The sequence below is a fragment of the Pseudomonas sp. PME37.24/025 genome (assembly GCF_055556615.1).
This window is the reverse complement of the sequence record NZ_JBVHNK010000015.1, coordinates 114775-162795: the sequence shown is the minus strand read 5'-3', so window position 1 is coordinate 162795 and position 48021 is coordinate 114775. Positions and strand designations below refer to the sequence as shown.

The following is a 48021-nucleotide window of genomic DNA, read 5'->3' as shown; positions in this document are numbered from 1 at the left end:
CAGCGGACGGGACTCGAACCCGCGACCCCCGGCGTGACAGGCCGGTATTCTAACCGACTGAACTACCGCTGCGCGTAACACTAAAGCGAATGGTGGGTGATGACGGGATCGAACCGCCGACATTCTGCTTGTAAGGCAGACGCTCTCCCAGCTGAGCTAATCACCCTTCACTTTCGGTGTGGCGCGCATTCTACGGAGCGACCCAACCTCTGGCAAGCACTTTTTTAATTAATTTTCTCAGGCCTTCCAAAGGCTTAGAGAAGGGTTGGCCTATGGCACACGGAGGACAATAATGCCCCCCTTTGTATAAAGGAGAGACTCACCCCATGTGGTTCAAAAACCTGCTTATCTATCGCCTGACCCAAGATCTGCCTTTTGATGCCGAGGCGTTGGAAACTGCACTGGCCACCAAACTGGCGCGTCCATGTGCAAGCCAGGAGTTGACCACCTACGGTTTCGTCGCGCCATTCGGCAAGGGCGAAGACGCGCCGCTGGTGCACATCAGCGGCGACTTCCTGCTGATCGCCGCCCGTAAGGAAGAGCGCATTCTGCCGGGCAGCGTCGTACGCGACGCGGTGAAGGAAAAGGTCGAAGAGATCGAAGCCGAACAAATGCGCAAGGTCTACAAAAAGGAACGCGATCAGATCAAGGATGAAATCATCCAGGCCTTCCTGCCCCGCGCCTTTATTCGTCGCTCGTCGACCTTCGCCGCCATCGCGCCGAAACAGGGCCTGATCCTGGTTAACTCGGCAAGCCCGAAACGTGCCGAAGACCTGCTGTCTACCCTGCGCGAAGTGATCGGCTCGCTGCCGGTGCGTCCGCTGACGGTGAAGATGTCGCCGACCGCCACCATGACCGAATGGGTCACCACCCAGAAAGCCGCGGATGATTTCTTCGTGCTGGACGAGTGCGAACTGCGCGACACCCACGAAGACGGCGGCATCGTGCGCTGCAAGCGTCAGGACCTGACCAGCGAAGAAATCCAGCTACACCTGAGCACCGGCAAAGTGGTCACTCAATTGTCGTTGGCCTGGCAGGACAAACTGTCGTTCGTACTTGACGACAAAATGGTGGTCAAGCGCCTGAAGTTCGAAGACCTGCTGCAAGATCAGGCAGAACAGGACGGTGGCGACGAAGCCCTGGGCCAACTGGATGCCAGCTTCACCCTGATGATGCTGACCTTCGGCGACTTCCTGCCGGCGATGGTTGAAGCGTTGGGTGGTGAAGAGACTCCGCAAGGCATTTAAAGGCAAATGATTGTCCCTGTGGGAGCGAGCCTGCTCGCGATAGCGGAGTTTCAGTCAACATCATTGTTGAATGTCAGTCCCTCATCGCGAGCAGGCTCGCTCCCACATTGGTTTTGTGGTGCTACTTAATAACAAGGATCAGGCCATGCGCGCACTGGCTGCATTGAGTCGTTTTGTCGGCAACACCTTCGCCTACTGGGTACTGATTTTCGCCGTTGTGGCGTTTCTGCAGCCAGTCTGGTTCATCGGCTTGAAAGGCGCCATCGTGCCGCTGCTGGGGTTGGTGATGTTCGGCATGGGCCTGACCCTCAAGCTCGAAGACTTCGCCGAAGTCGCTCGTCATCCATGGCGTGTGGCTTTGGGCGTGGTCGCCCATTTCGTGATCATGCCCGGTGTGGCGTGGTTGCTCTGCCAGGTTTTCCACCTGCCGCCAGAGATCGCCGTCGGTGTGATTCTGGTCGGCTGCTGCCCAAGCGGCACCTCGTCGAACGTGATGACCTGGCTGGCGCGCGGCGATCTGGCGTTGTCGGTGGCCATTGCCGCCGTCACTACCCTCCTCGCTCCGCTGTTGACACCGGCGCTGATCTGGTTGCTGGCCTCGGCCTGGTTGCCGGTGTCGTTCATGGAGCTGTTCTGGTCGATCCTGCAAGTCGTGCTGCTGCCGATCGTACTCGGCGTAGTTGCCCAGCGCGTGCTCGGTGATCGGGTGCGTCACGCCGTAGACGTGTTGCCACTGGTGTCGGTGGTGAGCATCGTGCTCATCGTCACTGCCGTGGTGGCTGCCAGCCAGGCGAAGATTGCCGAATCCGGCCTGCTGATCATGGCCGTGGTGATGTTGCACAACAGCTTCGGCTACTTGCTGGGTTATTTCACCGGGCGCCTGTTCAACCTGCCGCTGGCCCAGCGCAAATCCCTGGCACTGGAAGTCGGCATGCAGAACTCCGGCCTGGGCGCGGCGCTGGCCAGTGCGCACTTCTCGCCGCTGGCGGCGGTGCCAAGCGCGTTGTTCAGCGTCTGGCACAACATTTCCGGGGCGCTGCTCTCGACGTATTTCCGTCGTATGAGCGAGAAAGAAGATCGGCAAGTCGCTGCTCAGCAGGCGGCCGATTAAGCCGCAAACTTGATCCTCGGATTAATGATGGGCACTCTATTACGCAACGCGGGGACGACCTCGCGGCTCGATCGAGTGATTATTCCGGGGACGACCCCATCCATTGATGGAGGTCTTTGATGTCCTGGATCATTCTGTTTTTCGCTGGCCTGTTCGAAGTCGGCTGGGCCGTCGGCCTGAAATACACCGACGGTTTCAGCCGCCCTCTTCCTACCGCACTGACCATTGCCGCCATGGCGATCAGCCTTGGCCTGCTGGGCCTTGCCATGAAGGAATTGCCACTGGGCACAGCCTATGCGATCTGGACTGGCGTGGGTGCGGTGGGCACGGTGATCGCCGGGATCATTTTATTTGGTGAATCCATGGCGCTGTTTCGGCTGGCCAGTGTGGCGTTGATCATTGCCGGGTTGATTGGGCTCAAGGTTAGCGCTTAGGCCTCTGAAGCCATCGCGGGCAAGCCCGGCGCCCACAGGGATTGATGGTGTGTCCACAATATGTGGCACAACACAGAACCTGTGGGAGCCGGGCTTGCCCGCGATGAGGCCCGCCCGATCACCGACTATCTAACGGCCCCACGCAATTCCCCCACCAACCCTTGCAATGTCGCCGGCTCAGCCACTTCAACGGCCACCGCCGGCCCCGCCACCAGGGTCACCCGCGACCACAGCCTGCGAAACACGCCCTTGTCCGGATCACGGCTGAAGAAACTCCCCCACAAACCCTGCAACGCCAGCGGAATCACCGGCACCGGCGTTTCTTCGAGAATCCGCGTCAGCCCGCCCTTGAATTCATTGATCTCGCCATCGGCGGTCAACTTGCCTTCAGGGAAAATGCACACCAACTCACCATCCTTCAGGTATTGGGCGATGCGGGTGAAGGCTTTTTCGTAAATCTGAATGTCTTCCTGACGCCCGGCAATCGGAATCGTCCCCGCCGTACGGAAGATGAAGTTCAGCACCGGCAAGTTGTAGATTTTGTAATACATCACAAAGCGAATCGGCCGACGCACTGCGCCGCCAATCAGCAACGCGTCGACGAACGACACATGATTGCAAACCAGCAGTGCTGCGCCTTCATCGGGAATCAGTTCCAGGTTGCGATGCTCGACGCGGTACATGGAATGGCCGAGCAGCCAGATCATGAAGCGCATGCTGAACTCGGGGACGATTTTGAAGATGTATGCATTGACGCCGATGTTCAGCAACGACACCACCAAAAACAGCTGCGGGATCGACAGCTTGGCGAGGCTCAGCAAGACGATCGATACAATCGCCGAGACCACCATGAACAGGGCGTTAAGAATGTTGTTGGCGGCAATCACCCGCGCACGCTCGTTCTCGACAGTGCGCGACTGGATCAGCGCATACAGCGGCACGATGTAGAAACCGCCGAAGATCCCAAGCCCCAGAATATCGATCAACACCAGCCAGGCGTGACCGAACCCAAGGACTTCGATCCAGCCATGGCCAGCAACGCTGTCTGGGATTCCGCCGGAATGCCACCACAACAGCAAGCCAAACACCGTCAGACCGAATGAACCGAACGGCACCAGACCGATCTCGACTTTGCGCCCGGAGAGCTTCTCGCAGAGCATCGAACCCAGTGCGATACCGACCGAGAACACCGTAAGAATCAGCGTCACCACGGTCTCGTCGCCGTGCATCCATTCCTTGGCATACGCCGGGATTTGCGTCAGATAAATCGCCCCGACAAACCAGAACCATGAGTTGCCGACGATCGAACGCGATACCGCGGGCGTTTGCCCAAGGCCCAGCTTCAAGGTGGCCCAGGATTGGCTGAAAATGTTCCAGTTCAAACGCATTTCCGGCGATGCCGCTGCGGCCCGGGGAATGCTGCGGCTGGCCAGGTAACCGAGCACCGCAATACCGATGATCGCCGTGGACACCACCGGCGCATAGTTGCTGGTGGACATCATGATCCCGGCACCAATCGTCCCGGCGAGAATCGCCAGGAAGGTACCCATTTCCACCAGACCGTTGCCGCCCACCAGCTCCTCTTCGCGCAAGGCCTGCGGCAGTATCGAGTACTTCACCGGCCCGAACAGCGCCGAATGGGTGCCCATGGCAAACAGCGCGACCAGCATCAGCGACAGGTGATCGAACATGAAACCGACCGCTCCCACCGTCATGATGACGATTTCCCCGAGCTTGATCAGACGGATCAGCGCGTCCTTGGCGAACTTTTCCCCGAATTGCCCGGCCAGCGCCGAGAACAGGAAAAACGGCAAGATAAACAGCAACGCACACAAGTTGACCCAGATCGAACGGTCACCCTCGATGGTCAGCCTGTACAAAATGGCAAGGATCAGCGATTGCTTGAAGATGTTGTCATTGAAGGCCCCGAGGGACTGCGTGACAAAAAACGGCAGGAAGCGCCGAGTGCGAAGCAAGGTGAACTGCGAGGGGTGACTCATCTTCCATGTGTCCCTGATGTTAGGTAGAGAGTGGCGTGGGTACTGTTATTGGAATGTCGAACGTCGATCCAGGCCACAGACTACCTAATCTTGGCAGGTTATTTCTTTAATCCTGCAATGCACGGCGAGACAAATAGCTCACCTCGCCACGCACCCTGCACCGTCCGTTTGGCGACAAGCAGCCACATCACCGCCAGCATTGCCACCAACACGCAACCAAAGACACTGAAAAACGTCAGGTTCAAGGTGCTGGCCAGTTTCAGCGTAGCCAGGGAATAAACACCCAGCGGGAAAGTGAAGCCCCACCAGCCGAGGTTGAACGGAATACCGGCGCGCAAGTAACGCACGGTGATCAACAGCGCTATCAGCATCCACCAGAGCCCGAAGCCCCACAGCGTGATGCCGGCCACCAAGCCAAGCCCCGCAGCAATTTCACCGATACCCGGCAAACCGTTGGCGGTGAAAATCGCCGGCGCGTCGGCGCCCAACAGCAACATGCCCAATGCGCCGGTACCGATGGGACCGAGGGCCAGCCAGCTCGAGGCAGCCATGTTTTCATGGGGCAATTTATGCAACGCCATGCGCAGCAACAGGATGGTCAGAATGCTGAACGCGACCGGTAGGGAAAAGGCCCAGAGCACGTAGCTGGTCACCAACACCACCAGTTGTGAATGAGCATCGGCCAAGTGCGGCGCCAGCAAGCCACCGCTGGCAGCCGCCACTTCCGCCGCCACCACTGGCAACAACCAGACGGCAGTCATCTGGTCGATGCTGTGCTCCTGACGGGTGAACATCATGTAGGGAATCAATACGCCGCAGGCCAGCGACATCGCTACGTCCAGCCACCACAGCACTTCGGCGAGATGAATCACACCGTCGCCCCAGCGCGGCAAACCGAACAACAGAAAGCCATTGATGATGGTCGCAAGGCCCATGGGAATGGTGCCGAAAAACATCGAAACCGTGGAATGGCCGAAAATCCGTCGCGCCTCGTCGAAGAACATGACCCAACGGGCGGCGTACATGGCCGTGAACACCACAAACAAAGCAATGTTGAATAGCCACAGTCCTTCGGCAAACGCATGCAGACCGGGATTCGACACCGGCAATTGCGCAAGCGCCAGCGCCAATACACCCGTGCCCATGGTCGCCGCGAACCAGTTGGGAGTGAATTGGCGGATGGCCTCTCGTGGGTGCTGCAAATGACTGAGTGGTTTGATACCGGGTTTAACGCTATGGGTGCAGGTCATGGTGAACTCCTGTCCTCTCGTGAGGTGGAGCTCATGGTAGATCCGAATCGAATATCGATATAACGGGTAATATCTCTAACCGTTATCTGCTTTACCGATATTGCATCAAATGCTGCCTTCGGTCTCGATCACCAATATCCTAGCCACACCCAGTGGATGAGCCACATGCTCGGTGCCCACCGAGGCATAAAAGATATCGCCGATCTCGAGTAGCGTTTCTTTTTCCAGGCCTTCTTCGCGATAACGCATCTGCACCTGCCCATCGAGCACCACGAACACTTCCTGACCGTCGTTGATGTGCCATTTATAGGGCTGATCGGTCCAGTGCAAACGGGTGGTGATGCCGTTCATGCTGGCGATATCCAGCGCCGCCCAGGCGCGGTCACCGGTGAAGGATTTGCTGCGGATGATCTTCATGGGTCGGTCCGTCGAAATGAATGACGGTGCCAAGGCTAACGGTCATCGAACATCGACGCCACAGGCTTTGACAGTCTGCTCACGCATCAACCCGACCAGCGCACCAAGCGACAGAATGATCAGCACCGCGCCATAACCATCGGTGGTTGCCACCAGCCCAAAGGTCCGCGTCAGACTGCCAGCCAGCAACGACGGCAAGCAGAAAGCCAGGTAACTGAGCACATAAAACGCCGACATCAAACCCGCCCGCTCATGAGGCAAAGCCAACGGAACGATGCTACGCAAGGCACCCAGGAAGCCCGCGCCAAAACCGCCGCCCGCCACCAGGGTGCCAAGGAAAAACAACGGCAGGCTGGCGCTGTGTACCGCCAGCAGAATCAGCGCAACGCCTGCAGGCAGCAGGCCGGCGCCCAACAGCAAGACTTTGTCGGCCGGCCGATTGCGCAAGGTGTAGATCATCAAGGCGCCGGTCACCGTCAACACGGCCACCGTCGCCCCGCCAATCAGATTCGACGTGGACCCGGTGGCGGTCCGCACCAGAGACGGCGCCAGGGAAGCGAAAAAACCACCAAGCGCCCACACCGCCAGATCTATCGGCATCACCCGCCACAGCATACGTCGCGCCTGAATCGGCACATGCAGGCTCGGGCGCAACGAGGCCCATGCGCCCGGTTGTCGGGTGACGCTTTCCGGCAGGCGCCAGACGTACAGCGCTTGCATCACAAACAGCGCGAACAGCACCCAATAGATCAATTGCAGCGGCAGCGGCGCGAACTCGACCAATAAACCGCAGCCCATGGCACCCAGCGCCATGCCCAACAACGGCGCAACACTGTTGACCATCGGCCCTTGCTGACGGTCGGTGTCCAGCAGCGCCGCACTTAAAACGGCGGTGGCCATGCCCGTGGCAAAACCCTGCAGGACCCGCGCACTGATCAGCCAGGCGACGCTGTCGGCGTTGATGAACAGCAACATCGCCAGCATGTTCAGCAATACGGCGGTGAAAATCACCGGTTTGCGCCCCAGATAGTCCGAAAGCGAACCGACCGTGAGCAACGCCGCCAGCAAGCTGAGGGCGTAGACGCCGAAAATCAGGGTCAGGGTCGCCGCCGAGAACTGCAGGTGTTCCTGATACAAGTGATACAACGGCGTTGGCGCGGTGGAAGCGGCGAGAAAACTGAGTAAGGTGATCGCCAGAAACCACAGGCTGGAACGGTTTGACGTTAGACGGGACATAAGCACACTCCGCAAAAGCTAACTTTTTGCTTTTGCGGAGTGTGCTACTGACAAACGCTTAAAGCAAATTCTTTGTGTTAAGGTCCGCCGTATGGCTATTAAAGAAGGTTTACGTCCTGGTGGCCGCAGCGCCAGGGTGCAAGAGTCGATTCATTCGGCAGTCCGCGCGCTCCTCGAAGAACAGGATCGCGCGAGCGTGACCGTGCCGCAAATCGCTGCCCGGGCCGGGGTGACGCCGTCGACCATTTACCGGCGCTGGGGTGATCTGTCGGCGCTACTGGCCGACGTCGCCCTCGCCCGCATGCGCCCCGACAGCGAACCGGCGAACACCGGCAGCCTGCGCGGTGACGTGCGGGCCTGGGCCGAGCAGTATCTGGACGAGATGAGTTCCGAGCCCGGGCGCAACATGATGCGCGACGTGCAATCCAGCGCCACACCCGGCTATTGCGTAACGATCATTGGCGGGCAGTTGCAGACGATTCTGAATCGCTATCCCGACCAGCCGCAGCCGAGTGTCGACCGGCTGATCAATATGGTGGTGGCGCCGACGGTGTTTCGCATCCTGTTTGCCGCTCAGGCGCTGGAGGTTGGAGAGTTGCATCGGTTGATCGATATTGCGTTGAGTCAGTAACGCCGCCTTCGCGAGCAAGCCCGCTTGTGTCTTGGGCAGGAATTAGACTGAGGGTGAGAGCGGTGAGTGGGAGCGGGCTTGCCCGCGAAGAGGCCCGAAAGCACACCAAAAATCCAACTGACTCCCAACCTGCGACACCCCACCACGCCACGACCTTGGTCGACACTGACTAACTCAAGCGGTCATGCGAGACTGTCCTGACCGGGCGGAGTCCCGGATGTCTTTTGTCTGGAGTTCCCATGTCGCTGTCCATCGGGCTGATCGCCACCGTCGCCCTGGCCTATATGGCCATCCTGTTCGCTATCGCCTTTTACGGTGATCGGCGCAGCGCGCCGTTGCCGCCACGGGTGCGTGCGTGGGTGTACAGCCTGTCGCTGGCCGTTTATTGCACCAGTTGGACATTCTTTGGTGCCGTGGGCCAGGCGGCCGAACAACTCTGGTCATTCCTGCCGATCTACCTCGGGCCGATCCTGCTGCTGGTGTGCGCGCCGTGGGTCCTGCAAAAAATGGTGATGATCAGCAAACAGGAGAACATCACCTCCATCGCTGACTTCATCGCCGCCCGCTACGGCAAATCCCAGTCGCTGGCGGTGGTGGTGGCGCTGATCTGTCTGGTCGGGGTGCTGCCGTACATCGCCTTGCAGCTCAAGGGCATCGTGCTCGGCGTGAACCTGCTGATCGGCGCCGGTGCCGACGCCATGGGCACGCGCGCGCAGGACACGGCGCTGATCGTCTCCTTGGTACTGGCGCTGTTCACCATCGTTTTCGGTACCCGCAACCTCGACGCCACGGAGCACCACCGCGGCATGGTGCTGGCGATTGCCTTTGAGTCGCTGGTCAAGCTGTTCGCTTTTCTCGCCGTCGGCGCGTTCGTGACCTACGGCCTGTACGACGGTTTCGACGACCTGTTCGACCAGGCCATGCTCGCCCCGCGCCTCGAAGCGTACTGGAAAGAAACCATCAACTGGCCGTCCATGGTGGTGCAAACCGGTGTGGCGATGATGGCAATCATCTGTCTGCCCCGGCAGTTCCATGTGACCGTGGTGGAAAACATCGAGCCCCAGGACCTGCGTTTGGCCAAGTGGGTGTTCCCGGCCTATCTGGCGCTGGCGGCATTGTTTGTCGTGCCAATCGCACTGGCCGGTCAGATGATGCTGCCCAGTTCGGTGCTGCCGGACTCATTCGTCATCAGCCTGCCCCTGGCCCAATCTCACCCTGCCCTGGCGATGCTGGCGTTTATCGGCGGCGCTTCCGCGGCGACCGGTATGGTGATCGTGGCCAGCGTGGCGCTGTCGACGATGCTTTCCAACGACATGTTGCTGCCGTGGTTGCTGCGGCGTAACAACGCCGAGCGGCCGTTCGAAGTGTTCCGCCAGTGGATGCTGTCGGTGCGTCGGGTGAGCATTGTGGTCATTCTGCTGTTGGCCTATGTCAGTTATCGACTGCTGGGTTCGACCGCAAGCCTGGCAACCATCGGCCAGATCGCCTTCGCTGCCGTAACCCAACTGGCCCCGGCCATGCTTGGCGCGCTGTACTGGAAACAGGCTAACCGCCGCGGGGTGTTTGCGGGGCTGGCCGCCGGGACGTTCCTCTGGTTCTACACCCTGGTGCTGCCGATCGCCGCCAACAGTCTCGGCTTGCCCCTGAGCAGTTTTCCGGGCCTGGCCTGGTTGCAAGGCAACCCGTTGAACCTGCCGATCACACCGCTGACTCAAGGCGTGGTGCTGTCCCTGGCGGGCAACTTCACCTTGTTCGCCTGGGTCTCGCTACTGTCACGCACGCGGGTTTCGGAGCATTGGCAGGCCGGCCGCTTCATCGGCCAGGAAATCAGCGCCCGCCCGAGCGCCCGTTCGATGCTGGCGGTACAGATCAACGACTTGCTGCAACTGGCCGCCCGTTTTGTCGGCGAAGAGCGGGCTCGTCAGAGTTTCATCCGTTTCGCCTACCGTCAGGGCAAAGGCTTCAACCCGAACCAGAATGCGGACGGGGAATGGATCGCCCATACCGAACGCTTGCTGGCCGGTGTACTCGGTGCATCTTCAACCCGGGCAGTGGTAAAAGCCGCCATCGAAGGTCGGGAAATGCAGCTCGAGGATGTCGTGCGGATCGCCGACGAAACTTCAGAAGTGCTGCAGTTCAACCGCGCCCTGCTGCAAGGCGCCATCGAGAACATCACCCAGGGCATCAGCGTGGTCGACCAGTCGCTGAAACTGGTGGCCTGGAACCGGCGCTACCTTGAGTTATTCAACTACCCCGACGGCTTGATCAGCGTTGGCCGGCCGATAGCCGACATCATTCGCTACAACGCCGAGCGCGGTCTGTGCGGCCCCGGCGAAGCGGAAGTGCACGTCGCCCGTCGTTTGCACTGGATGCGTCAGGGCCGGGCCCATACCTCCGAACGGTTGTTCCCCAATGGTCGAGTGATCGAACTGATCGGTAACCCGATGCCCGGCGGCGGTTTCGTCATGAGTTTCACCGACATCACCGCGTTCCGCGAGGCCGAGCAAGCGCTGACAGAAGCCAATGAAGGTCTCGAACAACGGGTCATCGAACGGACTCACGAGCTGTCGCAACTCAACGTTGCCCTGACCGAAGCCAAGGGCACTGCAGAATCAGCCAACCAGTCGAAAACCCGTTTCCTGGCAGCCGTCAGCCATGACTTGATGCAACCGCTAAATGCGGCGCGATTGTTCTCTGCCGCCCTCTCCCATCAGGAAGACAGTTTATCCAGTGAGGCGCAGAAACTGGTTCATCACCTGGACAGTTCACTGCGCTCGGCCGAGGACCTGATCAGCGACCTGCTGGACATTTCCCGCCTGGAAAACGGCAAGATCAACCCTGATCGCAAACCCTTCGAGCTCAATGAGTTGTTCCATACGCTGGGCGCCGAGTTCAAGGCACTGGCCCAGGAACAGGGACTTAAATTCCGCGTCAGGGGCAGCGCGTTACGGGTCGACAGCGACATCAAACTGCTTCGGCGGATTTTGCAGAACTTCCTGACCAATGCCTTCCGCTACGCCAAAGGGCCGGTGCTGCTCGGCGTCCGGCGGCGCAACGGCGAATTGTGCCTGGAGGTCTGGGACCGTGGACCGGGCATTCCGGAAGACAAACTGCAGGTGATTTTCGAAGAGTTCAAACGCCTCGACAGCCACCAGACCCGGGCCGAGAAAGGTCTGGGCCTGGGCCTGGCGATTGCCGATGGGCTGTGTCGTGTGCTGGGTCATACCTTGCGCGTGCGCTCCTGGCCGGGTCGCGGCAGCGTGTTCAGTGTCAGCGTACCGCTGGCTCGGGCACAGACCGCGGCGCCGGCCAAGGCTGCCGAACTCAATGGCCATTTGCTCAGCGGCGCGCAGGTGCTGTGTATCGATAACGAAGACAGCATTTTGATTGGCATGAACAGTTTGCTGACACGCTGGGGTTGCCAGGTCTGGACCGCGCGCAACCGTGATGAATGCGCGGCGTTGCTCGGTGATGGAATGCGTCCGCAATTGGCACTGGTGGATTACCACCTGGACGATGGCGAGACAGGGACCGAATTGATGGCGTGGTTGCGCACGCAACTGGGCGAACCGGTGCCGGGGGTGGTGATCAGTGCCGATGGACGGCCGGAGACGGTTGCCCAAGTGCATGCCGCGGGCCTGGATTACCTGGCCAAACCGGTGAAACCGGCGGCGTTGCGGGCGTTGTTGAGTCGGCATTTGCCGTTGTAATAAATGCGTCTGGCTAGCCCAGAACCTGTGGCGAGGGAGCTTGCTCCCGCTCGACTGCGAAGCAGTCGCAAAACACGCAACGCGGATTGCCTTACGGGAAACGGGGGCTGCTGCGCAGCCCAACGGGAGCAAGCTCCCTCGCCACAAAGTTCCCTCGCCACAAATGTCATCGGAAACCAGAGGCTTACTCGGGAAGTTCGGCCAAACCATCGACATCCGTCATCGCCCGCTCCAGCAGCTCCGCCGGCAAGCTTTTGCTGGCCCGCGCCCCAAGTAACTTGAGCTGCTCGCTGCGACTTACCAGGTTGCCGCGGCCTTCTGTCAGCTTATTGCGTGCAGAGCTGTAGGCCTTGTCCAGTTGCTGCAGGCGATTGCCGACTTCATCCAGATCCTGAATAAACAACACGAACTTGTCGTACAGCCAACCGGCGCGCTCGGCGATTTCCCGGGCGTTCTGGCTCTGGCGCTCCTGCTTCCACAGGCTGTCGATGACCCGCAAAGTGGCCAGCAACGTGGTTGGGCTGACGATCACGATATTGCGGTCGAATGCCTCCTGAAAAAGCGTTGGCTCAGCCTGCAACGCCGCAGAAAACGCCGCTTCGATCGGGACGAAAAGCAAAACGAAATCCAGGCTGTGCAAACCGTCGAGCCGCTTGTAGTCCTTGCCGGCCAAGCCTTTGACGTGACTGCGCAGGGACAGCACATGCTGCTTGATGGCGATCTGGCCGATGGCATCGTCCTCGGCCGCCACATATTGCTGATAGGCCGTGAGGCTGACCTTGGAATCGACCACGACCTGCTTGTCGCCGGGCAGGTAAATAATCACATCCGGCTGGAAACGCTCACCGTCCGGCCCCTTGAGATTGACTTGGGTCTGGTACTCACGCCCCTTCTCCAGGCCCGCATGCTCGAGCACTCGCTCGAGAATCAGCTCGCCCCAGTTGCCCTGGGTTTTCTGCCCTTTCAAGGCCCGCGTCAGGTTAGTGGCTTCGTCGCTCAGGCGCAGGTTCAGTTGTTGCAGCCGCTCCAGCTCCTTGGCCAAGGAAAAACGCTCGCGAGCTTCAGCCTGATAGCTTTCTTCAACGCGTTTTTCGAACGACTGGATACGTTCCTTCAACGGATCGAGCAATTGCCCCAAACGTTGCTGACTGGTTTCGGCAAAGCGCTGCTCACGCTCGTCGAAGATCTTGCCCGCCAACTCGGCGAATTGCGCGCGCAGCTCATCTCGGGAGCCTTGCAGGTCGTTGAGGCGCTGCTGATGGCTTTCCTGCTGCTCACGCAGCTCGGCGTTAAGGGAAGCGGCCTGAGCGTCGAGACGACGCAACTCAGCCTCTTTGCCGGCGCGTTCGATGTTCCAGGCGTGGGCCGCGTCGCGGGCGTCGTCGCGTTCGATCTGCAGCAGTTCGACTTCACGGCGCACGGCGGCCAGATCGGCCTGCTTGGCGGAGTTGGCCTGGCTCAGGTCGGCGATTTCATCACGGCAGGTGTCAAGCTGAGCATTCAAGCCGTCCTGCGTCAGCTGGGCGATGGCAAGACGCTCTTCCAGCAACGCCAGCTCGGCCTGCCCCGCACTCGCCCGACGCTGAAGTTGCCAGGCCAGTACCAGTAACGGCAGTGCAGCGCCCGCCAGACCCAGCAATGCGCTGGTCAAGTCCATCGCCATAGCTACTCCTGCCGATTAGTTAAAGCGTGAAGGTTAACCAAGGCGTCAGGTCTTGGACAGCTCAGTCTTCGGTCAGACCGAGTTCCTGTTGCGCGCGTCGGTCGCCCGCACGCGCGGCCTGACGCAACAGTTCCTGGCCAATTCGGCGATCCCGGGCGTTACCGCATTCGCGGCACATCAGCTGGCCGAGACGGCTTTGCGCGGCCACCACGCCTTCACGGGCAGGCTGCTTGAGCAAGCGTCCGGCGAAGTGTTTGACGTTGGAGTTTTCGCCCAGGCGCGGGCTGTCCAGCAGCCACTCGGCCACGCGCATCGAAAAGCGCTTGGGTGGGGTAACACTGGCGGGTGTTGAGGCAGCAGAGATTGATACTGAGCGAAACTTCATAAAGCACTGTGGGGCAGATCGGAAGGCGCGCCACTCTACTCTTTTTTTCGTACAGGTAAAGCCGAAAAAAGCCTGCACGCCCGTCCTAGAGCAAGCGCTTGGGACAATCCACAGAAGCTGTGGATAACTCAGTGGACAACCGCCTTTGAACTCGCGCAAAGCCCTGTGGAATGGGGCTCGCAGTCAAACTGACGATTTTTTCACCAGTAAAAAAAAGCGATGTTTTTCATTGACTTAAATTTTCGTTGCAGGCACCCACTCTCGTTGAAGCATGGATGACAGTGAGATGACAGTCCGCGCAACTTATGTGCACAAGTACCTTAGAGGCGGTTATATCGATGCGCTTTTTCGGCGCGTTTTTCCGTAAAGTCTGGGAATAAACCTGGGCAACCCGCGCAACGATTGATCCTGGCTCGATCGTCTTCTCGGATCAACGGTCGGGTTCCGGGCTATTTCGGGGCGCTGGGTTTGCAGGTGGCTCTTCCCATCGCTCAGCCGGGACTTGTCGGCAGGCACTCCAGCGATCTTTTTTGCGAACAGACTTCCCTTTGGCATTTCAATCCGTTAGTATCCGCGGCGTTAGTACCAAGCTGAAAGTCAATTCTGGTCGAACAAATCCCCCGGTCAGCCTTCTCTGAGAGAAGCCTCCACCGACAAAACGGGATCGACCACCTCGATGGTTTCCAGGTAAATCTTGCACCAACACAGCCTTTGAATCGAAAGCAAAGGGTGTTGCCAAGCTCACTTACTCTGACCGAACCAGCCTGCAAATTGATCAGGATCTTCACCCCGGGCCCAGAACCTTTGCCCTTGATGTGTTGCCTGCCCTCCTAAGTACCTACCTGCCAGCCCAAGCGCGCCAATTTATCAGCGCTTCAAACTGGCTGCTTTGTTCCAGTCGGGTTCTTCGTTCGACCAATGGTGGTCGTCGTCACTGGAACGTTTTAACTTTGCACGGTTCTTATCCGTGTCGCTTGTAGGAACACCAACTATGTCCACTCAAATCCACACTCAGGATGCCATTCGCACCCTAACCAACGCTTTTGCTCCAATGAACTGCCTTATCATGGCCGCTCGCAAAGGCTGCTTCAGCTTCACTCTGGTCAACGAACACGGCATCGCTCGTCACAGCGAACGCCTGTACCCTGATCAATACTCCAGCGCAGAACCGCTGCAGGCTGTGATCGAGCGTACTCGCCAGGCACTGGTTGCCTGAGACGCCAGAAAGGCTGAAAACCTCAAAAGCCCTGCTGAAAAGCGGGGCTTTTTATTGCCCGACATTTCTCATTCCCGGGCCTACGGCTAAGCACCAACCGGTATAACGGTTATAACTCGAAGCCGGAAATATTTTAAAAACAGTCCTTTACAGCGAAATAATGACACTACACTTCAACTCAAGCGGCTTGATCCGCTTCCGGCGAGACTGAATCGATCCATTGCTGCCAAGGCCCCCTTCAGGTCTCGCCGACCACTTCAGGTTTCGAGGGCTTTATGGGTATCGCTGCCAGCGAACTGTGTCGTTATGTGATCCGTCCGACGTTGATCTACCTCGGACGCCATAGCGCAACTGCCGAATCCCTGCTGCTGGGCATTGCCGCCAGTCAGTCAGCCCTTGGTTCAGCCCTGCATGACCGCCGTGGACACGGCCTGTACCGAATCGCCGAACCCCGCCACCAGGCCTTATGGGATCACTATTTGGCCCTGGACCCGGATCGGGCGAGCCTGGTCCGCGGCCTGGCCAGCCAGCATGCTTTTCTCAGCGGGCCGCATCTGGAATTGACCGTCAACCTGCGTTACGCCACTGCCATCGCCTGGCTGCTGGTAGAAGAACAGAACACTCCCCTCCCCGCCTCCGATGACCTGCTGGGAATGGCCCGAATCTGGCGCCAGACTTTCCAGCCCCAAGGTCGTCTGCGAGATTTCACCTACGCCTGGCAAACCTGTGTTTCATCGTTGAATCAGGTCGCCTGCTGACCCTCCCATTTCCGAACATCGCACAACTTGTCGCGATTTTGGTCGGATTGTCCTACAAAACCGCTCTAACTCAAGCGATACAGGCTATGGCGCCCGGACGAAAATGTTGGTAATTTTCGCCCCGGTGATCACCAGGAGTTCTAATAATGAAAAAAGTAATGCTCAAAACCACCCTTAGCCTCGCCGTTGCCTTGGCATCCACCCAGATCTTCGCAAGTGGCTTTGCCATCAACGAACAAAGCATCAGCGGGATGGGCACAGGTTTTGCCGGGCGATCTTCTTCTGCCGACGACGCAAGCACCATTTTCGGCAACCCTGCCGGCATGTCTCGCCTCAAGCGCGAACAAGTGACCGGCGGCGCTGCACTGCTTGACGCACATACCGACATCAGCGACGCGAGCTCCAGACCCAACAGCGGCAGCAACGATGGCGATATGGTTCCCCTCGTTGCCGTACCGATGGGCTATTACGTCAAACCAATCGATGAGCATTGGGCATTCGGCATTGGCATGTACGCCCCGTTCGGTCTGGTGACCGACTACGAGAACGGCTTTGCCGGCCGTTACTTCGGCAGCAAGAGCGAAGTGAAAGTCATCACCTTGCAACCGACCGTCAGCTATGCCTTCAACGACAAGGTGTCGATCGGCTTCGGTCCGACCATCAACCGCATTGAAGGGACCCTGGAATCGAACCTGTCGATCACCCAGGCCGCGCCGGACGGCAAGGTCAAGATCAAGGGCGACGACACCGCGCTGGGCTACAACATCGGCGTGCTGGTTCAAGCCACCGACAGCACGCGCGTTGGCCTGACCTACCACTCGAAAGTGAAGTACAAGCTCGAAGGCGACACCAAGGTCAACTACAACGTCCTCGCAGCGGTGGGCCAGAACCCAAGCCAGAAGTACGACGCTTCGCTGGACGTAACTACGCCTGAGTCGGTCGACTTCTCGGTCACTCACGCACTGAACGACAAGTGGACCCTCTACGCAGGCAGCACCTGGACTCGCTGGAGCCGCCTGAAAGACATCACCGTCGAAAACCAAGGCGTTCCACGCATCCTGAATGGCCAGTTCGGTACCATCACCGAAGAGCAGAACTGGCACGACACCTGGGCTCACGCCATCGGCGCGTCCTACCAGTTGAATAAGGAATGGGTATTGCGTACCGGCCTGTCCTTCGACCAGGCACCGACCAACAACGTCAACCGCTCCCCACGCATCCCGACAGGCGATCGCAAGATTTTCAGCCTGGGCGCCGGCTGGAGCCCGACCGACGACCTGACCATCGACGTGGCGTACTCGTACCTGCGCGAAGAGTCGGTCAAGGTCAACAACAGCAACAACCGTGGCCAGAGCTACAACGCCGAGTATGAAAACTGGGCGAACGGTTTCGGTGTAGGCGCGACCTACCGTTTCTAACGGCTCCTCCCTCGCCGCCTGAATTGAAAAAGCCCCGCACTCTTGTATAGAGCCGGGGCTTTTTAGTGCGCATCGATCAGGGCTTCGATGCCAGGGCTTTCTCCACAGCCTCGATGAACTCGGGATTATCCGGTTTGGTCAGGCTGGAGAAATTGTCGACCACCTTGCCTTGGCGATCGACCACGTATTTGTAGAAATTCCACTTCGGCGAACTGCTTTGTTCAGCAAGGACCTTGAACAAATGCGTTGCGTCATCGCCGCGGACTTTCTGCGGTTCGGTCATGGTGAAAGTGACGCCGTAGTTCACGTAACAGACTTTGGCAGTCTCTGCGCCATCTTTGGATTCTTGTTTGAAATCATTGGATGGAACACCAATCACCTCAAGCCCTTGATCCTTGTAACGCTGATACAGCGCCTCAAGGCCTTTGAACTGCGGGGCGAAGCCACAGAAGCTCGCGGTATTGACCACCACCAATGGCTTGCCGGCGAAGCGCTGGCACAGATCGATGGATTCCTTGGCCCGCAGCTTGGGCAATGAACCTTGTAACAACTCCGGGCATTCTGCCGCCTGGACCAACCCGGTAAAAGCCGTCAGCAACGCGGGGACTGCAAGCCAGCGCATCAGCATGTCGGTGCATCCTTGAACAATCGTCAGAAAACGAAATTACTCGCCTTCGCCGCTCGCTAGCAAGCACCCATGCCCAACTGCATCAACGCCAGGCCACCCTGACGCCAGCCCCACCATGCCAGGGCCAGCAGCAGTACGCCGATGGCGATTACAGCCATCCGCGGCCAGAGACTGTTCATGCTGCACTCATCCGGGTTTGCAGACGTGCCACCGGCTGCTCGCGCACCGGCCAGTTCAGGGCTGCGGCCACCAGACTCAAGAGAATCGCCACCTGCCAGATCAAGTCGTAACTCCCGGTTCGGTCATACACCACCCCACCCAACCAACCACCGAGGAACGAGCCGAGCTGGTGGAAGAGGAAAACGATCCCTCCGAGCATGGACAAATTTCGTACACCGAACAAGGTCGCCACCGTGCCGTTGGTCAAGGGCACCGTCGACAACCAGAGAAACCCCATGGCCATGCCGAACATATAAGCCGTGACCTGAGTGACCGGCGCCCAGAGGAACAGCACAATCACCACCGCCCGCAACAAATACAAACCGGTGAGCAGGCGCGGTTTGGATATCCGCCCGCCGAGCCAGCCTGCTGTGTAGGTACCGAAGATATTGAACAGCCCGATCAGCGCCAGCACCGTGGTGCCGACAGTGGCTGGCAAGTGTTGGTCCACCAGATAGGCCGGCAGGTGCACGCCGATGAACACCACTTGAAAACCGCAGACAAAAAAACCGAACGCCAACAGCCAGAAGCCTGAATGGGAACAGGCTTCGCGTAGCGCTTCAGAGAGGGTTTGCTCGTGCCCGAGGACCGGCAGCGGCTTGTCCTTGAGCATGCTCACCAGCGGCACGATCAGCGCCACCACCAGGCCCAACACCAGCAATGCCGCAGACCAGCCAAGCCAGCCGATCAGCCCCAGCGTGCCGGGTAACATGGCGAATTGACCGAAAGAACCGGCAGCGCTGGCGATCCCCATGCCCATGCTGCGTTTTTCCGGCGGCACGGCACGACCGACCACACCGAGGATCACCGAGAACGAGGTGCCGGACAGACCTATACCGATCAACAGCCCGGCGCTCAAGGACAAGGTCATCGGTGAATCGGACAGCCCCATGAACACCAGGCCCAAGGCGTACAAAACACCCCCGATCAACACCACCTTCGCGGCGCCAAAGCGGTCGGCCAGCGCGCCGGTGAACGGCTGCGCCAGGCCCCAGATCAGGTTCTGCAAAGCAATGGCGAAGGCAAACACTTCGCGGCCCCAGCCGAACTCGGCACTCATTGGCGCCAGAAACAGCCCGAAGCCATGTCGCACACCCAGGGACAACGCCAGAATCAGCGCACTCCCCAACAGCACCCAACCGCATGTACGCCACATTGATGTCATTCTTGTTCTCCGGTAGCGGGTATATACCCGCTTAAGATCGAACAAACTGGCCTCAAGCCAGTTCGTCCAGCAATTTCAGCAAGGTTTCACGCTTCTCGGCACCCAGACGGTCGATCAACCGCTGCTGCGCCGCTTCCCAGGCCGGCAAGGCCGCTGCCAGGCGTTCACGACCCGTTTCGGTGAGCAGGACGATGCGATTTCGCATGTCCTCGCCTTCGACCAGCGTCACCAGGCCTTCACCTTCCAGCACCCGCAGATTACGTCCGAGGGTGCTGCGATCCAGGCCCATGGCTTCGGCCAGAGACGAGATGCTCGGCTGGTCCAGACGCTGCAGATTGCACAGCAGAGAATACTGGGCAACGTTGATCCCGAAGCCGTCGAGGGCGCCGTCGTAATGCCTGCTGACGCCACGAGCGGCGCGACGCAGGTTGGTACACAAACATTGAGAAGGAAGCATAGTGCGTGTATATACCCGCGGTTAAATGAAAGCAAATTTATTGATACATATTACCTGTGGGAGCGGGCTTGCCTCGCCCGGGATTCAGAGCAGCGCCAATCCCACCAGCAGTGTCACTTCCAGCAATTCCACCAACGCCCCGGCAGTGTCGCCAGTCGTCCCGCCTAATCGCCGAATCATTACTTGCCGCAACCAGACAAATACCACAGCAGCCAGCGCAAGCGCCCATACACCGCTGAGGCCCGCGATCAACACACAAGCCACGGCACTGATCACCAACACCTGTTTCCCGGCCAAACGCGGCAGATGATCGGCCAGCGCCTGCCCCAATCCACCGGGACGCACGTAAGGCGTGGTGAGGAATAACCCCAGTAACGCGCTACGACTAATCAATGGAACGATAATCAGGACCACGCTGTGTTGCTGCTCGATCAACGCCAGCAACGCGGCAAACTTGAGCAGCAATACCAGGACCAGCGTCACCACGGCGATCGGCCCGCTACGCGGGTCTTTCATGATGGTCAGGGTGCGTTCACGATCGCCGTAGCCACCGAGCCACGCATCGGCGCTATCGGCCAGGCCATCCAGGTGCAACGCGCCGCTGAGTACGACCCAAACACAGAGCAGCAGTGCGGCGTGAAGCAATAATGGCGTGCCCAGCAATAGCCCGTTCAGCCCCCACAGAATCGCGCCGAACAGCAAACCGACCAGCGGATAAAACAGCAGCGACCGACCCAGTTCCTCGGGCGTCGGCATGCCCGGCAGACGAATCGGCAGGCTGCTCAAAAATTGCAGGGCGATCCAGAATGGCAACATGGTCAGATCGCTTCCCTCAACAAGACACCGGATTCGACCGACAACGAGAACAGCGCGCCATGGCCGACTTCAACGTTGAGCAACTGCTCACGCGGCAATCCGCGCGCTTGAGCCAGCAACAAACGCATGACGCCGCCATGGCTGATCAGCAGGATTCGCTCACCCGCATAGGCCGTGTGCAGCCGCTCGACGGCCGCAAACACTCGCGCGGAAAAATCCGCTACCGGCTCACCGTCAGGCGGCGTGAATGAATAGGGATCGGCCCAGAACAAGCCCAACGCCTCGGCACTGGTTTCCATCAACGCCGCCGCGCTCTGCCCTTCCCAGGCACCAAAGTGCAGCTCTTGCAGATCCTTATCCAGCTGCACCGGCAAACCCAGTTGCGTTCCAAGCTTTTCAGCAAAACGCGCACAACGCTGCAACGGCGAACTGACCAGTCGATCCCAGGGCCCTTGCTCGATCACCGCGGCGTACATTTGCTCCCAGCCTTTGCCGGTCAGCGCATCGTCGAGGCTGCCGCGCAAACCGCCGCCGAGTTCGGTTTCGCCATGGCGCAACAGGTCCAGGCGCAAGATCATGCCGGGCGATCCGCCACCGCGGCTTCGGCGAACGTCGCCATCTGCCCGTGCAGGTCGCAGGCCAGACGCAACAATGGCACGGCCAATGCCGCACCACTGCCCTCGCCCAGTCGCAGGCCGAGGTCCAGCAACGGTTCGGCGTTCAGGGTTTCGAGCACATGGCGATGACCCGGCTCGGCGCCGCGATGACCGAACAGCAACCACTCACGGCAGGCTGGATTCAAACGCACCGCCACTAACGCAGCGACGCTACAAATAAACCCGTCGACCAACACCGCGACGCCTTCCTGAGCACAGGCCAGGTACGCACCGACCAGCGCAGCGATTTCGAATCCGCCGAGGTTGAACAAGGTCTGCAGCGCATCGCTACGCTGAGCGCCATGCAACGCCAGGGCACGCTCGATGACTTGAGCTTTATGGCTGACACCCGCCGCGTTCAAACCGGTACCCGGCCCGGTCAAATGCACCACCGGACAATCGAGCAACGCACACGCCAGCGCGCTGGCCGCGGTGGTGTTGCCGATGCCCATTTCGCCACCGATGAACAACTGCGCGCCGACTGCGACGGCGCGCTGCACACTGTCGCGGCCGGCCTGCAAGGCGAGTTCGCCCTGAGCCTGGGTCATCGCCGGACCCTGGACGAAATTCGCCGTGCCCGGACCGATGTTCAGGTGACGCACACCCGGCAGATTCAACGACGGCGTGACGGTGCCAAGATCGACCACTTCCAGGGAAGCACCCAACTGCCGCGCCAACACACTGATCGCCGCGCCGCCGCTGACAAAGTTGTGCAGCATCTGCCCGGTGACTTCCTGCGGAAACGCCGACACTCCTTCGACGACCACACCATGGTCACCGGCAAAAATCGCGATCCACAGCTGATCGAGCGTCGGTTTGACTTGCCCCTGCAACCCGGCCAATTGCACCGCCACCGATTCGAGCTGGCCGAGCGAGCCGGCAGGCTTGGTCAGTTGCTGTTGACGCGCCTGCGCCTGTTCGACCGCTTGCGCGTCGATTGGCTTGCACGGGTTCAGCCACCAGGAGTGAGTCATAACGCAGTTCCTTTCAAAGTCAGGGGCAGGCCGGCGACGGTCAGGACGACTCGCTGACAGCGCTCGGCCAAGGCTTGATGCAGCCAACCGGCTTCATCGACGTAGCGGCGAGTCAATTCGCCCAGCGGTACGACACCCATCCCGGTCTCGTTGCTGACAAAAATGATTTCACCCGGCAATGACGCCAGGCAGTCCAGCAAAGCTTCGCGTTCGGCCGACAAGCGCTCGGCATCGTCGAGCATCAGCAGATTGGTCAGCCACAGCGTCAGGCAATCCACCAGCAAGCAACGGTCGGCACTGGCGGTTTCGCGCAGCACGCGGGCCAGTTCCAGCGGTTCTTCGATCAACGCCCATTCGGCCGGACGACGGGCGCGATGATGGGCCACCCGTTCGTTCATTTCACCGTCCAGGGGTTGGCTGGTGGCGATGTAAATGACTTGGAGCAGACTGTCTGTCGCCAGTTTTTCAGCCAGGCGACTTTTGCCGGAGCGGGCGCCGCCGAGGATCAGTTGCAGCATGGTTTATTCCTTAAAATCTTCGGTGTCGGGACGGGCCTCATCGCGGGCAAGTCGGATCGCCGCATCGCCGCCCCCACAAGGATCGAGGCTGTTCACAGATTTTTGTCCACCCACGAAACCTGTGGGAGCGGGCTTGCCCGCGATGAGGCCTGTGCAGCCACCTCAAATCCCACAGAGCTCACGCAGCAACGAAGTATCCAGATGCTTCTCCACCAGATCCGCCAGCCGCTCGATATCGCGCTCACGCAAGGCGTGGTAATCGACCGCCTGCACATCCTGCAAACCAGCCCAGCGCAACAGCGCACTGCACGCTGCCGGTGATTCGAACAGGCCATGCAGATACGTGCCGAAAATCTGCCCATCGACACTTTGCGCGCCATCGCAGCGACCATCGTCGAGCTGCACCGCGGCATTTTCCAGGGCCGGCCCGGTGGTTACGCCGGCATGAATTTCATAGCCGCTGACCTCTGCATCCTCCAGCACCAGACGCCCACGTACATTGCGCAACTGCTTCTCTTCTTCGAGCTGCGTTTCGAACGCCAGCAAGCCCAAACCGGCACTGGAGCCCAGCGCGCCTTCGAGGCCCAGCGGATCGTGCACCTGCTCGCCGAGCATTTGCAGACCGCCGCAGATCCCCAGCACTTTTCCGCCGTAGCGCAAATGCCGCGAGATGGCCGTGTCCCAGCCGTTGGCCCGCAGGTACGCAAGGTCACTGCGCACGCTTTTCGAGCCGGGAAGAATGATCAGGTCGGCCGGCGGAATCGCCTGACCGGGGCCGATGAATTGCAGGTCCACTTGCGGATGCAGGCGCAGCGGGTCGAAATCGGTGTGGTTGCTGATGCGCGGCAGTACCGGCACCACCACGTTGAGCACCTGATCGGCCTTGTCGGTCTGCCGCTGATCGAGACCGTCCTCGGCCTCAAGATGCAGGTCCATCACATACGGCAAGACGCCGATCACCGGTTTGCCGGTGCGCGCCTCCAGCCAGTCCAGCCCCGGCTGCAGCAAGGCGATGTCGCCGCGAAAACGGTTGATGATGAAGCCTTTGACCCGCGCCTGTTCGCTGGGCGACAGCAGCTCCAGCGTACCGACCAAATGCGCGAAAACTCCACCGCGATTGATGTCGGCAATCAACACCACCGGGCAGTCCACCGCCTCGGCAAACCCCATGTTGGCGATGTCGCCGGCGCGCAGGTTGATCTCGGCTGGCGAACCCGCCCCTTCGACCATCACCACTGGATACGCCGCGCTCAGCCGTTCGTGGGAGGCCAGTACCGCCTGCATGGCGATGGCTTTGTAGTCGTGATAGGCGACGGCATTCATGGTGGTGACCGCGCGCCCATGAATGATTACTTGAGCGCCGGTATCGCTATTGGGCTTGAGCAGCACCGGGTTCATGTCGGTGTGCGGCTCGAGGTGGGCGGCCTGGGCCTGCACCGCTTGAGCGCGACCGATCTCGCCGCCGTCGGCGGTCACCGCACTGTTGAGGGCCATGTTCTGCGGCTTGAAAGGCACGACGCGCACGCCTTGGCGCGTCACCCAGCGACACAGCGCCGTCACCAGTGTGCTTTTACCGGCGTCCGATGTGGTGCCCTGTACCATTAAAGTGGCGCCCTGCACCCTCAACGTAGTCATTGCGCTTCCTTAACGTAGGCTTCAAGCGCTTGCTCGAGACGCAGCCAATCCGCTTCATCGGCGGGCAAGCCAAACCGCACGCTACTGTTGTGAGTGAACAACCGCAGCAGAATGCCGCGCCGGGCCATGAATTCACGCAGCGCTTCAGCGCGCTCGGTGATCAGCCATTGGAACAATGCGCAACCGCCCTGAGGCTTGAAACCGTACTGTTCAAGCAGCAACGCCAGACGCTCGCCGGCTTCGTCAGTGCGAATGCGCTGTCGCGTGTGCCCCTCGGTATCCGTCAAGCACGCCTGGCCCAGCACTCGGGTCGGACCGCTGACCGCCCAAGGTCCGACCTGTTCGGCCAGCAGCTTGAGCAACTTGCGCTCGGCCAGCACAAACCCCAGCCGTACACCGGCCAGGCCGAAGAATTTGCCGAAGGAGCGCAGCACGATCAAACCGATCTGATGGGTGAATGGCGCCAGACTCAAATGCGGGGTGTTGTCCATGAACGCCTCGTCCACCACCAGCCAGCCACCGCGCTGAGCCAGCCGAGAATGCCAATCCAGCAGGCGAGCCGGGGTCAGGCTCAACCCCGTGGGATTGTTCGGGTTGACCACCACCAGCACGTCGAGGCTGTCGAGAAAGAAATCGACTTCCGACTCCAGCACTTCACGCACGATGTAACCGTTGCGACGCCAGGCTTCAGCGTGCTCGGCGTAACACGGCGACAGCACGCCGACCTTGCCGGCCCGGCGCAAGCGCGGCAGCAACTGGATTGCCATTTGCGAGCCGGCCACCGGCAACACTTGGGCCGCACCGTAATAGTCGCAGGCAGCCTGCTCCAGGCCATCATCGGTTTCCGGCAACCGCGCCCAGGCCCGCAGCGGGATGTCCGGGATCGGGAACGGCCAAGGCGCCAGGCCACTGGACAGGTCGAGCCAATCGGCTTCGGCAATGCCATATTCAAGCGCCGCCTTGCGCAAGCGACCACCGTGCTCAAGCATAGAACTCAGCCCCCACGCAGAGAATCAGCAGCCATAACCATACCCCGCGCTGGACCAATTGCCAGCCACGGTCGATGGAATCGGCATCCGCCGGCACGCCTTCGCCCAACTGCGGACGCTGATGCAGTTCACCGTGATAGATCGCCGCCCCGCCCAACTCGACGCCCAGCGCGCCGGCACCGGCGGCCATCACCGGCCCGGCATTCGGGCTGTCCCAGGTCGGCCCCTGGGTACGCCAGCACTTCAGCGCCAGTCGGGTTTTTCCCAGCAGCGCGTAGGTCAACGCCACCAGACGTGCGGGAATGTAGTTCAGAACATCATCGATCTTCGCCGCCGCCCAACCGAAACGCTCGAAGCGTTCGTTGCGATAACCCCACATCGCATCGAGCGTGTTGCTCAGACGATAGAGCACCACGCCGGGCGCACCCGCCACGGCAAACCAGAACAGCGCGGCGAATACCGCATCGCTGCCGTTCTCCAGCACCGATTCGGTGGCGGCGCGGGCGACTTCGGTTTCATCCAGCTCGCTGGTCTGACGGCTGACCAGATAGCCGACGCGGTTGCGCGCCTCGATCAGATCATCGCTGCGCAGGGCCTTGGCCACCGGCTCGACGTGCTCACCAAGGCTGCGCATACCGAGGGCGCAATAGAGCACGAGAATCTCGACGATCCAGCCAACGTAAGGCGCCCAGGACAGTGCGGTGGCCAGCAAGGTCAGCGGCACGACCGCCATCACCCAGGCCGTAACGCCATGACTGCGCCAGCCGCGGCCACCGGAGTTGAAACGTTGTTCAATGCGATCGGCAAAACGACCGAACGCCACCAGCGGATGCCAGCGTTTGGGTTCACCCAGCAGCGCATCCAGCGCGACCGCGGCGACACTCAACAACGCCACACTCATTGACTCACTCCCCAATAATTTTCATACAGCAACTCGTTGAGTGGGCGCGCTTGCGCCCAGCCTTCGAGTACCAACATCGGCGCCGGATAGAATTCCTTGACCGGCCCCAGGCAAAGAACGGCCAAAGGTTTGGCCCCGCTCGGTAAACCCAGCAAGTCCGCCAGCGCTTGCGGCTCGAACAATGACACCCAGCCCATGCCCAGGCCTTCGGCTCGGGACGCCAGCCAAAGGTTCTGGATGGCGCAGGACAATGAGGCCATGTCCATTTCCGGTAGCGTACGACGGCCGAAGATATGCCGTTCACGATCGTCCATCAGCGCGGCAACCAGCACCTCGGCGCAGTCGTTGATGCCTTCGACCTTGAGCTTCATGAATTCGTCGGAGCGTTCGCCGAGGGCTTCGGCGGTGCGGATGCGTTCTTCTTCCACCAGCTGCTGGATCTTGCCGCGCAGTGCCCGGTCGCTGATGCGGATGAAACGCCAAGGCTGCATCAGGCCGACACTTGGCGCCTGATGCGCGGCTTCGAGCAGACGCCTCAGTAACTCGGGTTCGACGGTGCCGCCGCTGAAGTGCCGCATGTCGCGGCGCTCGGCAATCGCGCGATAAACAGCTTCGCGTTCGGCTTCGGAAAATGCGTTGTCCGTCATGGCCTGCTCGCGAAGGCGACCTCAAGGTCTGGCACAAACAGCGCGGCAATCGCCGATGGATTAGATGGGAAATAGAAATGCACGTAGGACGCCGTCATCCGCCCTTCCCGATAAACCGCCTCAGCCCCTCGCCCGCCATTCGGGCTCAGCCCACGAGCAATCGGCTCAAGTTCGGTGCTGGTCAATGAGTGGTGATAGGTGTGCCCACGCAGCAAACCTTCCGGCAATTCAACCGCCTGCAAAGCCAACGCGGCAAGACGCTTCTGCATCACCGCATCACCAGCCAGCAGGCCAACCAGTTCAGCGCGAGTGCCCTCGACATCAGTCAAGGAATCCAGCAGGTACAGCATGCCGCCACACTCGGCCAACAACGGTTTGCCCGCTGCGTGGTGAGCGCGGATCGCGGTCAGCATCGGCGTGTTTTGCGACAACGCCACATGGTGCAATTCGGGGTAACCTCCGGGCAGATAAAGGCTGTCTGCCTCCGGCAATTCAGTGTCGCGGATCGGCGAAAAGAAAGACAATTCGGCGCCCATGGCCCGCAGCAGATCCAGGCTCGCGCCGTAGGTAAATGCGAAAGCTTCGTCCCGGGCCACGGCAATTCGCACACCGGCCAGCAACGGTTCGGCTGCAATCATTTCAGGCGCGGCGAATTCCACGGCCGGCGGTAGGGTCACATCGCAACTGCTGGCCAGTGAATCGGCCGCCGCATCGAGACGCAGGTCGAGATCATTCAGTTCGCTGGCCTGAACCAGGCCCAGATGCCGACTCGGTAATTCGATCCCGGTCTCCCGGGACAACGCGCCGTACCAGCGCAAGCCTTCAGTCAGGCTGCCTTCGAGCAACTGCGCATGGCGCACGGTGCCGACCCGGTTGGCCAACACACCGGCAAACGGCAAATCCGGCTGATAGCGCGCAAGGCCCAAGGCCAGCGCACCAAACGTCTGCGCCATGGCAGTGCCGTCGATCACGCCGAGCACCGGCACACCAAAGTGCCGCGCCAGGTCGGCGCTGGACGGCGTACCGTCGAACAGCCCCATGACGCCTTCGATGAGGATCAAATCGGCATCGCCAGCGGCCTCCCACAATAGCCGCCGACTTTCCTGCTCGCCGACCATCCACATGTCGAGTTGATAGACCGGTGCACCGCTGGCGCGCTCAAGAATCATCGGATCGAGAAAATCCGGGCCGCATTTGAACACGCGAACCTTGCGCCCCTGATTGCGATGCAAACGGGCGAGCGCGGCAGTGACAGTGGTCTTGCCCTGACCGGAGGCCGGCGCGGCGATCAGTACCGCCGGGCATTGACGATGGCTATTCATAAAGTGCAGTTCACAGCTCAACGCCTTTTTGCGCTTTGATTCCGGCTTGGAAGGCGTGCTTGATCATGCCCATTTCAGTGACGGTGTCGGCCAGCTCGATCATCTCCGGCTTGGCGCCACGACCGGTGACCACCACGTGCTGCATCGGCGGACGGGCCTGCAAGTCGCTGAGCACCTGATCGAGATCGAGGTAGCCGTGCTTGAGGGCGATGTTCAATTCATCAAGCACCACCAGGCCAATGGCCGGATCACGCAACAATTCGCGGGACACCGCCCACGCGGCTTCGGCGGCGGCGATGTCGCGCTGGCGGTCCTGGGTTTCCCAGGTAAAGCCCTCGCCCATCACATGAAAACGCACTTGCTCCGGGAAGCGCCGGAAGAACAGCTCCTCGCCGGTGCTGGTGCGACCCTTGATGAACTGCACCACGCCGCACTGCATACCGTGGCCCATGGACCGCGCAAGCATGCCGAACGCCGAGCTGCTTTTGCCTTTGCCGTTGCCGGAGAGCACCAGCAGCAAACCGCATTCATTCGGCGAGTTGGCGATGCGTTCGTCGATCACCGCTTTTTTTCGCAGCATGCGCGCCAGGTGGCGTTCGTCACGATCGGGGGTATCAGTCATGGGGGAGCTCTCCGTTGAGGCTGGATAACGGCGGGCAGGCACAAGAATAGACGGCAAGAAGCCTGGCATCGCCCACCGTGATGCCGTTGGATGAATCAGGCCGGTCTCCGGGCTCATGAGCGGCTTGCGCCTGACTGCGCGCCTTCCCATGTCGACAGTCGACACAGTGGCTCTCGGCGCAGTCTTCACTCATTTACCGTTGCGGGGGCAGCGCCGGGATCATGACTCTTCGTTGCTTGAAGATAGTCACTCACCGGTTTCCCTGTTTCACTCTGTCGACCAAGGTCACAGAGCACCTGAAACAAGCCGCGAAGGTTAGAGGGTTGGGGATGGAGCGTCAATTAAAGCCGGGGCGTCGCTGAGCGAATAACTGCCGTCGATCAATTAACTGACGCCAATCTTGTGCCACACTGCCAGCAGTGATATCAAAGAGCCACAACCTGACAACACAATAACAAGGGTGAGCCACATGCAAGGCATGATCATCAGCAATCCGAAGCTGGAATTCCTGCGGCCGGTGCTGGAACGCTGGTTTGACTGTATCGACCGCTACAACGCCGTGCGCGGCGATAACGATACACCTTACTGGTACGACGAAAACGCCAACCTCGGCCTGCTCTCCGCCGCGGCCTGGATGGCAGAAATGATCACGCTGCAACAAACGTCGACGCGCAAACAGACCGAAGAAGGCGAACGCAACGCCCGCGCCGATCTGTTTATCGCCAGCAGCGAAGAACGCGCATATCTCCAGGCCACCCAGCGCTGGCCGCGAGTCAATAGCCTGAACCTGACCCAGGCACTGGCGGACATCACCAGTGACGCGAAGCGAATCAGCTACGCCAGCGATCTGAAACTCGGTTGTCTGTTTGTCGCGCCACAAAAAGCCCAACACAGCGCCACCCCAGAAGAACTCCAGGACATGGTCGACGACCTGCAAAAGGCACACACCTGCGCCGTGGCCTGGTATTTCCCTTATGCCTACCGCAAGTTGCGCAATGAAGCCGGCAACTATCATCCAGGGATCGCCGTATTGCTCAAGGAAGCCCGCGGCTGACGGGTTGAACCATCGAACGTCTACGCTTCTCTATGATTACGTCAATGCATTCATAGGGAAGATCAGTAATGCACAAACCCCAGCTCGTTTTCATCATCGCGCTCGCCGGAGGGCTCGCCGCCTGTGGTGAAACCTCCAGCCTGCAAGTCTCGGACGGAACCGGACCGTCGCCCAAGCTGCCAGAGCCGAATAAAACCCTGATCCCGACAGTGAACATCGCCCCGGCGATCGGCTGGCCTGAAGGCAAGAAACCCGTCGCCGCGGCCGGGACTCAAGTGGCGGCGTTTGCCGAAGGCCTCGATCATCCGCGCTGGCTCTATGTGCTGCCCAACGGCGATGTGCTGGTAGCCGAAACCAACGCGCCGCCCAAACCCGATGATGGCACAGGCATTCGCGGCTGGGTCATGGGCAAAGTCATGGGCCGCGCCGGCGCCGGAGTCCCCAGCCCGAACCGCATCACCCTGCTGCGGGACAAAGACCACGACGGTGTCGCCGAAACCCGCACGGTGTTTCTGGAAAACCTCAACTCGCCGTTCGGCATGACCCTGGTCGGCAATGACTTGTATGTCGCCGACACCGACCGCCTGCTGCGTTTCCACTACGAAAATGGCGAGACGGCGATCAAGTCGCAGCCGATCAAGGTGGTCGATCTGCCGGGCGGCACGCTGAATCACCACTGGACCAAAAACGTCATCGCCAGCAAGGATGGCAGCAAGCTATACGTCACCGTGGGCTCGAACAGCAACGTCGGTGAAAACGGCATGGATCAGGAGGAAGGACGCGCGGCGATCTGGGAAGTGGACCGCGCCACCGGCAACCATCGGATCTTTGCCTCGGGGATTCGTAATCCAAACGGTTTGGCCTGGGAGCCTCAGAGCGGCGCACTGTGGACCGCCGTCAACGAGCGTGACGAAATCGGCAGCGACCTGGTGCCGGACTACATCACATCCGTGAAGGACGGTGGGTTCTACGGCTGGCCTTACAGCTATTACGGCCAGCACGTCGACATTCGCGTCGAGCCGCAAAACCCTGAGCTGGTGGCCAAGGCCATTGCGCCAGACTATGCAGTTGGGCCACATACCGCGTCACTGGGCCTGACGTTTGCCGAAGGCAGTAAACTGCCTGCACCGTTCACTCAAGGCGCTTTCATCGGCCAACATGGCTCGTGGAACCGCAAGCCGCTCAGTGGCTACAAAGTGATTTTCGTGCCATTCAGCGCCGGCAAACCGACCGGACAGCCGGTGGATGTGCTCACTGGTTTCCTCAATGACGAGGAAAAAGCCATGGGCCGGCCGGTGGGCGTGGTGATCGATCAGCAGGGTGGCTTGCTGGTGGCGGATGATGTGGGGAACAAGGTGTGGCGCGTTTCCGCGGCTAAATAATGCGATTACTGCCAGACGAAAACCCTGTGGGAGCGGGCTTGCCCGCGATAGCGGCAGCCCAGACTACATCGATGTTGAATGTGCCGACGTCATCGCGGGCAAGCCCGCTCCCACAGGAGATCAGCGTTTACGACAGAGCGTGCGAGCGGTCATGACAACCTCCGCTACGGATTATGTGCCAAGTGCTCGGGCTGCAAGACGCGCTTGGCGCTCAGATAGGCTCTCTGCCAGTAAGCTTTGGACAAGCTGTCCAGCTTGACCGTGCCGCCCGTGGCTGGCGCGTGGACGAAGCGGCCTTCGCCGACATAGATCCCGGCGTGGCTGACCTGGGAGCCGCCATTGGTGGCGAAGAAAATCAGGTCACCGGTTTGCAGGCCTTCCTTGCCGATATTGGGGGCCTGCATGCCGATCATCTCGCGGGTGGAGCGAGGCAAGGAAATGCCTGCGACATCGCGATACACGTAACCGATCAGACCGCTGCAATCGAACCCGGAATCTGGCGTGTTGCCACCCCAACGATAAGGCGTTCCCACCAGACCCAGCGCGCGAAACAGCACGTCTTCTGCCGCAGGGGAAAAGGCTTGGGAAGGACCGAAAACAATTGGAGCGCGGACTACCGGCGCAGGTGGCGGTGTGCGGCTGGCGCAGGCGCTGAGCAGCGCTGCGAAGAACATGAGTGCGAGGCGGGCCGACATCGTCATAAGCAGAACATCCTGATCTGGCTGCGGCTTTTTCTGCCACTAAGACAGAAAAGAAAACCGCCTGCGTAGAACGCAGGCGGTTTGCCATCAATAATAGATCAGGATTCTAGCGGCTACGCGGCAAACTTCAAGTAAGACTTTAAGTTCGCCTTACAAACTGTCCGCTTACTTACGTGCAGTGACGATAGCCGGTGCCGTATTCGGCGCCATCGCGAGTGCGCGCTTGGCTTCGATGAAGGTCTTGTTCCAGTAGCTGTCGCCCAGGCTATCGATCCGGACACCACCGCTTTTGCGGCTGCTGGAGTGGATGAACTGGTTATCACCCAGGTAGATCCCGGCGTGACTGACACGACCGCGACGACCATTGGTGGCGAAGAACAGCAGGTCACCCGGCTTGAGGGCGCTGCGAGCAACCAGAGGAGCGTCAACGTTGATCATTTCGCGAGTGGAGCGCGGCAGGTTCATGCCGGCCTCTTCACGAAACAGATAACCGATGAAGCCACTGCAGTCGAAACCAGCCTCGGAGGTGCCGCCGAAACGGTAACGGGTACCAATCAGGGACATGCCACGTTCGAGGATGCTGTCGGCCAGAACCGGAAGCTGGTACGACTTGCCGCCGGCGAAGTCTGCCAATTCTTTATCGGTGGCCAGCTCTTCCTGGAAAAGAACGGAAGAAGACTGCGCGGTAACTGAATTTGAAACCTGCTGTTTTGGCGCTTGCTGGGACACTGGAGAGTGGGCAGCGCAACCAAACAACAGGGTGACGAGTGCGAGAGGCACGAGGGGTGCGAAGCGATTTAGCATGGGCACGACCGTGGCTGATAGTTTCTAAAGAAGCCGAGACTATGCCCGCTATCAACCTCATTTGCAAATTCAATCGATCTTTATGTGACTTATCGGTTTCTCGTTTACATCTAAGCGCTTAAGCCCATTTTGAACTTTTGCGCTGCCTGCCATCTTGCAGGAAAGCGGATTTGTTGCCGCCTGAAATTTGCCGAAGCCCGCGTAAAACCTGAGCTTGATCAGGTTTTTTACCAACCAAGGGTTTCTTTCAGGAACGGGATTGTCAGCTTGCGCTGAGCTTGGAGGGAGGCCTGATCGAGGCGTTCAAGCAGCTCGAAAAGCGCACTCATGCTGCGGGTACCGCGGGTCAAAATAAAATGCCCGACCTCGTCGGTCAGGTGCAGGCCGCGACGGGATGCGCGTAACTGCAAGGCACGCAATTTGTCTTCGTCAGAGAGCGGGCGCATCTGGAAGATGAGTGCCAGTGTCAGCCGCGACTTGAGATCCGCCAGCTTCACCGGCAGTTCGCGCGGGGATGTCGAGGCCGCGATCAGCAGACGCCGGCCACTGTCACGCAGACGATTGAACAGATGGAACAACGCCTCTTCCCAATCCGCCTTGCCGGCGACCGCCTGCAGATCGTCCAGGCAGACCAGTTCGTATTGTTCGAGGTTGTCGAGGATTTCGATGCCGCGGTCCAACAACTCGGCCAATGGCAGGTACACCGCCGGCTCCCCCAGTTGTTCGAAGCGCAGACACGCTGCCTGCAACAAATGCGTGCGCCCTACCCCGTCCTTGCCCCAGAGGTAAATCAGGCTTTCCGTCCAGCCGGCGTCGGCTTCGCAGAGCCGCTCGACATAGCCGAGTGCAGCGGCATTGGCGCCTGGGTAGTAATTGATAAAGGTAGCGTCATCACGCAGACGCACACCTAGGGGCAGCTGAATCGGTTTCATGCTGACTGAACAGTTCCAAAGGAACCGTTAGTGGCCTCTGTGTAAAGTTTGCGAAGTTTATACCCGTGAGGCTGACCGCACAATGCGACAGACCACAAGCAAAATCAAAGGTTTGCGTTAACGCACTGGTTTTATGACAGTTTCTTTGACGGCGCATGTGACAGCCACGCGAGCGATACGGGCAAACCTGGCATGAAACCAGACTGCCCGCTACGAGCGATTAAAAACTACAGCTCGGATTCGTCGACACCGCCATAGATATCTGAATCCTTATACAAATCGTGTACGTGACGCACCAGGACCATGATCACCGCCGCCACCGGCAACGCCAGCAACACACCGGTAAAACCGAACAGCTCTCCGCCGGCCAGGATCGCGAAGATCACCGCCACCGGGTGCAGACCAATACGGTCGCCCACCAGCAGCGGCGTCAGGACCATGCCTTCCAGCGCCTGGCCGACCATGAACACCGCGACAATACCGATCATGGGATACAAATCACCACCGAACTGGAACAGTCCGGCAATCAATGCCGCACCAATCCCGATGACGAACCCCATGTACGGCACGATCGCCGCCAACCCGGCAATCAGACCGATCAACAGACCCAGCTCCAGCCCGACGATCATCAAGCCTGCGGCGTAGATCACGCCCAGCGCCAACATCACCAGCAACTGCCCGCGCACGAACGCCCCGAGCACTTCATGGCATTCTCCCGCCAGGGACATGACGCGCTCTTCACGATCACGCGGCAGCAGGCTGCGGATCTTGGCCATCATCAGGTCCCAGTCGCGCAGCAGATAAAAACTCACCACCGGAATCAGCACCAGGTTGGCCAGCCAGCCAATCAGCGCAAGACCTGAAGCTGTCGCCTGACTCAGCACCACGCCGACCACATCGGTGGTCTGGCCCATGTGCTCGCTGAACGCCGCCTTGAGCTTGTCGAACTTCCAGAAGCCGTCCGACAACCCGATCTTCGATTGCGCCCACGGCACGGCGGTGTGCTGCAACCAGTCGAGCATTTGCGGCGCCAGTTCATACAAACGAAACAGCTGCCTGGCGAGCATCGGCACCAACACCAACAGCAACGCGGTGACGATCAATGTGAACAACGCAAACACCGCCACCACGCCCCAGGTCCGTGACAGACCGTACTTTTCCAGCCGATCCACCAGCGGGTCGAACAGATAGGCCAGCAACAGCGCCACCAGGAACGGCGTCAGGATCGGGTGCAACAGGTAAACAAACGCGCAAAGCAGGACCACCCCACCGAGCCAGAACCAACGCCGTGTATCGGCCATGTACCACTCCTGCTTCTATATAAAGAAAAACTACCAGCGAAAACGTAACTGCGGCGTCGGGGCCGGGGCCGGTGCTGCGACCGGTGTCGAGCCAGCCGCCACGGGTTGAACAGGCGTCGCGGGGGCCGGCGTCTCACCGGCCGGAATTTCCTGCAACTTGGCCAAAGACAACTGCGCCCGCAGCTGATCGGGGCTGCCGTTGACCCGATAAAGCACGCGGTCGCCGTCGACACTCTGCAGACGTGCGCCAAAAGGCTCCAACAAACGCCCAAGCGCCGCATAACGCTCCAGACTCATTCCCTGCACTTCCAGCAATTGCTCGCTCGATGCGCCCGGCTTAGCGGCAAAACGCGGCGCCAGGCGTTGGCTGACTGCCAGCATCACCGCATCGGCCAGCGCGGCGGTATCGGCGCCCTGCGCGCTACCGGCTTCTTTCTGATCGCCCAACCACAAACGCCACTTGGCTTGCCATTGACCACCCTCTTCACGGGCATGCACCGCCAGCAAAGCGTCGGCATTGTAACGGTCGGATGCGCCCCGCAGCGGTGCCGGGTCTGCACTTTCCAGATTCGGCGCAGTGGCGACAATCTGCTCGTTCAGGTCCGCCAGCGGCAAACGCAGCGGCAGCCCACGATGTTGCGCCGCTCGAAGCAGTGGCGTGGCACTGGCTTGGCCATCGCCGACCAGGCTCGAACCTTCAGTGGAATCGTTCAACCACCAGCCGAGGATCGAAGGCCGATTGGCACCCCACACAGCCAACCCGGCACGCCGCAAGGCCTGTTCGGTGGTGGCCGGATCGAAATCGACTTTCAGCACCTCCGGTGGCCCGGCGTCATAGCCGAACTGACTGATGATCTGCTGAGGGTCTTTACGCACGGTCGCCAGGCCCGGGCTCTGCACCGCCTTGGGGTCGCCAGTCAGGCGCAACACCAACGTATCCAGCGCCCGCTGAGTCGCCTGATCACGCTCCTCCGGCGTCTGGCTGCTGACAGGCTCGCGCACTTGATAGAGGTTTTTGACTGTTTCGGCATGGCTGGTCAAGCTGACCACGGATAAACAGCCCACGAACAACAATTTAAGAAAACGCATGAAAGATTCCTGACGACAAGAGCGGCTGGAACAAACCGCATGAACATGAAGATGATTGAGCTAGGCTGTGACCACACACTCAAGCAAAACATTCACACGATCACATTAAGTTTTCGCACTGTCATAACGATAGACGGTTAGCGTCAATACCTTATACAGCCATGTGGGACGCCACCAATACGCGCAATATCGGTTTTTTTAACGCGATATGCCTCTACCCGTCGGCACGAGGATGGCCGCTGCCCCTCAAGCCTGATAAAATCGCGCGCCTTCGCAGACCGGCAACAGCCGGGCGCCCTGAAATTCGCGAATGGCAATTGCCCTTCGCCTGCTTCAGTGGCCCCACTGGACTCGGTCGTTACCCCTGAATCCCCCCTAAAGGCCTGGATCATGAGCAAGCAACCCTCCCTGAGCTACAAGGACGCCGGTGTAGACATCGACGCCGGTGAAGCATTGGTCGAACGCATCAAGAGCGTCGCCAAGCGCACTGCGCGCCCGGAAGTCATGGGCGGCCTGGGCGGTTTCGGCGCCCTCTGCGAAATCCCGGCCGGTTACAAACAACCGGTGCTGGTATCGGGCACTGACGGCGTCGGCACCAAGCTGCGCCTGGCGCTGAACCTGAACAAGCACGACAGCATCGGCATCGATCTGGTTGCCATGTGCGTGAACGACCTGGTGGTCTGCGGCGCCGAGCCGCTGTTCTTCCTCGACTACTACGCCACCGGCAAACTGAACGTCGAAACCGCGACCCAGGTCGTGACCGGCATCGGCGCTGGCTGTGAACTGTCCGGCTGCTCCCTGGTCGGCGGCGAAACCGCTGAAATGCCTGGCATGTACGAAGGCGAAGACTACGACCTGGCCGGCTTCTGCGTCGGCGTCGTGGAAAAGTCCGAAATCATCGACGGTTCCAAAGTCGCTGCCGGCGATGCTCTGCTCGCCCTGCCGTCCTCCGGCCCGCACTCCAACGGCTACTCGCTGATCCGCAAGATCATCGAAGTGTCCGGTGCAGACATCGAAAACATCCAGCTCGACGGCAAACCGCTGACCGACCTGCTGATGGCCCCGACCCGCATCTACGTGAAGCCGCTGCTCAAGCTGATCAAAGACACCGGCGCCGTCAAAGCCATGGCCCACATCACCGGTGGTGGCCTGCTGGACAACATCCCGCGCGTTCTGCCAAAAGGCGCACAAGCGGTGGTTGACGTTGCAAGCTGGACTCGCCCTGCCGTGTTCGACTGGCTGCAAGAGAAAGGCAACGTCGATGAAAACGAAATGCACCGCGTGCTGAACTGCGGCGTCGGCATGGTTATCTGCGTCGCTCAAGAGCACGTTGAAACCGCGCTGAACGTGTTGCGTGAAGCCGGCGAGCAGCCTTGGGTCATCGGTCAGATCGCCACCGCTGCCGAAGGCGCGGCCCAGGTTGAACTGAAGAACCTCAAGGCTCATTGATGTCCCAGACCTGTGATGTGGTGGTGCTGCTGTCCGGCACCGGCAGTAACTTGCAGGCCTTGATCGACAGCACGCGGACCGGCGACAGCCCGGCCCGCATCGCTGCGGTGATTTCCAACCGCGCCGACGCCTACGGCCTGCAACGCGCCAGGGACGCGGGTATCGATACCCGCACCCTGGATCACAAGGCTTTCGAAGGTCGCGAGGCCTTCGATGCCGCGCTGATCGAACTGATCGACGTCTTCAACCCAAAACTCGTGGTACTGGCCGGTTTCATGCGCATTCTCAGCGCCGACTTCGTGCGCCACTATCAGGGTCGCCTGCTCAATATCCATCCCTCGCTGCTGCCCAAATACAAAGGGTTACACACCCATCAGCGCGCGCTGGAGGCCGGCGACACTGAACACGGCTGTTCCGTGCACTTCGTCACCGAGGAACTCGATGGCGGACCACTGGTCGTACAGGCAGTAATACCGGTAGAGTTGCACGATTCGCCGCAGAGTCTGGCGCAGCGAGTCCATACCCAGGAACACCTGATCTACCCGATGGCCGTACACTGGTTTGCTGAAGGTCGTTTATCACTCGGTGAACAAGGTGCTTTACTGGACGGACAGTTACTCGCGGCCAGCGGCCACTTGATTCGAACCTAGGAGATTTTATGCGTCGCGCCCTGCTCTTCGCTTGCGCTCTGCTCGCCCTGCCGTTTGCGCAGGCCGCAGACCTTCAACCCTTCTCCGCCAGCTACACCGCCGACTGGAAGCAGTTGCCCATGAGCGGCACGGCCGAGCGCAGCCTGACCAAGCAAGCCAATGGCGCCTGGAAGCTCAGCTTCAAGGCGTCGATGATGATCGCCAGTCTGACCGAAGAAAGCACCCTGACGCTGGACAAGGACACGCTGCTGCCACAGTCCTACCACTTCGAACGCGGCGGTCTGGGCAAAGCCAAGAAAGCTGATCTGGACTTCGACTGGACCAACAAGATGGTCACCGGCACCGATCGCGGTGACGCCGTCAAGCTCCCGCTCAACCGCGGCATGGTCGACAAGTCCACCTATCAACTGGCGCTGCAGCATGACGTGGCCGCCGGCAAGAAAAGCATGAGCTATCAAGTCGTCGATGACGGCGAAGTCGATACCTATGACTTCCGCGTGCTGGGTTCGGAGAAAGTCGACACCAAGGCCGGCCAGATCGATGCGATCAAGGTCGAACGCGTGCGCGACCCGACACAAAGCAAGCGCATCACCGTGCTGTGGTTCGCCAAGGATTGGGATTACTTGCTGGTCCGTCTGCAACAGGTCGAAACCGACGGCAAGGAGTACAACATCATGCTCCTCGACGGCACGGTCAACGGCAAGACGGTCAAAGGCAGCTGATCCGCAACAAAATGAAAGCCCCGCAAACGCGGGGCTTTTTTTCGTCTGCCATTGGGTTGGGTGAGAGCGATCAGCGCACGGTAAAGCGTTGCTGAGCCAGCAGACGGTCGCCCTGGAACACCATGAAACGCCATTCGCCGGGAACGACTTCATGGCTTTCGGTGAACTAGAAGGCCATCAGGTCCTGCGGAGCACCGGGTACCAGTTTTTGAGTAACTTCCAGTTTGTCGTGACGCATGCCATCCGGAGTACGAATGCCCGGCGTGAAATACAGCAAAGTCAGCGGCTGGTCTTCAGCAACCTTGCCGGCCAACTGGTAACGCATACCGAATTTGGTGCCGAGTTTGGCAGGGACGATTTCGGTTTGCTGGATCTGTTCATTGCTGCGGCGTAAAACCCGCTCGCCCGATTGCAGTTCGGCTTTCGGGCCAGCGAACACGCCGTATTCCACTGGGCCTTCGATGCGGACTTCGGCACTGGCCAGACCACTGACGAACATCATTGTGGCCAGGGCGGCTAAACGGGTGAGGTGCATGGTGCGCTCCTTGATTGAGATGAGCGCGAGGGTATGACGCCGGGGTGACAGGACGATGACAACTCTGAGCTGTGACGAGGGGGCTTGCCCCCTCACCACAGGTGTTGTGGTCAAATCCCCGTCAAGAAAGCGGAACGCGAACGTGAAGGAATGCTCTATAACTTCAGGCTCTATTTTTGATCGAATGACTTTTTCCTAATGCCTGCGAGGTTTCCCATGACTGTTACCGTCAATACTGTCTCCGCCGAAGGTTTTCGTCACAGCGTCCAGATCGATGACCACGAACTCTTTGCCGATGTGTCGAAAGCCTCTGGCGGCGAAGGCACGGCGCCTGAACCACACGACTACTTCGACGCCGCCCTCGGTGCCTGCAAGGCACTGACGCTGAAAATGTATGCCAAGAAAAAGGACATCCCGCTGACGGGCGTCGAGGTTGAAGTCACGCGCGACAACAGTGAGGAACAGAAAGGCAAGTACGCCCTGCACGTCGAACTCACGCTCAAGGGTGTGCTCACCGACGCCCAGCGTGACGAACTGCACCGCGTGGCCGACCGCTGCCCGGTACACAAGCTGATGACCACTTCCGACATCAGCATCGAAACCCATCTGTCCGAAGGTGCCTTCAGCCAATAGCGGCAAGGGCTGCGCAAGCGGGTTATGCTCCCTGCGTCACCCGCTCAGCCTGGAATGCACCATGAACACTCCGCTCGTGATCCGCCCTCGCGCCGAAGATGTCGAAGGCCAGCCGATTCTTCGTCCGTTGCCGTCAGCCAAATGCCGCAACGTCGGGCCTTTCGTGTTTTTCGACCACATGCTCGAAACCCGTTACCCGGCGGGCAAAGGCATGAACATCCGTCAGCATCCGCACATCGGCCTGTCCACCCTCACCTACCTGTTCGAAGGGCAAATCCAGCACAAGGACAGCCTCGGTTCCGATCAGGTGGTGAATGCCGGCGATGTCAGCTGGATGACGGCAGGTAGCGCAATTGCCCACGTCGAACGCACGCCCGAACCATTGAAAGACAGCGGCTTTACGATGCACGGCTTACAGATCTGGCTGGCTTCGCCCAAGGATCGTGAACACGGCCCGGGGCATTACAGTCACCATCCGGCGGCCACGCTACCAGTCAGCGATAACCTTGGCGTGAAGATACGGATGATCGCCGGGTCAGGCTTTTGCCTCGAATCGCCGGTCCCAGTACTTTCTCCTACGCTGTACGCCGAATTGAACCTGCAAACGGCGACCACATTGCTGATTCCCACCGAGCATGACGAGCGGGCACTGTATGTGCTGAGCGGTGAGGCGCAACTGGATGGCGCGCCGCTGGAGCCGCATTCGCTGGTGGTATTGCCGGCCGGGGAAGAGATGACACTGTTCGCCGAGAGCGACTGTCATGCCGTGCTATTTGGCGGCGCACCGCTGGATGGGCCGCGACGGATAAACTGGAATTTCGTGGCCAGCGATCCGGCATTGATCGATGAAGCGCGTCGGCGCTGGGCAGCCGGGGATTGGCCGACGGTGCCGGGGGAAAGTGAGCGGATTGAATTGCCGAAACACCGAAGCCCGCCAACTCCCTTGTAGCTGATCGGCTGATCGTTCCCACACTCTGCGTGGGAACGATCAATAAAAAAACCCGCCGAAGCGGGTTTTTTTACAACGCGGTTAAACCGACAGTTCAACCAGCAGCTTGTTCAGACGGCGCACATAAGCGGCCGGGTCTTTCAAGCTGTCGCCGGCCGCCAGGGCCGCCTGATCGAACAGAATGTGCGACAGGTCGCCGAAGCGCTCGTCGCTCTGCTCGTTGTCGAGTTTCTCGATCAGCGGGTGAGCCGGGTTGAATTCGAAGATCGGCTTCGAATCCGGAACCTTCTGACCGCTGGCTTCCAGGATCTGACGCATTTGCAGGCCCAGGTCCTGCTCGCCGATGGCCAGAATCGCCGGGGAATCGGTCAGACGGTGAGAAACCCGCACCTCAGCAACGGAGTCACCCAAAGCGGTCTTGAGACGCTCAACCAGACCTTCTTTGGACTTGGCGACTTCTTCCGCGGCTTTCTTGTCTTCTTCCGAATCCAGGTTGCCGAGGTCCAGGTCACCGCGTGCCACGTCGACAAAGCTCTTGCCGTCGAAGTCGCTGAGGTAGCTCATCAGCCACTCGTCGATGCGGTCGGTCAGCAGCAGCACTTCGATGCCTTTTTTGCGGAAGACTTCCAGGTGCGGGCTGTTTTTGACTTGCGCGTAGGTTTCGCCAGTCAGGTAGTAGATCTTGTCCTGACCTTCCTTGGCGCGAGCCAGGTAGTCGGCCAGACCTACAACCTGCTCGCCGTCATCGCCCTGAGTGGACGCGAAACGCAGCAGGCCGGCAATTTTCTCTTTGTTGGCGAAGTCTTCTGCCGGGCCTTCTTTCATGACCTGACCGAAGTTCTTCCAGAAGCCTTTGTATTGCTCAGGCTCGTTCTTCGCCAGTTTTTCCAGCATGTCCAGAACGCGCTTGGTCAGCGCCGACTTCATGGAATCGATGATCGGGTCTTTCTGCAGGATTTCCCGCGACACGTTCAGCGACAGGTCGTTGGAGTCGACGACACCTTTGATGAAGCGCAGGTACAGCGGCAGGAACGACTCGGCCTGATCCATGACGAACACACGCTGCACGTACAACTTCAGGCCTTTCGGCGCTTCACGCTGGTACAGGTCGAACGGAGCACGGGCCGGTACATAAAGCAGCGAGGTGTACTCAAGCTTGCCTTCGACTTTGTTGTGGCTCCAGCTCAGCGGGTTTTCGAAATCGTGAGCGACGTGCTTGTAGAACTCCTGGTATTCCTCGTCCTTTACTTCAGTACGAGGGCGAGTCCACAGGGCGCTGGCGCGGTTGACGGTTTCCCATTCAATGGCAGGCTTGTCTTCGCCTTCAACGGCTGCCACTTCTTTCGGCAACTCGATCGGCAAAGCGATATGGTCGGAGTACTTCTTGATGATGTTGCGCAGACGCCAGCCATCGGCGAATTCGTCTTCAGCGGACTTCAGGTGCAGAACGATGCGGGTACCACGGTCGGCTTTCTCGACAGTGGAGATTTCGAATTCGCCTTCGCCCTTGGACGACCAGTGCACACCTTCGCTGGCAGCGAGGCCAGCACGGCGGCTGAATACATCAACTTTATCGGCGACGATGAAAGCCGAGTAAAAACCGACACCGAACTGACCGATCAGGTGTGAGTCTTTTTTCTGATCGCCAGACAGGTGTTTCATGAAATCGGCAGTGCCGGACTTGGCGATGGTGCCCAGATGGGTGACCGCGTCTTCACGGCTCATGCCGATGCCGTTGTCTTCGAGGGTGACGGTTTTAGCGTCTTTGTCGAAGCTCACACGGATTTTCAGTTCAGCGCCGCCTTCCAGTAATTCAGGCTTGGCGAGGGCTTCAAAGCGTAATTTATCGACAGCGTCAGAGGCGTTCGAGATCAATTCGCGAAGGAAAATTTCCTTGTTGGAATACAGCGAATGGATCATGAGGTGCAGCAGTTGCTTCACCTCGGTCTGGAAGCCCAGGGTTTCCTTTTGAGTTTCCACACTCATGGTCATCAAACTCCAATCAGATGGCAGTGGCCGCGACCTTGAGGTCGACGGCGGGTTGTCCTCAGAGTTGGGGGCTGAGATCAGGATTTCAAGGGCTCTTCGATTTTGAAATGAGCGCGGGCCGTGGCAATGGGCTCGGCTTCAGTGCTTTGCCAGGCGGTAATCGCCACGTTTGCCACCCGACGCCCCTGTCGGCACACCTGGCATCTGGCCCAGGTATCGCGAAACTGCCCCGCGCGCAGGTAGTCGAGGGAAAAGTCGATAATCTTCGGCACACCGGGCGAGCCGGTGAAGATAAGCAGGTGCAGTGCCGCCGAAAGTTCCATGAACCCGGCAATCACCCCGCCATGAATCGCCGGCAATAAAGGATTACCAATGTTGTCTTTGTTGGCCGGCAGACGAAACAGCAGTTCATCCCCTACCCGCGAACATTCGACGCCAATCAGTCTGGCGTAGGGAATCAGGTCCAGCAGCGAGGCGTAGCCCCCCTGCGCATGGGCCTGTTGAAGTTGTTCCTTGAACGTGTCGGTCATTTCGCACCTCCAGCAATGGCGCCGCCAAAACCTTTAGTGCCTTTAATGCCCTTGCCCATGCGCATGAAGGTGCCCACCACATGGGCGATGGGCTGTTCGGGGTCGTCCTGATAGGCAAAACCGCGCGCGAAGATCACGTCGGTGGTCACTCGGTAGCATTGGGCGAAGCCGTACACATCCTTGTGCGGCTCGGCGGCGTGCATGTAGTCGATGCGCAAGTCGAGCGTCGGACAGACTTCGAACTCGGGCAGCACGCAAAGGGTGGCCATACCGCAGGCGGTGTCCATCAGTGAGGTCAGCGCACCGCCATGAATCACCCCGGTTTGCGGGTTACCGACGATCTGCGGGCTGTACGGCAAAATCACCGTCAATCCTTCGCTGCTGGCGCTGTGAACACGCATGCCGAGTACCTGACAATGGCGCAATGCCGACAGGAATCGCGTCGCACGCTCAAAAACGGGATTTTCGGCCATTTGATAAAACTCTTCTTAGTGTCTGGTCAAAGTAGCGGGCTAGAAGGCAAAAGTTCCGCAGCAAAACAAACTTATATATCTGTATGAATTGAGGAACTTAACCCTATTCGCTGTGCTCGAAAGGCCAGTAGATATTTTCCATAAGGAGAAACACCCCATGCGTAAGACTTTAGCTATTGCCTTGATGTTGACCGCTTCCCTCGGTCTCGCTGCCTGCGATAAAAAATCCGAGGACAAAGCTCAAGATGCCACCAAACATGCCGAGCAAGCTCAGGAAAAAATGGGCGAAGCTCAGGATAAAGTGAACGAGGCTGCAAAAGAAAACGCCGAAGCTGCCAAAGCTCAGGCCGAATCGAACGCAGCAGCGGCAAAAGAAGCCGCTCCAGCCACAGCTCCGGCTCCAGCGCCAGAAGCACCTAAAAACTAAAAACGTTTTTAGTGTGATAAAAGAGAACCCGCCCAGTGCGGGTTTTCTTTTTATTGGCGATAAGTATTAGAGCAAAATTGATCTAAAAGTCGGACTAATCATCAGCAACAACGAACACACTAAACCCACAAACCACACCAGACTGCGCTGCCAGGCCAGATCCCCCCAATAGCACAGCAAGTAAATAATGCGCGTGATCACGAAGATGATCGCCAGCGTATCGATCAGCCATCCCGCCGTCTGCGTGGTATGCGCCATCAACACCCCTACCGCAAACAATATGAACGCCTCGAAACTGTTCTGATGGGCCGCTACCGCTCGGGCGCCGAAGCCGGTTAGTTGCGCCTGTTGCTGACGCGGCAGGTGATTGTCGTAACCGCCCTGCTCTTTCATGGCCTTGGCCACAGGCATACGAGCAACGTAAATCAACAATGCGCAGATAAACACACACCAGAACGGAACACTCATCAAGCAGCCTCCTTGTTTGCTTCAGGCAATGGCGCCTCTGTAGGTGTATAGACCATCACATCAAGAACGTCGGAGTGAAACTCGCGGCGATACAACACAAACACAACGCCGGCACTCATCAACATGAACAACCAGGGGCTGACGAACCACGCCAGCATGGTCATGCCGAAATAATAGGAACGCAGACCGAAGTTGAACTGGTTGGCCGCCATGGAGATGACACGGGCGGCTCGGGAAGCAAAGGCTTTACGCTCTTGCTCGGACACATGGCGCTCGCCAATCATCGGCGCCGAGCCCACGAGTATCGCCGCAAAGTTGTACTGACGCATGCACCAGCTGAACGTAAAGAACGCATAGACAAACACCAGCGCCAGGCACAACAACTTGATCTCCGACATCCCCTGGGAAGCCTGTTGCACCATCGGGATATCCGCCAGCAACGACACGGCTCTGTCAGAGGCACCCAATACCGTGAGAATACCGGCCAGGATAATCAACGTGCTGGAAGCGAAGAACGAGGCATTGCGCTCCAGGTTACCGATCACGCTGGCATCGGCAATGCGGTTGTCGCGCAACAGCATGCGGCGCATCCAGTCTTCGCGATACAGGTGCAGCACGCTGGCCAGGCACGCGGTGTCGCGGCCCTTCCACGTTGCGTAACGGGTGTAACCGCCCCAGCAGACGACAAACCAGAGCGCGGCGAGGATGTGGATCAGATTGGCGTGGATGAACGACATGCAATTCCCTGTGAGACATTGGCAGTAGTGCTTCAGTGCTTCGACGTTAGCGCAAGGAAAAAGACACCGCATCCCGCCCATAAAAAAATGCCCCGTATCGATTGATACGGGGCATTTCCATTTGCAGTTCAAGACCCGTTTGTGGCGGGCCATGAAACTGCTTAAGCCAGCGCTTCTTCGCGCTTGCCCAGCAGACGATCGCAGACCACGGCAACCACCAGGGTCATGACCGCTGGCACCAGCCACGCCAGACCTTGCTCGCTCAGCGGCAGGTGAGCCAGTTGAGTCGGCATCCAGCCGGCCAGACCGGCCCCCTTGAGGGCGTCGATCAGGCCGAAGATGAACGACACCAGCATCACCGGACCGACAATGCGGCCCTGCTCATGCCAGAAGTCCTTGCAGAAGCTCAGGGCTACCAAGGCGATGCACGGCGGGTAGATGGCGGTCAGCACCGGGATCGAGAAAGCAATCAGCTTGGTGAGGCCCAGGTTGGACACCAACAAGGAGAACGCAGCCAGAATGATCACCAGCGTCTTGTAGGACAGTGGCAGTACACGGCTGAAGTATTCGGCACAGGCACACGTCAGACCGACCGCTGTCACCAGGCAGGCCAGGGAGATCAGCACCGCAAGGAAACCGCTGCCCAACGAACCAAACGTGTGCTGAACGTACGCGTGCAATACCGCCGCGCCGTTGGCAGCACCGGCGGCCACTTCATGGCTGCCCGAACCGAGACGGAACAGACTGACGTAAACCAGCGCCAGGCCCACGCCGGCAATCAGACCGGCGATGATCGCGTAACGGGTGATCAACGCTGGCGATTCCACGCCGCGGGAGCGGATCGCATTGACGATGACAATGCCGAATACCAACGCGCCCAGGGTATCCATGGTCAGGTAACCATTGATAAATCCTTGGGAGAACGGTGCCGCGACATATTCAGGAGTGGCCACACCGATATCACCGGCCGGCAACGCGAACGCGGCAATGCCGAGAACGGCCAGAGCGATAATCTTCAGCGGTGCAAGGAAACGTCCTACGGTGTCCAGTAGACGGCCCGGATAGAGCGAGATGAAAAACACCAGCAGGAAGTACACCGAGCTATAGAGAAACAGCGCCAGCGGGCTCTCGCCGGTCAGCGGCGCCAGGCCCACTTCAAACGACACGGTCGCAGTGCGCGGCGTCGCGAACAACGGGCCGACAGCGAGGTAGCACGCGGCTGCCAGCAGGCCACCGGCGACTTTACCGATCGGGCTGCTCAAGGCATCCATTGCACCACCGACCTTGGCCAGGGCAACAACGGTGATCACCGGCAGACCGACCGCGGTGATCAGAAAACCCAGCGCCGCCATCCAGACATTAGGCCCGGACTGCAAACCGACGATAGGCGGGAAGATGATGTTGCCAGCCCCGACGAACAGGGCAAACGTCATAAAACCCAGTGCCAGGATGTCCTGGCCTTTCAACACTTTCATTAAGGAAATACCACACTACTGAATCGGAATTTAGAGAGGGATTTCCCTTATGGGTGAGGGAAATGCTGTCGGCCCGTATAGGACTGACCCGTTTAGCGCGTCGCAGCCTTGTGGGCCGCGGACGCAAAAATGGCTGCTAGCCTAACGAATTTGCACGACAAACGCACTGTTAGGGTGCGATCTATCCGATACGCGACATTTCCATGTCGCGTTTACATATCTAAATTTCCTACCTCCGCACAGATCATTCCCACGCTCTGCGTGGGAATGCATCCCGTGACGCTCTGCGTCATATCCAAAGGCGGAACGCGGAGCGTCCCCGGCGGCATTCCCACGCAGAGCGTGGGAACGATCACCAGAAACGACAAAGGCCACCCGAAGGTGGCCTTTGTTTGGTGAAGCGTCAGCTAAGCGCGAGGCTTACTTGATCGCCCAACCGGTCAGCTCGGACAAAGCCTTGCCGATGTCTGCCAGCGAACGCACGGTTTTAACGCCTGCGTCTTCCAGGGCAGCAAACTTCTCGTCTGCAGTGCCTTTGCCGCCAGAGATGATTGCGCCAGCATGGCCCATGCGCTTGCCCGCAGGGGCAGTCACACCAGCGATGTAGGAAACAACCGGCTTGGTCACGTTTGCCTTGATGTAGGCAGCCGCTTCTTCTTCAGCCGAACCGCCGATCTCACCGATCATTACGATCGC

48 protein-coding genes, 1 tRNA gene, 1 pseudogene and 1 riboswitch (1 of these 51 only partly in view) are annotated in these 48021 nt (G+C 59.5%); of the genes and pseudogenes, 16 read left to right on the top strand and 34 right to left on the bottom strand.

The features are described 5' to 3' along the window. Positions 1-90 precede the first annotated feature (90 nt). Positions 91-166, bottom strand: a tRNA-Val gene (locus ACZ3HH_RS25335). 160 nt (positions 167-326) lie between these two features. Between ACZ3HH_RS25335 and rdgC the strand changes: the two genes are divergently transcribed. From rdgC to sugE, 3 genes are all read left to right on the top strand, one after another. Beyond that, positions 327-1247, top strand: a complete 921-nt coding sequence (rdgC, locus tag ACZ3HH_RS25330) for a recombination-associated protein RdgC (RefSeq protein ID WP_007898901.1) — start codon at positions 327-329, stop codon at positions 1245-1247. 145 nt (positions 1248-1392) lie between these two features. Continuing rightward, entirely contained in the window at positions 1393-2358 is a 966-nt protein-coding gene (locus ACZ3HH_RS25325) for a bile acid:sodium symporter family protein (RefSeq protein ID WP_465808744.1), read from the top strand. A gap of 119 nt (positions 2359-2477) precedes the next feature. Beyond that, positions 2478-2792 (top strand): quaternary ammonium compound efflux SMR transporter SugE, encoded by a 315-nt coding sequence (gene sugE, locus ACZ3HH_RS25320; RefSeq protein WP_402811266.1) that lies wholly within the window; start codon positions 2478-2480, stop codon positions 2790-2792. A 125-nt stretch (positions 2793-2917) separates the two neighbouring features. Here the strand turns inward: sugE and ACZ3HH_RS25315 are convergent, their stop codons facing one another. From ACZ3HH_RS25315 to ACZ3HH_RS25300, 4 genes are all read right to left on the bottom strand, one after another. Beyond that, positions 2918-4792, bottom strand: coding sequence for an MFS transporter (locus ACZ3HH_RS25315; RefSeq protein ID WP_465808741.1), 1875 nt, complete (start codon positions 4790-4792; stop codon positions 2918-2920). Positions 4793-4890: 98 nt separating this feature from the next. Further along, positions 4891-6042, bottom strand: coding sequence for a TDT family transporter (locus tag ACZ3HH_RS25310; RefSeq protein WP_465808739.1), 1152 nt, complete (start codon positions 6040-6042; stop codon positions 4891-4893). Between the two features lie 105 nt (positions 6043-6147). Continuing rightward, a complete protein-coding gene (locus ACZ3HH_RS25305; protein ID WP_465808737.1) occupies positions 6148-6459 on the bottom strand; it encodes a cupin domain-containing protein in 312 nt (103 codons plus the stop codon). A 42-nt stretch (positions 6460-6501) separates the two neighbouring features. Next, entirely contained in the window at positions 6502-7695 is a 1194-nt protein-coding gene (locus tag ACZ3HH_RS25300; RefSeq protein ID WP_465808735.1) for an MFS transporter, read from the bottom strand. A 91-nt stretch (positions 7696-7786) separates the two neighbouring features. Here ACZ3HH_RS25300 and ACZ3HH_RS25295 point away from each other — a divergent pair, with 91 nt between their 5' ends. Both ACZ3HH_RS25295 and ACZ3HH_RS25290 read left to right on the top strand, forming a co-directional pair. Beyond that, positions 7787-8326: a TetR/AcrR family transcriptional regulator gene (locus tag ACZ3HH_RS25295; protein WP_465808733.1), complete on the top strand. Its 540-nt coding sequence runs from the start codon at positions 7787-7789 to the stop codon at positions 8324-8326. Between the two features lie 239 nt (positions 8327-8565). Continuing rightward, the gene (locus ACZ3HH_RS25290; RefSeq protein ID WP_465808731.1) at positions 8566-12036 is read left to right on the top strand and encodes a hybrid sensor histidine kinase/response regulator; all 3471 of its coding nucleotides are present in this window, start codon (positions 8566-8568) and stop codon (positions 12034-12036) included. 184 nt (positions 12037-12220) lie between these two features. Here the strand turns inward: ACZ3HH_RS25290 and ACZ3HH_RS25285 are convergent, their stop codons facing one another. Both ACZ3HH_RS25285 and ACZ3HH_RS25280 read right to left on the bottom strand, forming a co-directional pair. Next, a complete protein-coding gene (locus tag ACZ3HH_RS25285) occupies positions 12221-13585 on the bottom strand; it encodes a DNA recombination protein RmuC (protein ID WP_465808748.1) in 1365 nt (454 codons plus the stop codon). A 175-nt stretch (positions 13586-13760) separates the two neighbouring features. Beyond that, a complete protein-coding gene (locus ACZ3HH_RS25280; RefSeq protein WP_465808728.1) occupies positions 13761-14084 on the bottom strand; it encodes a sel1 repeat family protein in 324 nt (107 codons plus the stop codon). 991 nt (positions 14085-15075) lie between these two features. Between ACZ3HH_RS25280 and ACZ3HH_RS25275 the strand changes: the two genes are divergently transcribed. The 3 genes from ACZ3HH_RS25275 to ACZ3HH_RS25265 all read left to right on the top strand — a co-directional run bounded on the left by ACZ3HH_RS25275 (position 15076) and on the right by ACZ3HH_RS25265 (position 17476). After that, the gene (locus tag ACZ3HH_RS25275; RefSeq protein ID WP_007898912.1) at positions 15076-15300 is read left to right on the top strand and encodes a hypothetical protein; all 225 of its coding nucleotides are present in this window, start codon (positions 15076-15078) and stop codon (positions 15298-15300) included. 275 nt (positions 15301-15575) lie between these two features. Next, positions 15576-16058, top strand: a complete 483-nt coding sequence (locus ACZ3HH_RS25270; RefSeq protein WP_038979731.1) for a hypothetical protein — start codon at positions 15576-15578, stop codon at positions 16056-16058. Between the two features lie 146 nt (positions 16059-16204). After that, on the top strand, positions 16205-17476 hold the full coding sequence (locus ACZ3HH_RS25265; protein WP_465808724.1) for an OmpP1/FadL family transporter: 1272 nt from the start codon (positions 16205-16207) through the stop codon (positions 17474-17476). A 76-nt stretch (positions 17477-17552) separates the two neighbouring features. Here ACZ3HH_RS25265 and ACZ3HH_RS25260 read toward each other — a convergent pair whose 3' ends face one another. The 14 genes from ACZ3HH_RS25260 to cobO all read right to left on the bottom strand — a co-directional run bounded on the left by ACZ3HH_RS25260 (position 17553) and on the right by cobO (position 29025). Then, positions 17553-18104: a glutathione peroxidase gene (locus ACZ3HH_RS25260; RefSeq protein WP_465808721.1), complete on the bottom strand. Its 552-nt coding sequence runs from the start codon at positions 18102-18104 to the stop codon at positions 17553-17555. Positions 18105-18160: 56 nt separating this feature from the next. Next, positions 18161-18283 (bottom strand): hypothetical protein, encoded by a 123-nt coding sequence (locus ACZ3HH_RS25255; protein WP_256580749.1) that lies wholly within the window; start codon positions 18281-18283, stop codon positions 18161-18163. Then, positions 18280-19488 carry an MFS transporter gene (locus tag ACZ3HH_RS25250; RefSeq protein WP_465808719.1) on the bottom strand — a complete coding sequence of 403 codons (1209 nt, stop codon included), beginning with the start codon at positions 19486-19488 and terminating at the stop codon, positions 18280-18282. Before ACZ3HH_RS25250 ends, ACZ3HH_RS25255 begins: the two co-directional genes overlap by 4 nt. Before the next feature lie 52 nt (positions 19489-19540). Beyond that, entirely contained in the window at positions 19541-19945 is a 405-nt protein-coding gene (locus ACZ3HH_RS25245) for a MarR family winged helix-turn-helix transcriptional regulator (RefSeq protein ID WP_048394362.1), read from the bottom strand. Positions 19946-20029: 84 nt separating this feature from the next. Then, entirely contained in the window at positions 20030-20761 is a 732-nt protein-coding gene (locus ACZ3HH_RS25240; protein ID WP_465808716.1) for an adenosylcobinamide-GDP ribazoletransferase, read from the bottom strand. A 2-nt stretch (positions 20762-20763) separates the two neighbouring features. Beyond that, positions 20764-21339, bottom strand: a complete 576-nt coding sequence (cobC, locus tag ACZ3HH_RS25235; RefSeq protein WP_465808714.1) for an alpha-ribazole phosphatase family protein — start codon at positions 21337-21339, stop codon at positions 20764-20766. Beyond that, the gene (gene cobT, locus ACZ3HH_RS25230) at positions 21336-22391 is read right to left on the bottom strand and encodes a nicotinate-nucleotide--dimethylbenzimidazole phosphoribosyltransferase (RefSeq protein WP_465808712.1); all 1056 of its coding nucleotides are present in this window, start codon (positions 22389-22391) and stop codon (positions 21336-21338) included. Before cobT ends, cobC begins: the two co-directional genes overlap by 4 nt. Then, positions 22388-22909, bottom strand: a complete 522-nt coding sequence (cobU, locus tag ACZ3HH_RS25225) for a bifunctional adenosylcobinamide kinase/adenosylcobinamide-phosphate guanylyltransferase (protein ID WP_465808710.1) — start codon at positions 22907-22909, stop codon at positions 22388-22390. Before cobU ends, cobT begins: the two co-directional genes overlap by 4 nt. A gap of 162 nt (positions 22910-23071) precedes the next feature. Continuing rightward, a complete protein-coding gene (locus tag ACZ3HH_RS25220; protein WP_465808708.1) occupies positions 23072-24544 on the bottom strand; it encodes a cobyric acid synthase in 1473 nt (490 codons plus the stop codon). Further along, positions 24541-25533: a threonine-phosphate decarboxylase CobD gene (cobD, locus tag ACZ3HH_RS25215; protein WP_465808706.1), complete on the bottom strand. Its 993-nt coding sequence runs from the start codon at positions 25531-25533 to the stop codon at positions 24541-24543. Before cobD ends, ACZ3HH_RS25220 begins: the two co-directional genes overlap by 4 nt. Beyond that, positions 25526-26434 (bottom strand): adenosylcobinamide-phosphate synthase CbiB, encoded by a 909-nt coding sequence (gene cbiB, locus ACZ3HH_RS25210; RefSeq protein ID WP_465808704.1) that lies wholly within the window; start codon positions 26432-26434, stop codon positions 25526-25528. Before cbiB ends, cobD begins: the two co-directional genes overlap by 8 nt. After that, positions 26431-27081, bottom strand: a complete 651-nt coding sequence (gene bluB, locus ACZ3HH_RS25205) for a 5,6-dimethylbenzimidazole synthase (RefSeq protein WP_465808702.1) — start codon at positions 27079-27081, stop codon at positions 26431-26433. Before bluB ends, cbiB begins: the two co-directional genes overlap by 4 nt. Further along, positions 27078-28403, bottom strand: a complete 1326-nt coding sequence (locus ACZ3HH_RS25200) for a cobyrinate a,c-diamide synthase (RefSeq protein WP_465808700.1) — start codon at positions 28401-28403, stop codon at positions 27078-27080. The genes bluB and ACZ3HH_RS25200 overlap by 4 nt, the downstream gene beginning before the upstream one ends. Positions 28404-28413: 10 nt before the next feature. Then, positions 28414-29025, bottom strand: coding sequence for a cob(I)yrinic acid a,c-diamide adenosyltransferase (cobO, locus tag ACZ3HH_RS25195; protein ID WP_008071512.1), 612 nt, complete (start codon positions 29023-29025; stop codon positions 28414-28416). An 81-nt stretch (positions 29026-29106) separates the two neighbouring features. Then, a riboswitch (cobalamin riboswitch) is annotated at positions 29107-29340 on the bottom strand. 154 nt (positions 29341-29494) lie between these two features. On the opposite strand from cobO, the gene ACZ3HH_RS25190 reads away from it, so the two are divergent. Both ACZ3HH_RS25190 and ACZ3HH_RS25185 read left to right on the top strand, forming a co-directional pair. Continuing rightward, complete coding sequence (locus ACZ3HH_RS25190; protein ID WP_465808698.1) at positions 29495-30079, top strand: hypothetical protein; 585 nt, start codon at positions 29495-29497, stop codon at positions 30077-30079. Between the two features lie 68 nt (positions 30080-30147). Then, positions 30148-31461, top strand: coding sequence for a PQQ-dependent sugar dehydrogenase (locus tag ACZ3HH_RS25185; protein ID WP_465808696.1), 1314 nt, complete (start codon positions 30148-30150; stop codon positions 31459-31461). A 164-nt stretch (positions 31462-31625) separates the two neighbouring features. Here the strand turns inward: ACZ3HH_RS25185 and ACZ3HH_RS25180 are convergent, their stop codons facing one another. From ACZ3HH_RS25180 to ACZ3HH_RS25160, 5 genes are all read right to left on the bottom strand, one after another. After that, positions 31626-32162 carry a C40 family peptidase gene (locus tag ACZ3HH_RS25180; RefSeq protein WP_367374796.1) on the bottom strand — a complete coding sequence of 179 codons (537 nt, stop codon included), beginning with the start codon at positions 32160-32162 and terminating at the stop codon, positions 31626-31628. 165 nt (positions 32163-32327) lie between these two features. Next, entirely contained in the window at positions 32328-32966 is a 639-nt protein-coding gene (locus tag ACZ3HH_RS25175; protein WP_465808694.1) for a C40 family peptidase, read from the bottom strand. Positions 32967-33193: 227 nt separating this feature from the next. Next, positions 33194-33898 carry a DnaA regulatory inactivator Hda gene (hda, locus tag ACZ3HH_RS25170; RefSeq protein ID WP_007898944.1) on the bottom strand — a complete coding sequence of 235 codons (705 nt, stop codon included), beginning with the start codon at positions 33896-33898 and terminating at the stop codon, positions 33194-33196. 227 nt (positions 33899-34125) lie between these two features. After that, positions 34126-35199: an AI-2E family transporter gene (locus tag ACZ3HH_RS25165; protein WP_465808690.1), complete on the bottom strand. Its 1074-nt coding sequence runs from the start codon at positions 35197-35199 to the stop codon at positions 34126-34128. A 30-nt stretch (positions 35200-35229) separates the two neighbouring features. Next, positions 35230-36288, bottom strand: a complete 1059-nt coding sequence (locus ACZ3HH_RS25160; protein WP_465808688.1) for a DUF2066 domain-containing protein — start codon at positions 36286-36288, stop codon at positions 35230-35232. Positions 36289-36678: 390 nt separating this feature from the next. On the opposite strand from ACZ3HH_RS25160, the gene purM reads away from it, so the two are divergent. The 3 genes from purM to ACZ3HH_RS25145 are packed head-to-tail and all read left to right on the top strand — an operon-like array spanning position 36679 to position 39109. Further along, on the top strand, positions 36679-37737 hold the full coding sequence (gene purM, locus ACZ3HH_RS25155) for a phosphoribosylformylglycinamidine cyclo-ligase (RefSeq protein ID WP_010456810.1): 1059 nt from the start codon (positions 36679-36681) through the stop codon (positions 37735-37737). Continuing rightward, positions 37737-38387, top strand: coding sequence for a phosphoribosylglycinamide formyltransferase (gene purN / locus ACZ3HH_RS25150; protein ID WP_465808686.1), 651 nt, complete (start codon positions 37737-37739; stop codon positions 38385-38387). Before purM ends, purN begins: the two co-directional genes overlap by 1 nt. Before the next feature lie 8 nt (positions 38388-38395). Next, positions 38396-39109: a DUF3108 domain-containing protein gene (locus ACZ3HH_RS25145; RefSeq protein ID WP_123360152.1), complete on the top strand. Its 714-nt coding sequence runs from the start codon at positions 38396-38398 to the stop codon at positions 39107-39109. Between the two features lie 70 nt (positions 39110-39179). On the opposite strand, the pseudogene ACZ3HH_RS25140 reads toward ACZ3HH_RS25145, so the two are convergent. Next, positions 39180-39644 (bottom strand): annotated as a pseudogene (locus tag ACZ3HH_RS25140) (DUF3859 domain-containing protein). Between the two features lie 216 nt (positions 39645-39860). On the opposite strand from ACZ3HH_RS25140, the gene ACZ3HH_RS25135 reads away from it, so the two are divergent. Beyond that, a complete protein-coding gene (locus tag ACZ3HH_RS25135; RefSeq protein ID WP_460147179.1) occupies positions 39861-40277 on the top strand; it encodes an OsmC family protein in 417 nt (138 codons plus the stop codon). A gap of 61 nt (positions 40278-40338) precedes the next feature. Next, positions 40339-41226 carry a pirin family protein gene (locus tag ACZ3HH_RS25130; RefSeq protein WP_465808683.1) on the top strand — a complete coding sequence of 296 codons (888 nt, stop codon included), beginning with the start codon at positions 40339-40341 and terminating at the stop codon, positions 41224-41226. A gap of 81 nt (positions 41227-41307) precedes the next feature. Here ACZ3HH_RS25130 and htpG read toward each other — a convergent pair whose 3' ends face one another. From htpG to ACZ3HH_RS25115, 3 genes are all read right to left on the bottom strand, one after another. Then, positions 41308-43212 carry a molecular chaperone HtpG gene (htpG, locus tag ACZ3HH_RS25125; protein WP_465808681.1) on the bottom strand — a complete coding sequence of 635 codons (1905 nt, stop codon included), beginning with the start codon at positions 43210-43212 and terminating at the stop codon, positions 41308-41310. A gap of 80 nt (positions 43213-43292) precedes the next feature. Then, on the bottom strand, positions 43293-43745 hold the full coding sequence (locus ACZ3HH_RS25120; protein WP_465808679.1) for a PaaI family thioesterase: 453 nt from the start codon (positions 43743-43745) through the stop codon (positions 43293-43295). Further along, entirely contained in the window at positions 43742-44218 is a 477-nt protein-coding gene (locus tag ACZ3HH_RS25115) for a PaaI family thioesterase (RefSeq protein ID WP_007898969.1), read from the bottom strand. Before ACZ3HH_RS25115 ends, ACZ3HH_RS25120 begins: the two co-directional genes overlap by 4 nt. Before the next feature lie 157 nt (positions 44219-44375). Here ACZ3HH_RS25115 and ACZ3HH_RS25110 point away from each other — a divergent pair, with 157 nt between their 5' ends. Beyond that, entirely contained in the window at positions 44376-44645 is a 270-nt protein-coding gene (locus ACZ3HH_RS25110) for a hypothetical protein (protein ID WP_465808677.1), read from the top strand. Between the two features lie 66 nt (positions 44646-44711). Here the strand turns inward: ACZ3HH_RS25110 and ACZ3HH_RS25105 are convergent, their stop codons facing one another. From ACZ3HH_RS25105 to sucD, 4 genes are all read right to left on the bottom strand, one after another. After that, positions 44712-45113: an MAPEG family protein gene (locus ACZ3HH_RS25105; RefSeq protein ID WP_465808675.1), complete on the bottom strand. Its 402-nt coding sequence runs from the start codon at positions 45111-45113 to the stop codon at positions 44712-44714. Continuing rightward, positions 45113-45850 carry a DUF599 domain-containing protein gene (locus ACZ3HH_RS25100; RefSeq protein ID WP_465808673.1) on the bottom strand — a complete coding sequence of 246 codons (738 nt, stop codon included), beginning with the start codon at positions 45848-45850 and terminating at the stop codon, positions 45113-45115. The genes ACZ3HH_RS25105 and ACZ3HH_RS25100 overlap by 1 nt, the downstream gene beginning before the upstream one ends. Before the next feature lie 161 nt (positions 45851-46011). Beyond that, positions 46012-47325: a branched-chain amino acid transport system II carrier protein gene (brnQ, locus tag ACZ3HH_RS25095; protein WP_465808671.1), complete on the bottom strand. Its 1314-nt coding sequence runs from the start codon at positions 47323-47325 to the stop codon at positions 46012-46014. A gap of 420 nt (positions 47326-47745) precedes the next feature. Then, positions 47746-48021 carry the 3' end of a succinate--CoA ligase subunit alpha gene (sucD, locus tag ACZ3HH_RS25090; RefSeq protein ID WP_007898976.1) on the bottom strand. It continues 606 nt past the right edge of the window, so the window shows 276 of its 882 coding nt (coding positions 607-882); the start codon falls outside the window, past its right edge; the stop codon is at positions 47746-47748.

Bases quoted from the DNA above. Each gene is read 5' to 3' on its own strand.
- ACZ3HH_RS25135 (WP_460147179.1), top strand. From the start codon at position 39,861: ATGACTGTTACCGTCAATACTGTCTCCGCCGAAGGTTTTCGTCACAGC.
- htpG (WP_465808681.1), bottom strand. From the start codon at position 43,212: ATGAGTGTGGAAACTCAAAAGGAAACCCTGGGCTTCCAGACCGAGGTG.
- ACZ3HH_RS25130 (WP_465808683.1), top strand. From the start codon at position 40,339: ATGAACACTCCGCTCGTGATCCGCCCTCGCGCCGAAGATGTCGAAGGC.
- ACZ3HH_RS25255 (WP_256580749.1), bottom strand. From the start codon at position 18,283: ATGAACAGTCTCTGGCCGCGGATGGCTGTAATCGCCATCGGCGTACTG.
- cobO (WP_008071512.1), bottom strand. From the start codon at position 29,025: ATGACTGATACCCCCGATCGTGACGAACGCCACCTGGCGCGCATGCTG.
- ACZ3HH_RS25250 (WP_465808719.1), bottom strand. From the start codon at position 19,488: ATGACATCAATGTGGCGTACATGCGGTTGGGTGCTGTTGGGGAGTGCG.
- ACZ3HH_RS25315 (WP_465808741.1), bottom strand. From the start codon at position 4,792: ATGAGTCACCCCTCGCAGTTCACCTTGCTTCGCACTCGGCGCTTCCTG.
- rdgC (WP_007898901.1), top strand. From the start codon at position 327: ATGTGGTTCAAAAACCTGCTTATCTATCGCCTGACCCAAGATCTGCCT.
- ACZ3HH_RS25145 (WP_123360152.1), top strand. From the start codon at position 38,396: ATGCGTCGCGCCCTGCTCTTCGCTTGCGCTCTGCTCGCCCTGCCGTTT.
- ACZ3HH_RS25120 (WP_465808679.1), bottom strand. From the start codon at position 43,745: ATGACCGACACGTTCAAGGAACAACTTCAACAGGCCCATGCGCAGGGG.
- ACZ3HH_RS25305 (WP_465808737.1), bottom strand. From the start codon at position 6,459: ATGAAGATCATCCGCAGCAAATCCTTCACCGGTGACCGCGCCTGGGCG.
- cobU (WP_465808710.1), bottom strand. From the start codon at position 22,909: ATGCTGCAACTGATCCTCGGCGGCGCCCGCTCCGGCAAAAGTCGCCTG.
- ACZ3HH_RS25220 (WP_465808708.1), bottom strand. From the start codon at position 24,544: ATGACTACGTTGAGGGTGCAGGGCGCCACTTTAATGGTACAGGGCACC.
- cobC (WP_465808714.1), bottom strand. From the start codon at position 21,339: ATGATCTTGCGCCTGGACCTGTTGCGCCATGGCGAAACCGAACTCGGC.
- ACZ3HH_RS25105 (WP_465808675.1), bottom strand. From the start codon at position 45,113: ATGAGTGTTCCGTTCTGGTGTGTGTTTATCTGCGCATTGTTGATTTAC.
- ACZ3HH_RS25165 (WP_465808690.1), bottom strand. From the start codon at position 35,199: ATGGCCGATACACGGCGTTGGTTCTGGCTCGGTGGGGTGGTCCTGCTT.
- ACZ3HH_RS25275 (WP_007898912.1), top strand. From the start codon at position 15,076: ATGTCCACTCAAATCCACACTCAGGATGCCATTCGCACCCTAACCAAC.
- purN (WP_465808686.1), top strand. From the start codon at position 37,737: ATGTCCCAGACCTGTGATGTGGTGGTGCTGCTGTCCGGCACCGGCAGT.
- ACZ3HH_RS25270 (WP_038979731.1), top strand. From the start codon at position 15,576: ATGGGTATCGCTGCCAGCGAACTGTGTCGTTATGTGATCCGTCCGACG.
- ACZ3HH_RS25280 (WP_465808728.1), bottom strand. From the start codon at position 14,084: ATGAAGTTTCGCTCAGTATCAATCTCTGCTGCCTCAACACCCGCCAGT.
- ACZ3HH_RS25245 (WP_048394362.1), bottom strand. From the start codon at position 19,945: ATGCTTCCTTCTCAATGTTTGTGTACCAACCTGCGTCGCGCCGCTCGT.
- ACZ3HH_RS25295 (WP_465808733.1), top strand. From the start codon at position 7,787: ATGGCTATTAAAGAAGGTTTACGTCCTGGTGGCCGCAGCGCCAGGGTG.
- hda (WP_007898944.1), bottom strand. From the start codon at position 33,898: ATGAAACCGATTCAGCTGCCCCTAGGTGTGCGTCTGCGTGATGACGCT.
- ACZ3HH_RS25185 (WP_465808696.1), top strand. From the start codon at position 30,148: ATGCACAAACCCCAGCTCGTTTTCATCATCGCGCTCGCCGGAGGGCTC.
- ACZ3HH_RS25325 (WP_465808744.1), top strand. From the start codon at position 1,393: ATGCGCGCACTGGCTGCATTGAGTCGTTTTGTCGGCAACACCTTCGCC.
- ACZ3HH_RS25115 (WP_007898969.1), bottom strand. From the start codon at position 44,218: ATGGCCGAAAATCCCGTTTTTGAGCGTGCGACGCGATTCCTGTCGGCA.
- ACZ3HH_RS25310 (WP_465808739.1), bottom strand. From the start codon at position 6,042: ATGACCTGCACCCATAGCGTTAAACCCGGTATCAAACCACTCAGTCAT.
- ACZ3HH_RS25200 (WP_465808700.1), bottom strand. From the start codon at position 28,403: ATGAATAGCCATCGTCAATGCCCGGCGGTACTGATCGCCGCGCCGGCC.
- ACZ3HH_RS25290 (WP_465808731.1), top strand. From the start codon at position 8,566: ATGTCGCTGTCCATCGGGCTGATCGCCACCGTCGCCCTGGCCTATATG.
- cobD (WP_465808706.1), bottom strand. From the start codon at position 25,533: ATGCTTGAGCACGGTGGTCGCTTGCGCAAGGCGGCGCTTGAATATGGC.
- cobT (WP_465808712.1), bottom strand. From the start codon at position 22,391: ATGACTCACTCCTGGTGGCTGAACCCGTGCAAGCCAATCGACGCGCAA.
- cbiB (WP_465808704.1), bottom strand. From the start codon at position 26,434: ATGAGTGTGGCGTTGTTGAGTGTCGCCGCGGTCGCGCTGGATGCGCTG.
- ACZ3HH_RS25110 (WP_465808677.1), top strand. From the start codon at position 44,376: ATGCGTAAGACTTTAGCTATTGCCTTGATGTTGACCGCTTCCCTCGGT.
- ACZ3HH_RS25300 (WP_465808735.1), bottom strand. From the start codon at position 7,695: ATGTCCCGTCTAACGTCAAACCGTTCCAGCCTGTGGTTTCTGGCGATC.
- brnQ (WP_465808671.1), bottom strand. From the start codon at position 47,325: ATGAAAGTGTTGAAAGGCCAGGACATCCTGGCACTGGGTTTTATGACG.
- ACZ3HH_RS25190 (WP_465808698.1), top strand. From the start codon at position 29,495: ATGCAAGGCATGATCATCAGCAATCCGAAGCTGGAATTCCTGCGGCCG.
- ACZ3HH_RS25240 (WP_465808716.1), bottom strand. From the start codon at position 20,761: ATGTTGCCATTCTGGATCGCCCTGCAATTTTTGAGCAGCCTGCCGATT.
- ACZ3HH_RS25180 (WP_367374796.1), bottom strand. From the start codon at position 32,162: ATGACGATGTCGGCCCGCCTCGCACTCATGTTCTTCGCAGCGCTGCTC.
- ACZ3HH_RS25100 (WP_465808673.1), bottom strand. From the start codon at position 45,850: ATGTCGTTCATCCACGCCAATCTGATCCACATCCTCGCCGCGCTCTGG.
- purM (WP_010456810.1), top strand. From the start codon at position 36,679: ATGAGCAAGCAACCCTCCCTGAGCTACAAGGACGCCGGTGTAGACATC.
- sugE (WP_402811266.1), top strand. From the start codon at position 2,478: ATGTCCTGGATCATTCTGTTTTTCGCTGGCCTGTTCGAAGTCGGCTGG.
- bluB (WP_465808702.1), bottom strand. From the start codon at position 27,081: ATGACGGACAACGCATTTTCCGAAGCCGAACGCGAAGCTGTTTATCGC.
- ACZ3HH_RS25260 (WP_465808721.1), bottom strand. From the start codon at position 18,104: ATGCTGATGCGCTGGCTTGCAGTCCCCGCGTTGCTGACGGCTTTTACC.
- ACZ3HH_RS25265 (WP_465808724.1), top strand. From the start codon at position 16,205: ATGAAAAAAGTAATGCTCAAAACCACCCTTAGCCTCGCCGTTGCCTTG.
- ACZ3HH_RS25160 (WP_465808688.1), bottom strand. From the start codon at position 36,288: ATGCGTTTTCTTAAATTGTTGTTCGTGGGCTGTTTATCCGTGGTCAGC.
- ACZ3HH_RS25175 (WP_465808694.1), bottom strand. From the start codon at position 32,966: ATGCTAAATCGCTTCGCACCCCTCGTGCCTCTCGCACTCGTCACCCTG.